Below are 56,700 nucleotides of genomic sequence, written 5' to 3' on the forward strand. Positions count from 1 at the left end.
CTCTGCTCGGTTCCTGGTGTGAGCGAAAGCGGCTATTTTGCTCAGGCAGTGGCCGCCCGGCCAGCCCTCGATAAACAGGGATATGATCTTATTGGCGCACATCCGCACACAGTTCACGACATCCAATGAAACTTATGGTTGCCCGCGCATGCATGTTGAACTCAATGAAGCCGGCCTTGATGTTGGCCGCCATCGTATTGCAAGATTGATGAGGGATAACGGACTGAAAGCATTGCAAAAACGGCGATATAAGAAAACCACAGATAGTAATCATGGTGGTCTGGTGGCTCCCAATCTACTTGATCAGGACTTTGCCTGTGACGGTCCAGATCAGAAATGGGGTGTTGATATCAGCTATATATGGACAGCGGAAGGCTGGCTCTATTTGGCAATCGTGCTGGACTTATTCTCCAGACGTATTGTTGGATGGGCGAGGAGTGACAGGCTCAAAAAAGATCTGGCGTTGACGGCTTTAAGCAGGGCAATTGCTCTTCGCAGACCACCTCCTGGCTTGATCCATCATTCGGATCGCGGCAGTCAATATTGCTCACATGACTATCAAACGTTATTGGGTAAGTACCACATCCTCATATCAATGAGCGGTAAAGGTAATTGTTATGACAATGCCATGGTGGAAAGCGTGTTTAAAACCATCAAATCAGAGATGGTATGGCGTACAGTCTTTCAAACACGCATCAGCGCTGAAAAAGAACTTGGCCGATACATCGATGGCTTTTATAATCCAATACGGCAGCACTCTTTATTGGGATATAAATCGCCAATAGGATTTGAAGCCATCACGGCCTGCACAGAGTGAAACTCTCTCAACTAATTCGGGCCAAGATCACTTTGTGAATACTGGCAATCTCTAATGTTAAATATCGACCATTCTTTACGTAAACAGGCTCGTCAAACAAACGATCGCTCACCTTAACCTCCTTTAAAAGAACGAAATATGTTGGAATGACGTGTTTGATTTAGTGCTGAAAAAACCCAATTCAAGGCAGTTTTTTTAAAAAGAAGGAACTTCTTACGGGTGCAGCGGTTCATCTTTGAGGAGGTGCCCTTATGAGCAGTTTTGAATTTGAATCCGTTTACAATGGTTCTGTCGTTCTAATCACAATTGGCGTTGTATTGATTGTATTTTTTGCATGGCAGTGGCGCCGCCGTTACCGGTCTCGAAAACAGCGGCCCAAATAGGTTCCTGACTTATCCCCGTCACGGTATGGCGTGGTAAAATCATAGAGTTGGAATCTCACTAAAAAATATGCCTCGCTTTAGCGGGGCTTTTTATTACCGAAAGGAAATGACATGACACGACGCATTAACGCGGCGGGGCTTTCGCACATCCAAAAATGGGAAGGTAAACGCCTGACAGCCTATCAGGATGTGGCTGGTATCTGGACGATTGGCTACGGCCACACATCTGCCGCCGGTGCACCCAAGGTGGTGGCAGGCATGAAGATCAATGATCAGGAAGCTGATCGTATTCTGCGTGCTGATCTGGCGAAGTTTGAAAAGCGTGTATCTGATCTGGTTAAAGTGCCGCTGAACGATAACCAATATGCTGCACTTGTTTCGTTCGACTTCAACACCGGTGCACTTCACAAATCCACATTGCTCAAAAAACTGAACACCGGTGATTACAGTGCTGTGCCAGCAGAACTGATGAAATGGGTCAATGCAGGTGGTAAACGGGTGCAGGGGCTGGTTAACCGTCGCGCAGCAGAGGCTGGGCTTTGGGTTAAGGGTGATTTCGTTTCCTCAAACTACGTTTCCCCTGAGCAGAAGAAAGACACTTTGCTTAAACCTGAATTGATTGCCTCAGCTGGTGGTTTGCTTTCAGGGCTTGGCGGTATGGCCGCAGGATCGTCACCAATTCAGTGGGCGCTGGCCATTATCATGGTTGGGGCTTTTGGTATCGGTGTTTATTTCCTGATTAAACGCATGCAGGAACAATCTGCATGAGGTTCACACTTCAACACATCACCGGCGCGATTATAGGAGGGGCAGTTTCAGGCCTCTTTTTTTATGCGCTTGGGGTTCATGACGGCAAACAGCAGGCAGTGCTTAAAGCTGCCGAGGCAATTAATCAGGCAATCCAGAATAGGGCAGGTATCAATGAAACAATCAACAATATGGATGCTGTGCGTCTCTGTGTTGAGCTTGGCGGGGTGCGCGACCAGTGCGAGCAATTGCGCGGGTTGGCAGAAGATCAGCCTTAAGCCTGAAACGGCTGTTTATGTAGCGCAGAATGATTCTCATGCTGGCAAATCAATTGCCGGTCACAATGCATATGGAAATAAAGCGGGATGTTGGTGATGGTGCCAAACGATAATGATTTCGATCTGCGTTCTCGTGTCGTCGGGAACGAGCATCAGATAACTGCCATGGCTTTACGCGTAACGTCTCTTGAGCAATGGCAGCGACAAGCTGAATTGGCAGATGCCCGTAAGGACGAGCAATGGAAGCGCATGGACAACCGGTTCAATGATTTGGAAAAGAAAATATCAGGGGTAAGTGAAACATTAGCAAAGGTTGTCTGGCTGATTATTAGTGCTTTAATTCTGGGTGTAATCAGTTTCATTATTAAAGGCGGATTTAACACGCTTTGATATAGTTTTTCTCAACACTTCGACAGGTTGTAGTGCAAGACGAGCTGCTTTGAGGCGGGCTGTTTTCGCGGCTCTCAATTTAAGCTCTTCATCAATTTCATTTTCGACACGAGTTTGAATTGGGTTATGTGATTGCGTTTTTTGAAATGCAATTTCTGCAGTTTCGCGAAGGGCGCTAAATGTATTTTTCATGAATTATCCATATGTAATTGGAAATAAAAAAGGCCAGACAATTTGTCTGACCTCAGTTGGTATTATTCTCTCATTAGTGCCAGTACATCCGTGGTCAAGAATGAGTAATACCGAATTATGCTGCTTGCAGATTGCAAGCTGACATTTTGCCTGACTTGTTGTCACGCTCTGTGTCGTATCCGATTTTCTGGCCTTCATTCAGTTGGGACATGTTCGCACGCTCAACTGCAGAAATATGTACAAACACATCATTGCCGCCATTATCAGGTTGAATGAAGCCGAAGCCTTTAATTGAATTAAACCATTTAACTGTGCCAGTGGTCATAATGAACCCTCTCTTAGCAATAAATAGGATGCTCCCAGCTCAATATGAACTGTGAGTGCGATAGCGATTTTTTGAAAGGGAAGGTTCGTTAAAGGCGCTAATGATGCGCAAGAAGCAAAGCTAAACAAGCAAATATCGATATCTATAATGTAGGCTCTATAATTATAAAGTCAACCCATGGTTTGGCTTTAAATAAAATCTCTACCCTTGCTTGTTATTGCTCTCTTTATCACCTTCATCTTTTTGCTCGTTGCAAAACCACTCAATTTAATGAGCCACGCCATTGCCATACGCATGTGCCCGTGGCATCCGCGCCCTTTGCATCGCGCGCGCTTTTCTATTTCATCCAAATAGAGTTGTCTTAATCTGCTTTTGCGCAGATCTGTTCGTGGGTGGTGTAGGTGAGGCGGTTGCGCTTGGCGCAAATTAGGCACTTCAGCTAAAGGCACATCTTCAGGCGGATGGTGATTATTATCGGAAATTATCATAAGCGACCCATTTCGCAGCATGTTTACGCGCTTCACAAGTGTGTGTCCGTTATAAACAACAATATAAATGGCGCTGTCATATACGCTCGTAATAGATGTATCCACCAACAAGACATCACCATCCCTGATCGTTGGCTCCATAGAGTCGCCTTTTGCGATGAGTACGCGAGCGTAGCGAGGATTTATATTTATGCCTCTAAGCCAACTCTCCTTAAAGGAAAGTAAATCAATAGTTTACTCAGAATATGGGAGCGAGCCGCTTCCAGCAGAAGCTTGAATGTCAAGCTGCGGAACAAGTGTAAATTGATCACTAATATTCGAATTGATGAGAACATCCGAAGCTCCTACTCCATCATATTTTTTGGGCCCTCAACCTGAAACTAGTCATTCAATACTGACTTGAGCGACATTTGCAATAATCAGTATTTTATCACCGCTAGGAATCTTGCCGTTGAAGTAACCGCGCATAGTCGCTTCCGGCATCTCGCATCTTTTTGCAAATGAGTTGACAGATTCGTCACCAACCGCCTCGCGCATTCTCGCTATAAAAGCCTTTGTATATTCAAAACAGATGAACGATCAGGTGACAACGATATCACATCGGAGAGGACAGGCATCTTTGCCGAGGCATTCGCTGAAATTCGACGCAGCGGTGAGAATGCCAGAGCAGAAGCAAAAGCGAACGCGCATCTTATTGCCGTAGCACCGGATCTGCTCGAAGCCGTCTACGCCGCCTTGCCATTCGTCGAGGATGCACTCAACTACACGGCATACAAAAAGGGGGCCGTCGCCAAACACCTCAAGCAAATGCGCGATGCTATATCGAAGGCGGAGGGCAGCCAATGAACGACCGGCAGCGCGTGAAAGCCAGCATTATAACGGCCCTCATTTATGGCATCACCAAGAACATGGGCCACTTCCAAGAAATCGATCAGGAAAAGGCCGATCACAATTTTATTGTGACGGCCAGCCGGTCGGCACTCTTAGAGCCGCAAGACGATCTCGACCCGAAGCGGGCCGCACAGATACGCCGCCGCCTTGATCGTCTTTACAAAAAACTGACGCCAGTTTTCGCAGACCAGCATAACGGCAAGTGCATGATGACCGTTTATTATTTGCTGGAAAACCTACTCGTCGAAGAACGCCTGTCGGTGAGTGCCGACACAACATTCGGGCAGTCGCTTGAAAAGTTCCTTGAACCGATCCAGCGCCTATTCAACATTCAAAAGCTAGATGCATCCGCCCAAAAGCAAGCCCGCCAGATCAGAGAGATGATGAGGCGTGAGGGATATTTCATTTGACCGGTGCAGTAGCGCCAAAGATAAAAATTATACGATAGGAATATGAACATGCTGGAAGTGTAAACAAAGTTATTTTGGTTGGTTATTTGGGCGCAGATCCTGAAATCCGCTGGTCAAACGGCGGCGATCCAATCGTCAATATGCGGATTGCCACATCGGAAAGCTGGCGTGACCGCCAGTCCGGTGAGCGACGCGAAAAGAGGGAATGGCACATAGTGGTGATCTTCAACGAGCATCTTGCCAAAGTTGCCGAGCAATACATCAAAAAAGGCACACAGGTCTATCTGGAAGGCGCGTTGCAAACTCGGAAGTGGAAAGACCGCGACGGCAACGACCAGTACTCAACCGAGATCGTTTTGCAGATGATCGGCGAACGCGGATCAAATGACGATGCAGAACGTGGGCGTGCGGAGCAACGAAGCAACCAGCAGTCCAGACAATCATATGGTGACCAATCTGGTGGCTCTAGCAGCCGCGATCTTGACGATGAAATCCCATTCTAGATGCGGAGGGCGAATAAGGTGGAAGTGAACAATAATGGAAAAAGGTTGCAGCACTTATTGACCTCGTCGGAGGCGGCAGAGTTTTTAAGAGTAAAACCAAACATCCTGGCTGAGTATCGGATGACTGGAGAAGGCCCGATTTACATTAAACAATCGGCAAGGCGAATTCTATATCGCCGCGATGATTTAGAAACGTGGCTGAATAAGCGTACATTTCAGTCAACAGCAGCCGCAACGGTGAGCGGTATTTAAGCTGAAAACCGAACTATAAAGCACAAAGCCCCCGCGTGATTATCGCTTCGGGGGCTTTTTATTTGGAAAAGTGATCGCAGCCTGTGGTTTAAAAGTGGCTTACTAGTGGCTTACTGATTTCAGAAGACCAAAAAATGGCGATAGTCTGCCATATTGTTTTTATTGCTTATGTATTTGATTTCTTTGGTGAAGTTTTGGTGGGTGCGACAGGGATCGAACCTGTGACCCGCTGATTAAGAGTCAGCTGCTCTACCAACTGAGCTACGCACCCACTCATGAGGCGATCACCTCAAGAAGTGATCGGTTCTATAAACAGATGTTTTAAGCCTGTCTACCCTATGTGTTTGTTTTTTTGATTTTTATGATCATTTTTTACGTTTTTACGCAATTTCCCTTTCCATAGGTTGTAAACAAGAGAAAACGGCATGGCATAGAGGTCGTGTTAATGTAATTTTGATAGGCTCGTAATGATTTTCAAAGCGGAATCAACGCGAATTGACCAGACTAAATTTAAACTTTTTAAAGTTTATTTTTTCAACTGGTTGTAAGGTTTTGTGCAGAGTGCCATATAAAACTGTCTGCTATTAATTTTAGACGTGATTTGCATATAAATTGCATAGGCTTTTAAATCCCAGTGCTTATATATAGCGAATAATGAACGATTCTCGGCCCGAACAACGGGTTGTTTTATGTGATTGTCAGGTGAACGTGATATTTGTCTGGTAATGCACTCAAAGCACCAGTTTGGGCTGTATGTATTGAGGGCTTAATGGAAAGCATTATTGGCGATCTGGGAAATTTTATCTCTGCGCACAAAGAATGGGCGGGGCCTATCGTCGGGATTATTGCATTTGGTGAATCGCTGGCCATTATTGGTATGTTTTTTCCCGCAACAGCAATCATGCTGTTGATTGGAGGTTTGATCGGCACCGGCGTAATTGATCCGATCCCTGTTATTATCGGTGCGATTATCGGCGCTGTTTTGGGCGATATAATTTCTTATTTTCTCGGCTGGTGGGTCGGGCGCAGCATTATCCATAAATGGCCGCTGAACAAACATCGAAGCGGTGTCGCGCGTGCGCGTTTGCTATTTCGCCGTTATGGTTTCTGGGCCGTATTCTTAGGTCGTTTTTTCGGCCCTGTGCGCTGTACTGTACCGTTGGTCGCAGGTATTATGTCGATGGATCAAAAACGCTTCCAGACGGCTAATATTCTGTCGGCCGTTGTCTGGGCGCCGGCGATGTTCTTGCCCGGTTGGCTTGCTGCACGCAGTGCAGGGATTTTGTCCCATATGAACGGTAATTCGATGGTCTTGATGACTGTAGTGATTACCGTTGTGACGACGGTATTTTCTATTTTTGCAGTGAAATATTTTAAAAATCAGCCACGACGTGTACGCAAACGCGGCATTCAAAAGACCATTTCTGAATAAGTTACAGGCTTTTTTTATCGTCGGGTCTTGATTGTAAAGGCTCCACTATACATAATATCAACTCCGGCAATCGTGCCGGAGCCCACGGGAAATACGGCAAAAGTGAACGGTTAAAAAAGTATGCGTTTGGTTTTTAACCAAAACACGTGTAAATATGCTGTTTTTCCTTCATTAGTAAGGTGTACTACGCTTTATGCCAGACGATAGTTCTGACGAATCTTTACCGCGAAGTAGGCAGGTTGCATTCGATGTTAACCTGCGCTCTTTTCTTTTAAAATTGAATTCCTATGGAAGCGGGCAGGCGTTTTTATGTTTGTTCAGGCTGTTGTATGCGTGGATTTTGCATCAACGGCAGATGAACCATGATCCGCATTTTTCAAGCAGGTTTTCTTGTCTGTCGGTTTATGCAAACCGGAGACATATTTTTCCTCGTAATCATTACGGCAGGATTTAACAGCCATGGAATGGATTGCAGACCCGAACGCATGGCTGGGTCTTATGACCCTCATTTTGCTCGAAATAGTACTTGGTATTGATAATCTGGTCTTTATTGCCATTTTGGCTGATAAATTGCCGCCGCATCAGCGCAATCGCGCCCGTTTGCTTGGCTTGTCGCTTGCATTATTGATGCGCCTTGTTTTGCTTGCTTCAATTTCCTGGATTGTGACGCTGAAACAGCCTTTGTTCAGCGCGCTTGGTTTTTCCTTCTCCGGTCGTGATTTGATTATGGCATTGGGTGGTGTCTTCTTGCTGGCCAAGGGCACGATGGAGCTGCATGAGCGCCTTGAGGGTGGGCACAAACAAGATGGCGGTCGAATAGGGCATGCGGTATTCTGGCAAGTGATTGCACAAATTGTCGTCCTTGATGCCGTTTTCTCGCTGGATAGTGTGATTACCGCCGTTGGTATGGTTGAGCATCTCTCGGTCATGATTATCGCTGTTATTATCGCGATGGGCGTGATGATGGTCGCATCTCGCTCTCTGATGGACTTTGTCAACCGTCATCCGACAGTGGTTATCCTCTGTCTCGGCTTCTTGCTGATGATTGGTTTCAGCTTGGTGATCGAAGGATTTGGTTATCATATTCCTAAAGGCTATCTCTATGCGGCGATCGGTTTCTCGGTTCTTATCGAGTCGGCTAACCAGATGGCGCGCCGCAACCGTGAGAAATTGGTGACCACCAATGATTTGCGCGAGCGCACAGCGGGTGCGGTATTGCGTTTGCTGGGTGGCGGGCGTGGCGGTGATGCCTTGTCGGAAACCGTCGATGTGATTGCCCATCATACGGCAAGCAGCGATGTGTTCCGTCCGGAAGAAAAAGAAATGATCCGTGGTGTGCTTGATCTTGGCGAGAGACCTGTGCGCTCGATCATGTCGCCGCGCAATGAAATTGAATGGCTTGATCTGGATCTGGATGAGACGAAAATTCACAGTATGATCAAAAAGCTCAATCACTCGCGTGTGATTATGGCACATGGCCAGATTGATGAATTCCAAGGGGTGGCCTTGGTAAAAGATTTGCTGATTGATTTAAGTGAAAACAACACAATCAATTGGGAAAAGCACATTAAGCAGCCACTGGTTGTACATGAAAACGCCAATGTTTTGCGGGTGATGGAACAGTTGCGAACATCACCGGTGCAGATGGCGTTGATCGTGGATGAGCATGGGTCATTTGAAGGTGTGGCAACACCTGCAGATATTCTGGAAGCCATCGCAGGTGAATTCCCCGATGAGGATGAAGTCAGTTCAATTGTGCGGCTTGAAGATAATAGTGGCTGGTTGGCTGATGGTTTTTGTGACATCCGCCGTTTGAGTGGTCTTGTCGGTCGTGATTTGGTGGATGAGGATGACCGCTACACCACTTTGGCAGGTTATCTCATCTGGCATCTGGGGCATTTGCCACAAGGTGGTGAAACGATAACCGCTGATGAATTGCAGTTTGAAATTGTCAGCATGGATGGCCGCCACGTCGGCAAGGTACGCATTACGCCGGTTGCGTCTGAATATGAATAATCGAAGAATTTAATTTTCGGATATTTAAAACCCCACTGATTTTAAGGCGACAAAATCAGTGGGGTTATTGACAAAAAACTTGAAAACCATGATGATTAATCAATTGTTAACCTGTGGTGATGAGCCGTTTAAGCTTTAATTTCCGCAAGTGAATTATGAAGCATCATGGATTTATGAGGGAGTTTCATGCGCTCTTTATCGGATTTTTTTCAAGAGGCTTTGGGTATAAAAGCATTGCAAAACAGTGCTGTGATGCATTTTTTTGTTAAAGTCAAAGCCAGTGCGGAAGAAATCGAACGCCGAAAACAGCGTCGCGAAAATCCGAGTGAAGAACATATGCTTTGGTGCTGGAAGCACCGCGGCATATGGTGAATTTTTAAATAATTGCTTCAAAAGTAACGCATGACGAGCCGTCTGTTGGCTCAACGCCATACTGATAATCGGCCGAGCGCTTGATTTGTTTGAAGCCTGCTTGTCTTAGCAAAAGCTCAAATTCGTAAACGCCCCACCAACGCAGACTGAAAAGTTCCAGCTCTGTTTTGACCAAGTCTCCTTTGTGCCAATGTTCATAGCGCAATTGTGAAACGGTTTTCTGAGCGAAATAATCAATCGCATAAGGCATTTCGGTCAGAACCAAAAGATCATCGCCGACCGGCCAATGGCGCACACGTGGTTTTTCTGCCTCATCAAGACGCGGATAAATATCGACAATCAGCTTGCCTCCCGGTTTGAGCGATGAGGCAAAATTTTGGACTGCACGTTCAATTTCTGCCGCATCTGTCATGAGCTGAAAAGAGCCGGCCGGAATGATGATTGCTGAATATGGGCGTTTTGCCTGATAGCTATCATAAGCAGCCTTGCTTAAATCCGATTTGAGATTGCGGGTTTTGAGTGCCTGCTCGCATAAATCAAGCATTTCTTGCGACAGGTCATAGCCATCTACCTCGATGCCGACTTCAAGAAGGGGAATGAGTATGCGGCCATTACCGGTTGCTGGTTCAAGCACAGGGCCATCAATATCTTTCAGACAATCACGATAAAATTCAACATCGCCGAATGATTTGCCGATTGGCTTGTCAATTTCATAAACCCATGAGGCCAAACGGCCATAAAGATTATTCATAATTTTTACTCAGACGTTTTATTTACCCACGATTGGCTCTGAATTTATCTTTGAGACGGTTAAGATCATCTAAACTCCAGTCTTGTAAATCCAGCACTTCACGCCATGCGTCAATATAATGCTCCCCAGCATAAACATGTCCATAACCCATAGGCGTTGTGGTTGCCATGGCTAAATCAAGTGCCAATTGCAAGAAGGTTACAACCGGATACCAACGGAATTCCGCGGATACATCGGGGCCACGAGGGTCGTCCATCCATGATGGTTTGCTATAAAGGGAAGAATATTCAAAAAAGACAATCGGATCACTGGCATATTGTAAATAGACCGTACGAATAGGCCCCCAAGGTGCAGATGCATTATTGAGGTTATCTTTTTGTGCAGTAAAGCGTACATAAGAACCATCACCAACCAACGGCAGCCATGATGGGCTGTCATGATTGCGTGCTTCGGTCATGGCGTGCCAAACGCTGCTCGGGAACGGTGGGCCGGCTAAAAGCGAACCTTGATAAGGGTCGCCAATAACTTCAAATAATTCAGCTGAACGCTCGGAGCTTAAGGCGCCAAGGCTCAAGCCATATAGATAAAGTTTCGGACGTTTATCTTTCGGCATTTTTGTCCAATGACGATAGACTTCACGAAACAGCGCACGAGCGGTTTTGCTGCCATAATCCGGCTCGAATAGCAGAGACAGCCAACTGGCAAGATAGGAATATTGTACCGCGACGCTGGCAACATCGCCTTCAAGCAGATATTCAGCCGGATTCATTGCTTCTGCGTCTACCCAACCGGTGCCGGTAGGGGTTACCACAACAAGGGATGAGCGTTCAAAACCACCAGCGCGGATAAGCTCTTTCAGCGCTAGTTTCGCACGCGCATCCACTGTATCAGCAGCATTCAAGCCGACATAAACCCGGATTGGTTCCATGGCAGGCTTATTGCGGAAGGCGCTGATGTCTTCTTGTGTCGGGGCATTGGCGATATATTCGCGTCCCTGACGGCCAAGATCGCGCCATGCAATGAGTGATGATTTACTGCCGGTTTTTAAGGGATCCAGTGGTTGTGCCGTATCTGGCTCCATCAACTCATCAAGTGCACGGAAAGAGGAATCAGCCATATGCAATGCACCGCGGAACAAAATACCTTCGCCGGCACTCCAGAAAATGGCGACCGCAATAATGCTGCCAAGCAGATAGGCCATTGGTTTGGGGGCAAAGCGCTGTGCATTGCGCGATGAAAAATGCATCACCCATTTGAACAGGCGTACAATGCCGATCAGAACTGTAAAAGTAATGGATGCAATCAGTGCGACATAAAAAGGATGTGCTGTTTCTACCGGCTCCAATTGCATCAATGCGCGGATGGAGTTTTGCCATTCAGCGGTGCGCCAAAGAAAGATGATCAATACAGGAATGCAGAAAGCACTCCCGGATATTTTAAGGAATCGCCGTATTTTCGGTTGAAAGCGCGGCAGTTCCAGTCGTTTCCAAAGAGCGGTAAAAAAGACACCAAGGCCATAGCCCGCGGCTAAAGTGACACCTGAAAGCAGACCTTGCATAAGGTAGGTTCTAGGGAGCAGGCTGGGGGTCAGCGATGCTGCAAAAAACAATGTGCCTATCAACAGGCCGATCGCGTTGAACGAGTTCCAAAGTCTTAAAAGCCCGTGGCGCATCGCATACCCCTTATAGCATTATGCAATTATAGTGTCACATACGACACTTGCGGCAATGCATAAAATAAAGAACAGGAGCAGCGATAATTATGGCCTTGACCTGCAGGCTACTCTTGTTTTGTCATTACACGGGTGAATTGACATGAAAAAGCAGTACTTGCAATGGTTAGCTTATCAAAGGGTTTGCTTTATGTGAGCGGATAAAGCGATTGTGTCCGGCTGATGATTTTATCAATCGGACACAGGTTTAGATTTATTCAGCCGACATTTAAATGGAGCTGTGCTTGCGGTGATTGCAAGCCGGCAGCCAAAATTGTACCTTCCGGCCAATGATTGAAACCACTGGCAGGATTGATGTGGCCGGAAAAACCCAGGTCAACAAAGCCGGCTCCCCAAACACGTGACAATGCTTTGGCTTTATTGAAGCTCATATATTCATCATTGCGACTGGCGACAACAATGGAGGGGAAGCTTAATTGCTCGCGCGGTAAGGGGGTGAAACTTGCAAAGCGGGAATCTTTTTTCGTCATCGTTTCGGCATCGGCAGGTGCGACCAGTAATGCACCGGCAACATGTGCGGCTGCCGGACGGCTGCTTAAATGGCTGACAAGGATGCAACCCAGACTATGAGCCACCAAAACCGCCCCCGGATTTTTAACCAGTTTGGCTTCCAGCTTGTATAACCATTCGGAAAGTACCGGGTAATGCCAATCATCTTGCTCGACAATTTGGGCATTGTCGTCATCTTCAAGCCATTGGCGTTGCCAGTGACCTGCTTCAGATCCCTTAAAACCGGGAATAAGTAAAGTAGCAGACATGTCATAACCCTTTGGATGAAAAATTAAAAAGCGGATAAAAAATCAGCGCTTTGAATTAAGTTTTCATTTTAAGGGGTGTTTATCGGCAAATTAAGAAATATTAATCTAATAATCAGGCTAAAGATTAAATTAAATTCTTTCTGGCGGAATTTTTTCTGGAAATGTTTATTCCGCCAGAATTGCTTGGACAAGAAGTGGGCTTGTCAATTTTCAGGTTCTTTGGGTTGATGTATTTTATAATAGCTTTTTGAAAACTGCGATTTTTCAAAGACCAGTACCACGATCAGCGACAGGCCGAACGGGATCAGCAAATAGAGCAAACGGAACACAATCAAAGCGGCCAAAACATCGGCAGGATCCATATCCGGTAAGCCGGTCATGAAGACGAGTTCCAGCACACCCAAGCCACCCGGTGCGTGGGAAATAAGGGCTGCCGAGAAAGATACCAGAAAAATACCGAGTATAATCAGAAACCCCGGATTGCCGGCTTCTGGCAGGGCAAAATAAATAATGCCGGCCGCGCCGATCAGCTCGACCGGTGCCACAATCAATTGCTGTACGACAATGCTCAATCGGGGATATTCAAGGCGGAATTTGCCTATTTGTAGCGGACGTAATTGCAACCAGCTGCCGAAAATATAAAGCAGCACAAATGCTAACATTACAATTGCAATGCCGATGGCCAGATGTGGTGGCAGATCTTCGCTAAAGCGTTGCAGAATATGCGGCTCCAACAGCAAAACAATGCTGGATGTCATGATGACACCGAGAATGAATGTGAAAGAGCAAAACGCAATCAGCACCGCGATTTCGCTGCCCGGCAGGCCTTGTGAGGAATAAGCCCGATAGCGCACGACAGCGCCGGAAATTACCGATGCGCCAATATTATGGGAGAGGGCATAAGTGGTAAAGGAGCAAAGGGCAATGAAGATCCACGAAATTTTGCGATGCAGATGCAAAAGCGCGATACGATCATAACCGGCCAGCGAACTATAAGCAACAAGCGCTGAAAGAGCCGCTAAAACCCAATGATGGAAACGAATTGCATAAAGACTGTCGATGACGTCATCCAAAGAAATACTGCGTAATTCTTTATAGAGCAACCATGCAGACACAGCGACAGCAATGAGACCGATAACCGGCCAGATATAATCTTTTAATTTCATGCTCTGCTCGCCAATTTCATAACAACCATATATGTCCCCTCCGCGAATTCATTATTGGACGGGACGGGAAATGCCGGAGCACGTCCCGTCCTGTCATGGATCAGGATGCGATTGCAGCCTGATCTTGTTCGTGCTTTTTCTGGCGCTTGATCGACCAGTCTCCAAGGAACAGCAGAATTGGCGCTGCAATGAAGATGGAGGAGCTGGTTGCGATAAAGATACCAAACAGCATCGGCAGGGCGAAATTATGAACGGCACTGCCGCCCCAGATCGCCATTGGCGCCATTGCGAGGAAAGTGGTCATTGAGGTGTAAACACAACGAACAAGTACCTGATTGATACTCATATCGATGATTTCACGCAGTGGTTTGGATTTGTAGAGGCGCATATTTTCACGCATACGGTCATAGACCACCACTTTATCGTTTACCGAATAACCGATGGAGGTGAGAAGTGCTGCAATGGCTGTGAGGTTGAAATCAAGCTGCATCAGCGCAAAGAAGCCCACCAGCTTGGTGGTATCCAACACCAGAGTGGCAATTGCACCCACGGCAAAATACCATTCGAAACGCCACCAGATATAGAAGAGCATCGCGATTGCTGCCAGAACCACCGCAATCACACCCGAGCGTGCCAATTCGCCGGAAACCTTAGGTCCGACAACTTCGGTGCGTTCGATTTTCACATCCGGATAAAGCGTCTGGACGGCTTCACGCATTTTGGAAACAGCAACGGATTGTGCCTCTTCGCCGCCATCCTGACGCTGCATGCGGATCAACACATTGTTCGGGCTGCCTGCTGTTTGCAGGGCAACTTCACCCAGCTTCAAGTCAGTGAGTGTTGAACGAAGCTGGCCTAAATCGGCTGGCTGTGAAGTGACGATTTCAGCCTGAATACCGCCCTTGAAGTCGATACCGTAATTCAAGCCAGGTGCGATAAAGAGACCGATGGAAGCAAGTGACAAGACAATGGAAACGCCAATGCCGAAGAAACGCGCCTTCATGAACTTATAATTGGTGTTTTCAGGCACCAATGAAATAATCGGCTCGATATGCAGCACTTTGATTTTGCGGCGGCGGACAACCCATTCCATGATGACGCGAACGATTGTAATCGCGGTAAACATGGAAATGGCAATACCAAGCATCATGGTAACGGCAAAACCACGCACCGGACCCGTACCGAAGAGGAAGAGTAGTACGGTTGCAATCAGAGTGGTGACGTTTGCATCCACAATGGTGGAATAGGCAATCTTGAACCCTTTATCGAGAGCGGCCATTGCCCCCATGCCTTTACGGGTTTCTTCACGAATACGTTCGTTAATGAGAATATTGGCGTCAACGGCGATACCAATACCCAAAATAATACCGGCAATACCCGGTAAGGTGAGTGTTGCCCCAAGAAGGCTTAGAGCTGACAAAGTTAAAATTGTATGCAGAAGCAATGCGACATTGGCGATGAAACCCCAGATGCCGTAAAGCACTACAATCATCACCGCGACAAGCAAGAAGCCTGCAATACCGGTGTAAAGACCCATTTTGATGGCATCGCCACCCAGATCAGGGCCAACGGTACGTTCTTCAATCACAGTCAATGGTGCAGGCAATGCACCGGCACGCAGAAGGGCGGACAGAACCACGGATTCTTCAACTGAGAAGTTACCGCTGATCTGACCCGACCCACCGGTGATCGGCTCACGGATAACAGGCGCACTCAAGACTTTACCGTCAAGCACGATGGCAAATGGCCGGTTAACGTTTTTGGTGGTGATTTCGGCAAACTGACGGGCACCGAGTGAATCAAAACGGAATGAAACAATTGGTTCATTGGTGCGCTGGTCAAAACCGGCGCGTGCATCAGTCAGGCGTTCGCCGCTCAACGCAACCTGATCTTCAATTGGATATTGCATGCCGTCTTTAGCATCCGGCAGGATAGAAACACCCGGAGGTGGGGTGTCATTGACCGGAACATCGGCGACCATATGGAAGGTCATTTTAGCGGTGGAGCCGAGAAGCTGGCGCAAATGTGCCGGATCCTGAAGGCCTGGTAGCTGAACCACAATACGGTCGGAGCCGACGCGCTGGATGGAAGGTTCGGCAACACCGACCTGATCCACACGCTGACGGATGATCTCAAGGCTCTGTTGCAGTGCTGCATCAAGACGATACTGGAAACCTGCTTCGGTCAGATTAAGACGGATCTGATTGTCTGTCTGGGTAACGTCGATGTCGTTGATAGCCGCACCAAAGCTGTTGGAATTAACCTGAGTGATCAGCGTGCGCAGGGCTGTGTCAGCTTTTTTACGCGCATCTGCATCAGGAATGACAACAACAACGGCATCACCGGCAATACGGATCGACTGTGGCTGGATGCGTTCTGAACGCAGTTTCGAACGTGCATCATCAAGCAGGGAACGCAGACGATCTTTTTTCAAGCCTGCTGCGTCGACTTCCAATACGAGATAGGAACCGCCGCGCAGGTCGAGACCGAGAGTGACTTGTTTTTTAGGGAACCAGCTTGGCATAGCTTCGAGCTGTTGCTGGGTAAAGAAATTGGGCAATGCAATGATAAGCCCGACCAAAACGATCAGGCTATAAAAAGCAATGGCCCATTTGGATGTGCGCATAGTTTTTTATCCGGAAATGACAGCTCTTCTGAAATATTCAGAAAAACCGCTAATGGGTATTTGCAAGTTAAGTTTAATGACAATTAACTTGCCCGAAAAAAGGAAAGCAGAAAGAATTATCGCGTCGAAAAAGGTGGCGCCCGCGCGCCGGTAGAGGCAACGGGCAGGGCGATTAAGTTTTCCGCAAAATAAATGACTTGCAGGCCGGTGTAATATTCGGCAGCAAAATCAAGAAGAACAGCACCAAGAAAAGGATCAGCATTGTCAAAGCGCTGTGGTTTGAATTTATGCTGATAAAGTTCGGCAACAGAAGTGCGGGAAGGGAGATTTGCCGGTGTTGTTTGGTGCCGTCCGCTTGGAGTTATCCGCAAATCAGTCTGGCTGATGGCATCCATCTGAATGATTTGATAGGTTTTATCATCATTCGCGGTGGTGAAACTGCCGATCAGAAACAACGACATCAAAGCAACCAGAATCGAAGAAAGCACCATGAAATCATGTGCTTGCAGCTTCAATCTATGTTTCACATGCTTTGCCAAAAGATGGGGCCTGTGCCGTTGGTGTTGTCATTTGCAGAGTTCTTGTCTGCTGTTAAACTAGCATATAGAAATCTGATTGAGAATCTTCATTAACCAACTGTATCGCTAGCCACAAGGAAAATGCGAATATTATCTTAACCTGATTAGAAAATTCGCCTATGTTGATTAGGCTTACTGATGAAAGCACGCTTTGTTTTTCGTTTGTCACGACAGTTATTTACGAATTGAAAAACATTTTTTTGGATATAGCATTCGATGATAAAAAGGTTTGGGCGGTGAAAGAGTTGAACCGGTTTTTGGGACGCAGGCTTATCGCTTTTCTTTTTATTTGGCTGATTGCAGGGTTTACGTTTGTTGCCCATGCGGAAACGGTGGTTGAAGAAAAACGACCTATTATCAATGAACTGAAGCAGTCTGTCAGTCAGCTCGAAACCCGGCTGGAGCAAAACCTCACCAATGATGAGGAACTGGCCAACATTAAATTGAAGTTGGATGATGCATCAAGAAAGCTTCTTGATATTGGGGTGTCTTACCGGCCAAGGCTTAGCGAAATTAATGCGCGTCTGGAGCAACTTGGCAGTGCGCCGGCCGATTCTGCAAGTGAAGCTGAAGAAGTAACAGAAGAACGCGTTCGTCTCACCAACGAAAAAGCGCAGATCAATGTAGCGCTGGGGGAGACAGAAGATGTCTCCATGCAGGTTCATAAATTAAGCAACAAAGTGGTGACGATAAGGCGCGATCTTTTCACCGGCACGTTGTCACAACGGGTACATATTGATTATTCATTAGGGACTAAGATGACAACCGCTGCCAGCGATCAACTCACGGCGCTGGGCAAAATTGTCCGTTCCTGGTGGCGTTTTGTCGTCTCTTTTAAACTTAACTCGTTTCTGGCGGCCACATTCTTTGCGCTTATGGCCGCGGTACTTCTGGAGCTTGGAGCGCGTTATTTTTTAGGCAGCATCTATCAGCGTGATCCTACTGTTGAAAATCCGACTTATTTGAGTCGCCTGTCCGTTGCTTTCTGGTCAACGTTGATACCATCGGCAGCGGTTGGGGTGTTCTTCGCTACAACATACTTTTTACTTGATTATTTCAATGTTTTACGCAGTGATATTGCGCTGATTTTGCGCTCGATATTCAGCTCAGCCGGACTGGTTTATTTCATTTACAGGATGTCGAAAGCGTTAATCAGCCCCGATATGCCGGTATGGCGGCTGATACCGGTTGCCGCGCGTCCGGGACAGGTCATGCTTGTTCTGGCCTCGACGGCTGCGCTGGTCAACGGGCTTGATTATGTATTTAGTACCGTCAACCAAGTGCTGTCATCGCCTTTGTCGCTGACGATGGCAAAAAGTCTGGTTTCGTCATTGGTTATTGGCGCGCTGATTATTTGGATCGCACTGCTGAAACCTATTCAGGACGACGAAGACGGAGAAATTCGCAGTTGGCCGAAACCGGCTAAAGTTTTGCTGATTTTGTTGGGCTTAGTGCCTGTCATCAGCGCTCTGGCCGGTTATATCGGCTTTGCGCGTTTCGCCTCACAGCAGATTATGGTCAGCGGCGCTTTCTTGATTATGATGTATCTGGGATTTTTGACAGCCCGTGCCATCATTGAAGAAGGTGCGTTCAAGTCAACTAAAATTGGTCAGGGCTTGCAAAACAAGTTCAACCTGGATGACAGTTCGATGGATCAGGCCGGGTTGATCGTTGGTATCATGATCAATTTGCTGGTTCTGCTCATTGGCTTGCCGTTAATTCTGATGCAGCTTGGCTTCCAGTGGAATGAGCTGAAAAATACCTTCTTCCGGCTGATGACCGGTTTCAGCATTGGTGATTTTTCAATTTCATTGACTGGAATATTAACCGGCATTCTTTTGTTTTTTGTGGTCTATTTCTTCACCCGCTGGTTTCAGAAATGGCTTGATACAACAGTGATGGTGCGCGGACGTGTGGATGTAGGTGTGCGTAATTCCATCCGCACCGTAGTCGGCTATATAGGTTTGTGTCTGGCTGCACTGGTTGGAATTTCTGCCGCTGGCTTCAATCTTTCTAATTTGGCACTGATTGCCGGTGGTCTGTCACTGGGTATCGGTTTCGGTTTGCAAAATATCGTGCAAAATTTTGTCTCCGGTTTGATCTTGCTGGCTGAGCGTCCTTTTAAAGTGGGGGACTGGGTTGAAGCCGGTACAGTGAGCGGTACCGTTAAAAAAATCAGTGTGCGTGCAACGGAAGTTGAAACCTTTCAGCGCCAATCGATTATTGTGCCGAACTCGACCTTGATCAACGGTAATGTCGGCAACTGGACACATCATAATAAGCTTGGGCGTATTGAGGTCAATTTTCAGATCCCGATGGTAGATGAACCGCGTCGTATCCATGCGGCATTACTGGAAGTGGTTCGCTCCAATCCGTCTGTTTTGAAAAATCCGGCACCATATGTGGCGCTTAACAATGTCTCTTATACGCTGCTGACTTTTGATATTTATGCTTATTTGGCTGATATCACGAATTCAACCGATGTTAAGAATGAACTGCGTTTCAGCGCTATTGAGCGATTGAAACAATTAGACAAAGAGATTGAAGCAGAAAAAGCCGCCGCTCTTGCAAAAGCCGAAGCTGATATAGAAGCCGAAAAAGATAGCGAGGTGTAATCATAGACTGGGGAACAAAACTTGTTCAGCCAATATTCAGCTTGAGTGTATTATAAATTTAGCATTACTAAGACAGACAGGATGGAGCAAAGGCTTCATCCGATCCAAAAAGGGACGATGGCAACATCGAAGCAAAATGATCAAATTCGGTAAAGTCATGGTCATGACAGTTGTTATTTCTGGAGCTATGAATGCTCTTGCAATGGCCGCGACCGTTACCAACGGCGATTCAACTGCCCAGACCATTGTTGTCACCGAAGGTGCATCCAAGCACGAATTGGTGATTGCGCCGGGTGAAACTGTGAATTTTTGCCCTTCGGGTTGTTTTGTCACCATGCCGGGCGGTGATCGTGAAGCCTTGAACGGAAGTGAAGCCGTAACGATCAGCGGTGGTCAGGCAAAGATTAAATAATCTTTCTTTATCCAGATTTCATATTCTCGCATGATATTAGAAGAAAAGCCCATAATCTGGTGATTGCGGGCTTTCTATTATTATAGTTGTAAAATATTTTTAGCCATGAGCAACCACTTCTCATCTTCAGCGTTATGATAGTATTGCATGTAAAGTTTAAAATGCATCATAAGGAGACAGAAGCTGATGAAACTTTCTCGCATTGCACCCATCGCAATTATTCTTTGCGCTTTTACACTTGTTTCTTGTGCCAACACTGTGCGCGGTGTCGGTCGTGATGTGAAAGGGACAGCTCAAGCGGTTGAAGATACCGTTAAAAACTAATACTTTTATTTTTATTTGATCAACATATGAAAATGGCAAAAACCGCGCTATCCGGAGATGCACGGTCTTGCCAACAAACGCATGGCTCTCACCGAACAATACACTGGTGAGACATACTATAGGCTCCGGTACGCAATACCTTATCCGGAGCATCGAGGCGGTTTGTTGCCGTCTCGATGATCTTTTTAACAGGACATTCTTACCGGATGGTTATCAGAAGCTTAAGTAAGTCTAAAGATTGCACTTTTTTGATCGTTAATTCAGGTTATTTTCGGCTGTTTATTAAAGACTGGTAAAAATTATCCTGCGCATTTGTTTAAAGATATCGGATACGAATTTGTTTTGAACGAGGCTCGTTTTTATCATCGTGAATTCTCGTCATTGGCCTCTATGCATATGTTGCTGATTGCGATAGGTCAGGATTATGACACGTGCAATTATGTTTCAGGGTACTGGGTCTGATGTGGGCAAGACGGTTCTTGTGGCCGGTCTTTGTCGTGTGATGCGCAATCGCGGTTTTAAAGTGCGCCCGTTCAAACCACAAAATATGTCGAATAATGCTGCCGTGACCGATGATGGCGGCGAGATTGGCCGTGGACAATGGTTGCAGGCATTGGCCTGCGGTATGCCGACAAGCGTGCATATGAACCCTGTTTTATTAAAGCCGCAATCCGAAACAGGTAGTCAGATTATCGTGCAAGGCAAAGTCCGTGGGCAAGCAAAGGGGCGCGATTATCAGCGCTTGAAGCCGCAATTTATGGATGCGGTAATGCAGTCATGGCTGCACATTTGCGATGGTGCTGATATTGTCTTGGTTGAAGGTGCAGGTTCTCCGGCTGAAATTAATTTACGTCAAAATGATATTGCCAATATGGGCTTTGCCACCAAGGCCGGTGTGCCGGTGGTGTTGGTCGGTGATATCGATCGTGGCGGGGTGATTGCCTCGCTCGTGGGCACTCATACGATTTTACCCGAACAAGACCGCGCCATGATTGTCGGTTTTTTGATTAACAAATTTCGCGGTGATGTGTCGCTTTTTGATGATGGCTTGTGTTCGGTTACCGAATTTACCGGCTGGCCGTCCTTGGGCGTAGTGCCTTGGCTCAAAGCTGTTGGCCGTTTGCCTGCCGAAGATTCGGTGGTGCTGGAGAAGATGGTTGAACCCCAAGGAAAAGCTCTCAAAATTGCCGTGCCGATGTTGGATCGAATCGCCAATTTTGATGATCTTGATCCTTTGAAAGCCGAACCGGATGTGGAACTGGTGATGGTGCGGGCAGGCGACCCCATACCCTTAGATGCCGGATTGATCATTTTGCCTGGGACAAAATCGACGATTGGCGATCTGAAACGCTTGCGTGAAAATGGTTGGGACGTTCAAATTCATGACCATGTCAAACGTGGTGGTTATGTGATCGGCATTTGCGGTGGTTATCAGATGCTGGGGCAAAAAATCAGTGATCCGGAGCAGATTGATGGTGATATTGCAGAAGCTGAAGGATTAGGCCTTTTGCAGATGGAAACCGTTATGAAAGCCGAGAAGATACTCGGTCAAGTACGGGGTAAGGCGCTTGCCTATGACGCAGCTGTCGACGGTTATGAAATTCATTGCGGTGTCAGTAGTGGTGCAGATTGCGTGCGCCCTTTTGCGCTTGTCGACGGTCGTGCTGACGGTGCCGTTTCTGCCGACGGGCGCATTTTCGGCACATATTTACATGGTCTTTTTGCATCCGACAGTTTCAGGGCAAAATTGCTGGAAAAGCTTGGTGTGCGTGATGCAGGTTTAAATTACCGTGCCAGTGTTGATGATGCATTGAATGAGCTTGCTGATAATTTGGAGCAGTATCTGGATATTGAGGTTTTGTTACAATTAAGTTTGCCTGTGAAAATTTAAACATTGATCCACAGTTCAGACTGTCTCAAGTTGATTGACGATCATTGGTACACAGCATAATGTCAGGCCATTGCATCAGGTTTTCATCATCTTATTTGATGAACGAAGAGGGAATGCGAGAAATGCTTGATATCAAGCATTTTGATAGCAGCCGACCCCGCGACTGTAGAGCGGTGAGGGATGTTGCCATGTGGGTTGTTAATACCCGCAGCCACTGGGAAACCGGGAAGGCGGCTTCATCTTAATGACCCGCGAGCCAGGAGACCTGCCTGTTGTAAAAGGCATATTGCCTGCACCTTAGGGGAGGTTTCCTCGCTGCCTGCACGGAGGTTGTCATGGCTGCACACGCTAACAATAGCGCATCGAATGCGCTTTTTTCACTGATTAGTGTGTATAATTTAAGTGCTGCCCCCCCCTTTCAGGAGGTTTCCTTCTTAAGCAGATCATTATTTGCCTTAAAGGTGAAAAGCTACGCATCAGTAGAAGTCGGGGTTTGAATTAAAATGCCCTCGGCTAAAATTACGCTTGTTCTCGGCGGTGCTCGCTCGGGGAAATCAAAATACGCTGAAAACTGCGCTGAGAACTCTGGTCTTCAGCCTTTTTATATTGCGACAGGGCGCGCTTATGATGATGAAATGCGTTCGCGCATCAATCTTCATCAAGACAGGCGCGGCCTGAATTGGACAACCGTTGAAGAGCCGCTTGATCTGGCGGATGCTTTGCTTAAAACAGCCGCACCAAATCATTTTGTACTGGTTGATTGTCTGACGCTTTGGGTCACCAATCTGATGATGGCGGAGCGCGATATTGAAGCCGAAACAGCGCGGCTTTTAGAGACTTTTCCGAAAACTTCCGGCGAGATATTTTTTGTCTCCAATGAGGTGGGATTGGGTATTGTGCCTGACAACCGGATGGCGCGGGAATTTAGGGATTATGCGGGCTTTTTACATCAGCGTGTCGCAGAAAAAGCTCACGAAGTTTACTTTATGGCGGCAGGTTTGTCGTTGAAAATGAAGGGATAGAATATGCAGGGCCAAAAAATGGGTCAAAAGATTCCGGCTACCGTCATTACCGGCTTTTTAGGATCGGGCAAAACCACGATGATCCGTAATTTGCTGGAAAATGCCAATGGCAAGCGCATTGCACTGATCATTAATGAGTTTGGCGATCTGGGCGTTGATGGCGGCATTTTAAAAGGTTGCGGTATTGAAAGCTGCACCGAAGAAGATGTGATTGAGCTGAATAATGGCTGCATTTGCTGCACCGTTGCCGATGATTTCATCCCGACCATGACCAAATTGTTGGAACGCGCAGATCGCCCTGATCATATTGTGATTGAAACATCCGGTTTGGCACTGCCGCAGCCGCTGGTGGCTGCATTCAATTGGCCGGAAATTAAAACGCAAGTGACTGTTGATGGCGTTGTAACCGTAATTGACGCGGCAGCTGTTGCCGAAGGCCGCTTTGCGGATGACCACGATAAGATTGATGAGCAACGTCAGGCTGATGAATCCCTTGACCATGAAAGCCCACTGGAGGAACTTTTTGAAGATCAGATCCATGCGGCTGATCTGATCGTGCTGAATAAAGCTGATTTGCTTGATGAAGCAGCGCTTGTAGCTGTGCGCAAAGATGTGTCGGAACGTTCATCCCGCCAGACCAATATGGTGTCTGCAAGTTTTGGCAAGATCGGTGCAGATATTCTGCTTGGCCTTGGTGTTGGTTCGGAAGATGATATTGCCAATCGCAAATCACATCATGAAATGCACCATGAAAACGATGATGATCACACCCATAGCCATGACGAGTTTGAAAGTTTTGTGGTTGAAGCCGGTGATGTGAATGATCCGAAAGCATTTGCCGAAAACCTGAAAAAGATCATTGGCAAGCATGATATCCTGCGACTGAAAGGCTTTGCCAATGTGCCGGGCAAACCGATGCGTTTGGTCGTGCAGGCTGTGGGTTCACGCATCGAGCATTATTTTGATCGTCCTTGGGCTGATGGTGAAGCCCGCTCCACCAAGCTGGTGGTGATCGGCGTACATGATATTGATGAAGCAGCAATTGCCAAGTCCGTTCAGGAAGCAGCGTAATCCATGCATCTTTTACTTGCCCAGAAAGGGACAATCGCCGACGGCAGCGAAGCCATCGATTTAGGCCAAAGCCCCGCCGATATTTTGTTTCTTTCTGCGGCTGATACAGAGCTTGCAAGTCTGGCTGCGGCGCATCATTCATTAAGTGATGCGCCGACGCTTCGGCTTGTGAATATGATGTCGCTTTCGCATCCGATGTCGGTAGACACTTATGTGGAGCGCACGGCGCGTTTTGCAAAGCTGATTGTCGTGCGGGTGATTGGTGGTGAAAGCTACTGGCCATATGGCTTGGAAGCGCTGCATGCTTGCGCCGTTAATCACGGCGTTATGCTCGCAGTTTTGCCGGGTGACGATAAGCCTGATGCAAGCCTCAAGCGCTATTCAACTGTCGCCCCGCATGATCTGGATAGTCTGTGGCATTATCTGATCGAAGGTGGCGCACAGAATGCGCGTGGTTTTTTGGAATGTTGTGCTTCATTGATTGATGGGCGCGAGCGTCCGGTGGAAGCCGCACCATTATTGAAGGCCGGTCTTTGGTGGTCGGAAGGTGGGGTTAGATCGGTTGCAGAATTGCGCGAGGTGCGAGCCAACAAATATGCACCGGTGGTGGCGATTTGTTTTTATCGCGCACTGGTGCAAAGCGGCCAGACCAAGCCGATTGAAGCGCTGATCGAAGCGTTAGAGGCGCGTGATCTCAACGTGCTGCCGATCTATATCAGCAGTTTGAAAGACGCGGTTTCAGTGGCCGTTGTTGAGCGCATCTTTGAAGAAGATAAACCGTCGCTTGTTTTAAATGCGACCGGTTTTGCGGTTTCGGTACCGGGCGTCGAGCGCCAACCAACAGTGCTGGAAGCAAGTGGCGCGATGGTGCTGCAAGTGATTTTATCCGGTTCCAGTCTGGAGATGTGGCAGGGTTCGCCGCAGGGGCTTTCCTCGCGCGATCTGGCGATGAATGTCGCTTTGCCGGAAGTGGACGGGCGGGTGTTGACCCGCGCGATTTCGTTCAAGTCAGCGAAGAATTATGATGCCTCGGTGGAAGCCAATATTGTGACCCATGAGCCGGAACAAAGCCGCGTTAACTTCGTGGCGGATTTGGCCAAAGCATGGGTAGGCTTAAGAGAAAAAAATCCGTCGGAGCGGCGAGTTGCGCTGGTCCTTGCCAATTACCCGAACAGGGACGGGCGGCTTGGCAATGGTGTTGGTTTGGACACACCAGCCGGTACTGTAGAAGTGCTGCGCGCGATGCAGGCGCAAAATTATCCGCTGGTTGATTTGCCCGTTGATGGCGAACAGTTGATTGGTGATTTGATGGCAGGCCCCACCAATGCAGCGCTTGACGGGCGCGTGGTGCGCAATACGCTTTCTTTGAATCAATACAATGCTTTCTTTGCTAAACTTCCCAATCAGATTCAGGAAGAGGTGCTCGCTCGTTGGGGCGAGCCGCAAGCTGATCCGTTTTTTATGAACAAGCCTCAAAGCTTTGCTTTGTCGCTGATGCAATATGGCGAAACGCTGGTGGGAATACAGCCTGCACGCGGCTATACTATCGACCCGAAAGAAAGCTATCATTCGCCGGATTTGGTGCCGCCGCATGGCTATCTGGCGTTTTATGCTTATCTGCGTGACGTGGCTAAAGTGGATGCTATCGCCCATATGGGCAAGCACGGCAATATGGAATGGTTACCCGGAAAGGCGCTGGCTTTATCGGAAAATTGTTATCCGGAAGCTGTCTTTGGTGCGACACCGCATATCTATCCTTTTATCGTCAATGATCCGGGTGAAGGCACGCAAGCCAAAAGACGCAGCAGTGCTGTTATTATCGACCATTTGACCCCACCTTTAACGCGCGCTGAAAGCTATGGCCCACTAAAAGATCTGGAAGCTTTGGTTGATGAATATTACGAAGCGTCGGGACTTGATCCGCGCCGTCTTATCCGTCTCAAAGGTCAGATTTTGGATTTAGTGCGTGATATTGGCTTGGATCAGGATGCCGGTATTCATGCCCATGATGATGAAGATTTGGCGCTGCAAAAGCTTGATGCCTATTTGTGCGATCTGAAGGAAATGCAAATCCGTGATGGTTTGCATATTTTTGGTCTGGCACCGGAAGGTCGCTTACTTACCGATTTGCTTGTTGCGCTTGCCCGTGTGCCGCGCGGGATGGCTGTGTCGCTTGGTGGTGCCAAGAGTGATCAAAGCTTACAGCGTGCCATTGCCAAAGATGCACAATTGCTGGACGGTTTCGACCCGCTTGACTGTGCTATGGCTGAGGTGTGGACTGGGGCAAAGCCTGATATCTTGCAAGCGGTGAGCGATGATCTGTGGCGCAATTGCGGAGATACGGTTGAACGCATTGAACTGCTCGCTATAAAACTGGTGAGCGGAGAGATTGAATGTCCGGCTGATTGGGTTGAAACCCAAGCGGTCATGATCAGTATCAATGATGATTTGCGCGCACGGGTGCAATCTTGTGGTGCTGCTGAAATCAACGGTTTTATGGCCGCGCTCAACGGGCGTTTTGTCAATCCGGGCGCGTCCGGTGCGCCAACGCGTGGCCGCCCCGATGTGTTGCCAACGGGGCGCAATTTCTTTTCCGTGGATAGCCGTGCCGTGCCAACGCCAGCTGCTTGGGAATTGGGTAAAAAATCGGCCGAGTTGCTGATCACACGCTATACACAAGATAATGGCGATTGGCCGCGTTCCTTTGGTCTGACTGCTTGGGGTACCTCCAATATGCGCACCGGTGGTGATGATATTGCGCAAGCCCTAGCCTTGATCGGAGTAAAGCCAGTATGGGATATGGCCTCGCGGCGTGTAACGGGATATGAAATCATCCCGATTGCCAAACTTGGCCGTCCGCGTGTGGATGTGACTTTGCGCATTTCCGGCTTCTTCCGTGATGCTTTTCCTGAACAGATTGTACTTTTTGATAAGGCTATCCGCGCTGTCGGTAAGCTGGAAGAAAGCGAAGGCGATAATCCTGTTGCCGCTCGTATGGGTGAAGAAGCGAAAGCGCTGATTGCCAATGGTGCAAGTGAAGCTGAAGCAGACAAACAAGCCGGCTATCGCATTTTTGGCTCAAAACCGGGGGCTTATGGCGCGGGTCTGCAAGCCTTGATGGATGAAAACGGCTGGGAAGCGCGTGGTGATCTGGCGGAAGCTTGGCTTGTCTGGGGCGGTTATGCTTATGGTGCAGGTGAAGAGGGTGACGCGCAACGCGGGTTGTTGGAAACACGTCTCAAAGCAATCGATGCTGTGGTGCAAAATCAGGATAACCGCGAACATGACCTGCTCGATTCTGATGATTATTATCAATTTGAAGGCGGCATGGCGGCAACGGTCGAGCATTTGAGCGGCAAGGCACCTGATGTCTATCATAATGATCATTCGCGGCCTGAACGCCCTGTCATCCGTACTTTGCAGGAAGAGCTTTCACGCGTGGTGCGCGGGCGCGCGGTCAATCCGAAATGGATCGCTGGCGTGATGCGTCACGGCTATAAAGGGGCTGTCGAAATTGCGGCAACGGTGGATTATTTATTCGCCTTTGCTGCCACAACGGGGGCTGTCTCTAACCATCATTTTGAGGCAGTCTATCAAGCCTATATTGTTGATCCTAAAGTGCGGGCTTTCATTGCGGACAGAAATCCGGCAGCATTGCGTGAAATTGCACAGAAACTTGAAGAGGCCATTAAACGGCAGTTCTGGACGCCGCGCTCGAATTCAGCTCGGTTTGAACTGGAAATGATGGCTCATAATTTGATTCCGGAAGGGCAGGCAAATGACTGAAAAAACAGATAAAATACTGGGGATGAGTGAAGAAGAGCTCAATGCGCGTCATGCCGAGAAGATGAAGAAAATCAAAGCGGCGCGTGACAAGATGCAAGCCACCAAAACCGATGAAAAAGGCTTGGTGATTGTCAATACCGGTAAAGGTAAAGGTAAATCCACCGCTGGTTTTGGTATGGTTTTCCGCGCGCTCGGTCATGGTATGAAAATCGGCGTGGTGCAGTTTGTCAAAGGTTCTTGGGATACCGGCGAGCGCTGGGTTTTAGAAAAATTTCCTGACCAAGTAACAATCTCGGCATTGGGCGAAGGTTTTACATGGGAAACGCAGGATCGCGCCCGTGATATCCAGATGGCGCGTGATGCATGGGAGCAGGCGAAAGCCATGATCCTTGATGACAGTTATGACATGGTGCTTTGTGACGAACTGAACATTGTGCTGCGCTATGACTATCTGCCAGTAAGCGAAGTGATCGAAGTGTTGAAAGCCAAGGCACCGATGAAACATGTGATTATCACTGGTCGCAACGCCAAGGATGAGCTGATTGAAGTGGCTGATCTGGTCACCGAAATGGAAATGATCAAACATCCGTTCCGCTCTGGTGTGAAAGCACAAAAAGGCATTGAATTTTAAAATTGAATGCGCTCAAGCTTTATGAAGTTTGAGCGCATGCCATGATGGATAATATGATGGTTGATAGCTGGCAATTTTGGGCGCTTTTATCGGCAGTTTTTGCAGCTCTCACAGCGATTTTTGCAAAAGTGGGTATTCAGGGCGTCAATTCTGATTTCGCTACACTGATCCGCACTTTTGTAATCATTGGTGCATTGAGTGTGTTTTTAAGTGTATCGGGGCAATGGCAATCGCCATCTGAAATTTCGGCCAAGTCTTGGGTATTTTTGGTACTGTCCGGTTTGGCAACAGGCGCTTCATGGCTCGCTTATTTTCGCGCATTGCAAGTCGGTGACGCGGCACGGGTTGCACCGGTTGATAAATTGTCGGTAGTATTGGTTGCCATTTTTGCCGCCGTTTTTCTTGGCGAGCGGATGTCGATGATTAATTGGTTCGGCATTGTATTGATTGGCTGCGGCGTGGTGCTGGTAGCTTTGCGGGTTTAGAAACCCAACCAAAGCCGGATTGGATTATCTGCTTCCATCATGAGGCGGATAGCTAAGCCCAGGCTCACAATAATCAGCAATGGTTTAATGATTTTGGCACCCACCCGCATGGCAAGTGATGCACCGAGCTGCGCACCTGCAAATTGTGCAATTCCCATTAGTAAACCATATTTCCAATTGATCATGACAACCAGCGAGAAGGCAACAAAACTGCCTAAATTGGAGGCGCAATTGAGCAATTTTGTGTGGGCTGTTGCTTTTAAAATGCCGTATCCGGCGATGGAGACAAAAGCCAGCATGAAGAGAGAACCGGTGCCGGGGCCAAAGAGACCATCGTAAAAACCAATCAGTGGCACGATGGTGAGGCCGAACAGAAAAGGTTTCATCCGGCTGGTGCGGTCAATATCACTGATATTGGGCTTCAGCATAAAATAAAGTGCGATCAAAATCAGCAAAATCGGCAAGGCACCGCGAATAATGCTGATCGGTAAAATGGTTGCCAATAAGGCACCGAATATCGAACCTATGAGCGACATTAATGCCGCTGGCCACAGTTCTGATAAATTAATATGCCCTTTGCGGGTGAAGGCGATGGTAGCAGATGTGGAGCCGAAAAGCCCTTGCAGTTTGTTGGTGCCCAGTGCTTCCACCGGTGGCATGCCTGCCAGCAGAAGTGCCGGAATGGTAATCATGCCCCCGCCACCTGCAATAGAATCTATAATACCTGCAACAAATGCAGCGGCGATGAGAAGCAGGGTCAGCTGGTCGAAAAATTCAAACATGATGCAAGCCGGAGAGAGAATGAAGTGGCAAGGCGGTGTTTAGTCCTTCGAAGTCTTAATGGTTTAGCACCAATTAAAAAAGAGCTTGTTTTATGGAAAAAGGCTTGCCAACACTAAACAGGCATTAGCTCAATCAAAACATGCGAAGACTTCAAGAGGGATTATGACAATGGCTGAAAGCTTATTTGACCGGATTTATGCATTTCTGTCACAGAAAAGTGCCGTGCAACGGGTGGCGGAAGATCCGGCAATGGCGGCAGAGCTGTTGTTGCTGATGCATGTGGTGTTTGCCGATGGCGATCAACATCCGGCAGAAATTGCGTCTTTTAAAGAGATCGCTTTTGCCAATTTTGGTATTTCGGCTGAAGAACTGCCGGAAGTTACCGAATATCTTAAAGATTATGCCTATGAGACCAATACGCGTCAGGCGGCGGCGATGCTTGCAGAAATGGCACCGGAGCGCCGCGTGACATTGCTGCGTGATCTGATGACTGTTGCTTGCTCGGATAATGATTTTGACGTGGCAGAGGCAGCGCTCATTAATCGTGTGGCTCAAGTGTTGAATGTCAGTCCGCAGGAATTGCAGGAAGCAAGTACCGCCTCCAAATGCGACCGTTGTTAATGGCGGTTTTAGGCATCGGCTTCAGCAGTGCGGCAACGCCTGCTGAAGTGGCTGAGTTGGCGCGTCATGTGACAGCAGGGTATCAGATTGATGGCATTGCCACCCTTGCATCAAAACAGGGGAGTAATGTGATTGCAGCATTGGAAAAGCTTTTTGATGTGCCGGTTTTCTTTTATGAAGCAAGTGAACTTGAAACGGTAACTGCGCGGCTTAAAAATCCGTCGGATCAGTTGTTTAAGCGAATTGGCTGTCATGGTGTGGCCGAGGCTGCGGCGCTGCTGGCCGCTGGGCAAAAATCAATGTTGATCGTTGAGAAGGTAAGTTTTGCCAATACGACATTTGCAGTAGCGCAATAGCTAATGCGATTATCGCATTAATATATTTGGATGAGTTGGAATTATGGTTGTTCATTTTATCGGTGCAGGGCCGGGTGCTGCGGATTTAATTACGGTGCGCGGCCAGCGATTGATTGAGCAATGTCCGGTCTGCATTTATGCGGGTTCTTTGGTGCCAAAGGAACTGGTTGCTAGTGCGCCGCAAGATGCGCTGTTGATTGATAGTTCCTCGCTTAACTTGGATGAGATCATTAAAGCGATGCGTGATGCGCATGAAAAAGGCTTGAATGTGGCGCGTGTCCATTCCGGTGATCCGTCGATTTATGGTGCAATGGCTGAACAAATGCGCAGGCTTGATGCGCTTGGAATTGATTATGATGTAACGCCGGGTGTGCCGGCTTTTGCCGCCGCCGCCGCCGCCCTGAAACAAGAACTGACCATTCCAGGTGTGAACCAGTCAATCATCTTGACGCGCACTTCGATGAAGTCTTCCGCCATGCCGGACGGTGAGACGCTCAGTAATCTTGGCCGATCTGGTGCGACATTGGTTATTCATTTGTCGATCCGCAATCTGGCAAAAATTGAAGATGAATTATTGCCGCTTTATGGTGCGGATTGTCCGGTGATTGTAGCTTATCGGGTTGGCTGGCCGGATGAAGAATTTATCAAAGGCACATTGGCTGATATTCGCACCAAGATAGAAGAACATGGTGTTAAACGCACCGCGATGATTTTTATCGGCCGTGCTTTGGACGCAAAGAATTTTCGTGATTCAGCCCTTTATCATGAGAGCCATCAGCATGCACTGCGTGGAGGCGAACCGAAAAGCTGATAGACAAAGCTCAGCACCGCCTCGGCATCTTCGACAATGTGGCGCGCAACAGGTGTGGGGCGCTCAATCATCAAAACATTGATTGCCAGCTCGCGTGCTGCACGGATTTTTTGATAAGATGCTGTGCCACCCGAATTGCGGCAGACAAGATGGGTGATTTTGTGCTGACGTAACAAGTCACACTCATCTTCAAAACCCATTGGCTTTGCCAGAATAATTTGATGGTTCAGCGGCAATGCCACTTCAGCCGGATCAATCATCCGCATGATAAAATGCACATCATCACGGCTTTGAAACGGCGCAATATGCTGACGGCCAAGCGCTAAAAATGCGCGTGCGCCACTGGGCAACAAGCGTGCGGCCTCTTCTTCTTTATGGATTAACTGCCAGAGGTCTTGTGGTCGTTGCTGCCATGCGGGGCGTTCAAGCCGGATAAGGGGGCAACGGGTTCTGTCGGCTGCTTGCCGCGCATTAGCAGAAATTTGCTTGGCAAAAGGATGTGTCGCATCAATGATGAGATTGATGCTTTCTGCAAGAATATAGGTGCTCAAACCATCTGCGCCACCATAACCGCCACTGCGTACCATGCCTTCAACAGGCGATGGGGTGGCGGTTCTGCCAGCCAGTGAAGTGATGGTGTGAAAACCCTGCGCATTTAACACCTGCGCCAGCTTAGCCGCTTCCGTGGTGCCGCCAAGCAACAGGATTTTACAATCAAAGGCGGGCAAGGATGGTGCCTTTACGGTCTGTGACAATAATCTCGACCTCAACTGCTGCGCCACGCAATGTGTTGAGTGCTGTTTCTTGTGCTTTTTGTGCAATGGCTTGCGGCAGGGCGAGATCAATCTTTTGAGTCATTTCAAGTACTTCAAGCGCAGTGTTCGCAGATAGAATCATCTCGCGCATATCATCAGGTGCACCAAGTGTTTTTGCCGTTTCCCACAAGAAGCCCATATCGACTTGACTGCGGGCAGAATGCAGATCAAGCGCGCCTTGAGCAAGCTTGGTAAGTTTCGCAAAACCACCGGCAAGCGTTAATTTATCAATCGGATGGTTACGCAGATATTTTAAAACGCCACCGGCAAAATCACCCATATCCAAAATGGCGAAATCAGGCAGGTTATAAATATCTTGCGCTGCTGTTTCTGACGTGGAGCCGGTCGCGGCAAGAACATGTTTTTGCCCTTCAGCGCGTGCCACATCAATGCCGCGATGGATGGAATGGATCCATGCCGAACAGGAAAACGGATTGACCACACCGGTGGTGCCTAAAATTGAAATGCCGCCGACAATACCAAGACGCGGATTCCATGTTTGTTTGGCAATTTCTTCGCCATCCGGCACAGAAATCATAATCACCAAATCAGCGGGCAAGCCGTATTGAGCGCAGATTTCTTCGCAAATTTCGGTCATCATTTTACGCGGCACCGGATTGATCGCCGCTTCACCGGGCGGAATCGGTAGTCCAGGACGGGTAACTGTACCGACACCATCGCCGGCCTGAAAAATAATACCTGTGCCGGGAGGAGCCGGAAAAACCGTGGAGATGATTGTCGCACCATGGGTGACGTCAGGATCGTCACCTGCATCTTTGACAATACCTGCCATGGCATAGCCCTCACCCAAGCTTTCCAACACAAGCGGAAAGAAAGGCACTTCACCTTTGGGCAAAATTATACCGACAGGATCAATGAACTCGCCGGTAATCAATGCAGTCAGAGCTGATTTGGTTGCAGCTGTAGCGCAGGCACCCGTTGTCCAGCCTTTGCGCAGCGCTGGTGCATCGGTTTGCACTTCATGTTCATTGTCTGGTTCTGTCATCTCACTCATAGAGGTCTTATAGTCGATTATGCGGCCGGACACAGAGAAAATTTATGCAAATAAGAGCAATTCACTATTCAATTCCGCTCAATATCCGATAACAGTGATATCAATGAAATTTTATGATGCATGAAGAAGACCGCATGAACAAGCAAGCAAAACAGGATCTGCTGCCCGAACTGGAACAGGGGCAAGTATGGCTGGTCGGTGCCGGTCCCGGTGATCCTGGCCTTTTGACACTGCATGCCGTACGCGGGCTTGAGCAGGCGGATGTGATTGTCTACGATGCTTTGGTGGATGAAACCTGTCTGCAATTTGCCAATGAAAATGCTGTGTTGGAATATGCTGGAAAACGCGGTGGCAAACCATCGGCCAAACAGCGTGATATTTCTTTGCGGTTGGTGGAACTGGCACGTCAGAACAAGCGTGTTTTGCGTCTCAAAGGCGGTGATCCTTTTGTGTTTGGCCGTGGTGCCGAAGAAGCGCTGACATTGGTTGAGCACGGTATTAAGTTTCGCGTTGTTCCGGGTGTGACCGCCGGTATCGGCGGATTGGCTTATGCAGGTATTCCGACAACGCACCGGACGATCAATCAAAGTGTAACATTTTTAACCGGACATGATGCCAATGGTGTGATGCCGGATAAGATGGATTGGCACAGTATTGCGCGCGCTTCACCAGTGATCGTCATGTATATGGCGATGAAGCATATTGGCGAAATTACACGCCGCCTGATTGAAGCAGGGCGCGCACCTGATGAGGCTATTGCATTTGTGTGCAATGCGTCGCTTAAAAATCAACATGTCTTGGAAACCACCTTGGAAAAGGCGGAAAAACATGTGCGTGAAGCAGGATTAGAGCCGCCAGCCATTGTGGTGGTGGGCGAGGTGGTTAAACTGCGTGAAAGCCTTGATTGGTTGGGCGCGCAAAGTGGTCGCCTTTTAAACAATGATGAACTGATACGGAAAAATGAACAGGGAGAAGTTGCATGAAGGGCTTTGTGATAGCCGCACCATGTTCGGGTTCCGGTAAGACAACAGTAACGCTCGGGCTGTTGCGTGTATTGAAAGATCGCGGCCTGCCGCTGGCACCGGCCAAAATCGGCCCTGATTATATTGATCCGGCTTTTCATGCCGCTGCCAGTGGTGCCAGATGTTTTAATCTCGACCCGTGGGGTATGCGCAGTGAACTGATCAGTGCTTTAGCAGGCCGTATGACCGAAGGCGGTAAATTGCTGATCGCTGAAGGCATGATGGGGCTTTATGACGGTGCGATTGACGGTACCGGCTCTGCGGCTGACTTAGCAGAATTACTAGGCTTGCCCGTCATTCTCGTTGTTGATTGCGCTCGCCAATCGCATTCAGTAGCCGCACTGGTGCAAGGTTTTGCCAATTTCCGTCCCGACATCATGGTAGGCGGTGTGATTTTAAACCGTGTCGGTACGCCGCGACATGAAAAAATGCTGCGCGAAGCGTTGAGCCCCTTGGGCATTCCGGTTGTCGGCGCCATTCCGCGCATTGATAGCCTGACCTTGCCGGAGCGTCATCTGGGACTCGTACAGGCCAATGAACATGGCGATCTCGACGCTTTTATTGATAATGCTGCATCGGTCATGCGTGATCGGTTGGATTTCGTGCAGTTGGAGCGCATTTGGAAAAGTGTGCGTCTGCATGGCACAATGGCCAATGTCACCCGTCTGCCGCCATTAGGCCAGCGTATTGCTGTGGCGCGTGATGATGCTTTTGCTTTTGCCTATACCCACTTGATTGATGGCTGGGTACGTCGCGGGGCTGAGGTTTCGTTTTTCTCGCCGTTGAAAGATGAAGCGCCAATGGCTGGATGTGACGCGGTTTATTTGCCGGGTGGCTATCCGGAATTATTTGCGGAATATTTGAGCAATGCATCGCATTTCAGACAGGAAATGCAGCGCTTGGCTGCTGAAAATGTGCCGATTTATGGCGAGTGCGGCGGCTATATGATGCTGGGCGAAACTCTGGAAGATGCGGCTGGAAAAAAGCATAAAATGCTTGGCCTTTTGCCGCTTGAAACCAGCTTTGCCCAACGTCGTTTGAATTTGGGCTATCGCAAACTCAAACCATTGGCCGGTGCGCCTTGGCAGATGGAATTGCGTGGCCATCAGTTCCATTATGCCTCTATTGTGCGTGAAGGGACTGCGGAGCCGCTTTATCAAGTTCGTGATGCGATTGATGAAGATCTGGGCGTGGCAGGTTTACGGCTTGGCTCAGTTTCGGGGTCTTTCATGCATGTGATTGATATGGTCGGAGACGATCAGTGACCACATTGGTGAGCAATCGCGCGCCGGAAAAAGTGTTTCATGGCGGCGGTATTGATGCAGCAATCGCTCATTTTGGCGGCGAATTTTCCGGTTGGCTTGATCTGTCAACAGGCATCAATCCGGAAAGCTTTGCGCTGCCGGACTTACCTTTGAACCTGTGGCATCGTTTGCCCGATGAGAGCGTGCTGCAATGGGCTTTATCTGCGGCACGCGGATTTTATGGGGCTGAACCGCAAGCACCGCTTGCGACAGCGCCGGGCACCCAAGCGCTTATTCAAATCATGCCGCTCTTGGCTGACGCGGGCGACATGGCGATTTTAACGCCGACCTATCAAGAATATGCTGCCAGCTTTCAACGTTCCGGTTGGAATGTGCATTCTTGTGCCGCACTTGAGGATATTCCGGAGCATGTCTCGGTTGTCGTGGTGGTCAATCCGAATAATCCGGATGGCCGTTATATTTCGGCGAAACAATTGTTGAACCTAGCGCGTGAGCTTGGCCGTCAAGGCGGCTTTTTGATCGTTGATGAAGCGTTTGCCGATGTACATGAAGGCGCTTCTTTAGTGTCTTATGCCAAAGATGAGCCGCTGATTGTGCTAAAATCTTTTGGCAAGTTCTTCGGCCTTGCCGGTGTGCGTTTGGGCTTTGCCTTTTCCAATCTTGAGCTTATCGAAAAGATTGCAGCGCGCTTGGGGCCATGGGCTGTATCTGGCCCTGCTTTGGCCATTGCACAGGCTGCTTTCACCAGTGAAGATTTGGATAGTTTCCGTCGCCGGATTGAAGAGCGGCGCGAGGGATTGTCGGCGGTATTTGCCCGTTGCAATTTAGAGGAAATTGGCGGAACCAATTTGTTCTCGCTGGTGCAATGTGAGGAAGCCCACGCACTATGGCAGCATTTGGCAGAGCAGTATATTTGGGTGCGCAAATTTGATTATGCGCCCAATTGGTTGCGGGTGGGGCTTGCGAAAGAGCCAGCCGATTTAAAACGTCTGGAAGACGCGCTCTTGACATTTAAAGCTTGATGATTTGATTCAAGGTTCTCGGCTAAGATCATGGAAATAAAGCTGATTATATTGTTTTTGGCGATTTTGTTGGATCGCATAATTGGTGATCCGGCATGGATGTGGGCGCGGATCCCGCACCCGGTTATGATCTTTGGTAAGCTGATTAGCTTCTTTGAAAAGCGTTTAAACCATAAAGATCGGATGCCGCAAAATCTGCGACTGCGCGGCACATTGGCAATGCTATTTTCGATATTGTTGGTTGGCGGATTGACCTTTGGTTTGCAATTGCTTTTGCGCCAACTAAACCTTGCTGGCGCTATCATTGAAACCTTGATTGTGATGGTTTTTCTGGCGCAAAAAAGTCTGGCAGACCATGTGCAGGCAGTGGCGATAGGCTTGCGTGAGGGAGGCTTGGTAAAAGGGCGCGATAAGGTTTCAATGATTGTCGGGCGTGACCCGCAAGACTTGGATGAGGGCGGTGTCTCGCGTGCAGCCATTGAAAGTCTGGCGGAAAATGCTTCCGATGGGGTGGTTGCTCCGGTCTTTTGGTATCTGCTTCTGGGCTTGCCGGGATTGCTCACCTACAAGCTTATCAATACGGCTGATTCCATGATTGGTCATAAGAATGAACGTTATCTCTATTATGGTTGGTTCGCGGCCAGATTTGATGATCTGGTCAATCTCATTCCGGCCAGATTGACGGGGCTGTTAATAGTCTTGGCTGTGCTGGTGACCCGTGGTTTGACGTCTGCACGAAATTGCTTTCAGGTTATGTGGCATGATGCGGGTTCGCACCGCTCGCCCAATGCCGGTTGGCCGGAAAGCGCATATGCTGCCGCCCTTGGGCTCGCATTGGCAGGGCCACGCCATTATTATGGTCAGCTTGTTGCCAGTCCGACTTTAAATGAAGGCGGACGAAGGGATGCAAAAGCGGATGACATTGATGCAGCGGTCAGGCTTTTCTGGCAAACGATGAGTGTGATGGCTGTTATGGTTGGCATTACAGCATTTGTTGTTTGGCTGGCCTAATTTTCGACCGGTGCAAAATCTTTGCCATTGAATCGATGCAGTCGATTGGGATTGTCGCTGCGCATACCGTTTTGATTAAAGCGAATAGTGCCGAGGATAGTCTCAAAAGCGGTAGAAGATAAAATCTCGGCAATGGGCAGGTGTTTTTCTTGCGACAGCTTTTGTGCCTGATCAGCTATCTGCATTGTGGCAAAACCGGCTGTCAGATAAGTGTCGACAATTTCGCCGCGATCTTGCATTTCTTGTCTGAAGTTCTGTGCTGATTTTAATGATGCTGGGGCAAGGGGTGCCACCATAAAAGTGTCGGTTGAAAGCGGTAGGCCGTTCGGGATTGCGTTCAATAAAGCACCGCCGGCAATAATCAACGGATAATTCAAGCCCTTAGCACTTTGTGCAATTGCGGCTGCATCATCGGCTTGTCCGCCGATAAAGACATGGCTGGCACCGGCACGACGCAACCGCGAGACAAGCGCATTTTGATTGGTAAGGCCGGGGCGGTAAGTATCGGTAAAAACCGGTGCGAGTTGCTGCTCTTTGAGTGCATTCAATACGCCAGCCGCCAGTTCACGCCCTTCAATCGTACCGTCATCGATAATCGCAAAAGGCTCTTGTTTCCAGAGGCTGCCAAGAACAGAACCGGTGGCAGCAACCTCTTTTTCCATGCCGGTTGCCAAACGATATACCGGTGGAGAGAAAGGTTTTCTTTTTTCAAGCAGTGTTCGTTCCTGCACACCGCTGCTGAGCACGGGAATATTATTCTGCTGTAAAAGTGGTAACGCAGCTTCAAGCGCTTCACTGCATATAAAACCAGTGGCAAGGGTAATTTTTTGCTCAACAAAGCGCTCTGCCACTTGTTTTCCACCTTCCGAAGAGCAAGAATCATCTGCAATAATAAGGGTGGCAGCATTGTTATGGGCTTGTTTAGCGCCCTTAACCAATTGTTCGCCAAGCATTGCAAAGGAGCCGGAAAGTGGTGCTGCAAAGCCAATTTTGGTTTCATCAGCCCGCGCGACACCAGCCGCATTAAAAGTTACGGTCAGAAAACTCACTATCATCAGGGCTTTTGCAGAGCCGGACATCATGGCAGAACGATCTTGTTTAAAGCGATGGAAAGCGAAAATAACATAAATGTGGGTAGCGGTTTAAGCTTCATCGTGCAATGCCTCAAATAAAATAACAAGAAACATCTTGCTCAATTGGTATGGATTGCCGTATTGAGCGGTGTAAATTTGATCGCATTTGGGTATATTCAGGGTGACAGTGTGCAAAGCGTGAAGGTAACAGGTCCGGAAATGACGGCAGTCGAGCCGCAGACATATCGCAATGCGATGAGCCATTTTGCCGGTGCGGTGCAATTGGTAACCACAGATGGTAAGTCGGGCAGACGCGGGCTTACCCTAACTGCTTGCTGTTCGGTTTCGGATAATCCGGCGACAGTTTTAGTTTGCTTGCAGAAAGTGCATGAATATAACAAGCTGTTCATTGAGAATGGTGTATTTGCCATTAATACTTTATCGTCAGCGCATCAAAAACTGTCGGATGCTTTTTCCGGCCGGTTTCAGATGACACAAGACGAGCGTTTCGCTTTGGCGCAATGGCAGACATTAACAACAGGCGCGCCGGTTTTGGCCGATGCACTGGCATCGTTTGACTGTATCGTTACCAGTGTGCAGGAACATTCTACCCATTACGTGGTGTTTGGCGAAGTGGTTGGCGTTTCGCAAAAAACGGATGAGGAAGCGCTGATTTATCTCAATCGCCGCTATCATACATTGCCGCTTTGAATATAAGGGTAAATCCTTACCGGAGGTTTGTCATTTGCTGAAGCTTGTAAAATCGATCACATATCTGAGCGCATTAATTGCGACAGGTGTTGTGAATACGGCTTCAGCCGGGGTGTTGCCTGCCTATAAAAATGAATATTTTGCTTATCCGGCGGTTATATCGTCCAAAGATAATGGTGCTTATCAGATCATTGATTACAATGAGATGCGCGATATCAACGGGCGTGATGCCATTCCGGAAAAGCGCGTGAAAGATAATTATATCAGTTTGCGCGCACGTGCTAATCAGCAGGATCTGGTGTTTAAAACCGAAGCCGGCAACGTTAAGGCAATGGCTGCCGGTAAACTCAAGAATGCTTCCTTTATTGTCATTTATCTGCATGGCCGGGGCGGTAACCGCCATCAGGGCATGAATGATTTTACTTTTGGTGGTAATTTTAATCGTGTCAAATATCTGACAAGCCAGAATGGCGGCCTTTATGTTACGCCGGAATTTAAAGACTTTGCCGATCAGGGCGAGGCGCAAATTGCCGCTTTGATAAGCACTTTAAAATCACAATCGCCTAGGGCACAATTGGTTTTATCCTGCGGGTCAGCAGGCGGTGCTCTATGCTGGCGTATCGCTGCCAATGAGCAGGCAGCTTCGCATTTGAACGGACTGGTGTTGCTTGGTTCATTATGGGACGATGGATATTTAAAGACTGCCAGTTTTAAGCGCCGTTTACCGGTCTTTCTGGCGCATGGCAGCCGTGATCCGGTTTTTGCTGTTTCTGATATGGAGGCTTTTTATCAAAAGCTGAAAAAGTCTGCATCCAACTATCCGGCGCAGTTTCGTCGCTTTGAAAGTGGCAATCACGGAACACCGATCCGGATGGCGGATTGGTATGAAATTTTGAACTGGATTTTGAAATAAAGGTGCAATCAGCTGTGCAGTTTTGCATTAAATATTGCGTTGTGACCTTCCTGCCACTCGACAATTTCGCAAAAGCGAATAGTTATTTCAGTTAATATTTGCCCCCATTCAGTCTATGTGAGGAATGCTATGCTTGGTCGTGCCCGCACCGGAACCCGTTTTATGTTACTGGCGATGATTGCCCCTTTAATGGCTGCTTGTACAACGACACCCACACCTTCAGGCGGCACACAGACCAAAGCGCAGATGCCGATTTCGGGATCGGGCACATCCTCAGGTTTTTTTGCACCTGTGACCAAATATGTTGATCCGGCATTGGCTGATGCTTGCATCACCGCTGCTGCCAATAAATATTTCCTGCCTGAAAAAGTGATTTCAGCGGTTGATACGCGTCCGGGCTCTGCCGGTGGCACCGATGTCATCATGAAGGTCGATTTGCGCAGTGCTGTCTGCTCGGTCAATGCCAAGGGCGGCGTGCGCTCGGTTGTCGATACGACCCCGATGAGTGCAGATCAGGCGGCCGCGAATGCTGCTGCCGCTGCGGCTTCTGCCAATAAGGCACCGGCTAAGAAAGCAGAAGTTGTGAAGGCCTCTGCCAAAGGCAAGGCAAAATAAGACTGATTGATAAAATGAAAAAGGCAGGGAATTCCCTGCCTTTTTTGTATTTGTGATTTACCTGAAACCTTCGGGACGATGCGCGCCGCCATACCAGCGTGGTGTATAGGTCCATTTTTGCCCCATGCTGGTGCCAAATGTCCGTGTCAGGCTGGAGCCGACAAGTACAACCGTGCGCATATCCACCATATCGGAATGCAGTTCACCAAGGGTAATATGGCGTAAGCCTTCAGCTGGACGACCTATATCGCGTGCCAGTATCACTGGTGTTGAAGGCGCACGTAGCTCGCGCAATTTCTCAATGGCTTGGCCTAACTGATGCGGACGCGCTTTGGAAACCGGATTGTAAAACGCGATTACCATATCAGCTAAAGCTGCATGATGGATGCGGTTTTCAATCACGCTCCACGGCTTTAAATTGTCTGACAGCGAAATGATGCAGAAATCATGCCCCAATGGCGCACCGGCTTTAGCGGCTGCCGACATCGCGGCAGAAATGCCGGGCTGAATGACCAGCTCAACCGCGTGCCAGCTTGGATTATCACTTTGGTCAAGGGCTTCCATCACCGCGGTCGCCATGGCAAAGACACCCGGATCACCCGATGAAACCATCACTACCGAGCGGCCAGAGGCTGCCAGTTCAAAGGCGTGGCGGGCGCGCTGCATTTCTTCACGATTGTCAGTTGCATAAATGCGCTGATCTTCACGCAAGGTTCCGGCCATTTTAATGTAGGTTTCATAGCCGAGCAGGTCTTGCGCTTGGTCAAGTTCCGCCAGCACGGCAGGCGTGGTGAATTGCTTGTCGCCGGGGCCCAGACCAATAACGCTCAAACGTCCACGCGGGCGACCACATAAGACGATGTCTTCTGGTGTATTGGCAATCGCGAGTGTGACGTGACTGTCTTCAATCAGCTTGACCGGTTCATCGACGCTGTGCGGGGCGAGAGCTCCATCTGACACGATAAAACGCAATGGCAAACCGGATTGCGCCGCGAAATGACGGATATCGTCATTGTTGCAATCACGCTCATGGGCAAGGATCAATGCCAGCGAGGCAGGTGCCAATCCTGCATTTGTCAAAATTTTTACCACGTGATCGTGTAAATCGGCACAAGGTTTTTCAATGCCGATGACAATGGTGCGCGGATAATAGACCAGCTCATTATCGTTGGGTGTCGTTAATTCCGGCGTGATGCGGATTGTTAAAGTGCCGTCATCTTTGAGCGGTAATTTGGAACGTCTGATCCATTGCGACTGGCCGATGAGGCGCAAATTTTCACCTGCCAGCAAATCGGAGGTGAATTTTTTGGCCGTTTCAGGATTGGCCAAGCTTATATCGCTTGGTGGATGCAACAGATTGATGCCAAAGCGCAATTCACCGCTGGTGGTGATGGCGGGTTTGACATCAAAGGCTTTGGCAATGCTCTTTGCCATTTCATTAACGCCAGTCAGACCACCAAGTAGCGGCACGACGGCGCTCCCATCTTCGGCAATACTCAATACCGGCGGCTCTGCCTGTTTGTTGCTGAGCAGGGGGGCGAGCGCGCGAATGATAATACCGCTGGCGCATAAAGCGATCAGTGGACGGCCTTCCTGATAAAGCGCGCGTAATGTGTCGCCAAAATGCGGATAGGTCTTGTCGGCACCTTGAACGCGCGTTTCAAGCCCGAAAATTTCAGCCCCTTGATAAAGGCTGGCAATGGTTTTGGCCGCCTCTAAGCTGGCTTGACCTAGAATCAAAATGGCAGGCGCAAGTTTCATAGTCCGTTCCATTTTTCACCCGGTACGAGGATCAGCGAGAAATACGGACATTGATCGGCATTGACTTCATCAAGAGGGATAATGCGTTGATTTTGCATCGTGGCGCGTTCCACATAAAGTGCGCGTTCAAGCAAGCCTTCTGCGCGCAAAACATCACGCACTTTGGCAAGGTTCTTACCCAGTTTCATGATGGCGCAAGCATCCGTATTGCGGATTTTTTCGCGCAATTCATCATAGCTCATGACGCCGGAAAGAATGCTCAACACCTGATTGCGATAGCAAAGCGGTGCACCCAGCACGGCAGAGGCACCAAGTACCGAGCACACACCGGGCACGACATGGGTTTCAAAGCGATGCGCCAGACGGTCGTGAATATACATGAATGAGCCGAAGAAAAACGGGTCGCCCTCGGCAATCACCGCTACATCCTGACCTGCATCAAGATATTCTGCCAGTTGATCGGTGATTTCGGTATAAAAATCACTGACGATCTGCTCGTAATTCATATGTTGCGGCAGCTTTTCGGTTGTTACCGGGTAGATCAGCGGCATACGTGTTTGGTCGGGTGACAAAAATTCTTCGACGATGGTCAGCGCATTACCTTTTTTGCCTTTGGCAGCGTGGTAGGCAACAACCGGCGAGGCTTTGAGCAGGCGCAGGGCTTTGAGGGTGATGAGCTCCGGATCACCGGGCCCAACACCAAGACCATATAATTTACCCTTTGGCGTTGCGCTCATCATTCCTTCTCCGAAGCCAGCGCATTGATGGCGGCTGCGGCCATGGCGCTGCCGCCACGGCGACCACGCACAATCACGAAAGGAACGCCACGGCTGTTGGCCGCCAGTTCATCTTTCGATTCAACGGCACCTACAAAACCAACCGGCATACCGATGATGAGCGCAGGCTTTGGTGCGCCTTGGTCGATCATTTCAAGCAGGCGGAAAAGGGCGGTGGGCGCATTGCCGATAGAAACGACACTGCCTTCCAGATGCGGCAACCATAATTCAAGGGCGGCGGCAGAACGGGTATTGCCAAGTTTTTTGGCCAGTTCCGGCACAGACGGATCGTTTAATGTGCAAATGACCTGATTATCGGCTGGCAATCTTGCGCGGGTCACACCTTCAGCAACCATGCGGGCATCACAAATAATTGGCGCACCACCCAGCAATGCATCGCGGCCGGACTTACCCGCACCGCTTGAAAATACCAGATCATCAATGATATCAACCATGCCGGAAGCGTGCGCCACGCGTACGGCCAGTTTTTCCATGTTTGCAGGAATGTTTGCCAGATTGGCTTCAGAACGAATGATGGCGAAAGAGCGATCGTAAATCGCCTGTCCGTCACGAATATAATCAGACATTACCGGTTCCTGTAGGTTTGGATATTTGGTGTTGTTGCAGCAATTTGGCTGCATCCTGAATTGTTATATTGCTGGCCAATAGCCTTCCAAAACGCGATCGTCCAGTTTTGTCTTGCAAAAAGAGGTCATAATGTTGTGGTTTGGTGGCTAAAAGCGTGACCGGCAAGGCACTTAAAGATGCACAAGACTTGGCACAGCCGGTCAGATGAATAAACGGCATTGTTTGTTGTCCGAGCAGCTGTGCCAATTGTTTGGCATCGCTTTGCGTGTCTGCTAAAGCGGAAGCGCATCCCTTTGAACCGGAACAGGCACGGATATTGGCGGCAATATCGTGGCTTTTGGTGGCAAAGCCTGCCTCATGTAATGCTCGTAAAATGGCTGGCGCTTTTTCCGCATCAATATTGGGGATCAGAAAACTTTGCCAAGGGGTGAGGCAGAAATAATCAGCACCGGCAGACAGAGCGATGATGCCAAGTTTTTGCAGGTCTTGTGGTGAAAGCCGTCCTAAAAACGGCATCGCACTGACATAGTATTTCGTTTCATCACGATGTTTGTGTTGGCCGAGTTGGGTAAAAGCTTTTGCCTCTTGGCGCTGCCAGTGGCTTGATGCAATAATTCCGCTAAATTGTTTTTTTATTTCAGCGATCAATTCTTCATGGCTGATATAGGCAAATAATTGCTTCATCCGGCTGATGTTGAATTGTTCAGCCAGCGCCAAGAATTTGTCCAGACAGGCGCAGACAAAAGCAAGAGCATCAGTTTGCCTGATTATATAATCAGACTGAAGCGGCACACAGCCAAAGCCGAATGCAAAATGTTCGCCGTCCTCACAAGCACTGAGCCAAATATCATTTGGATGGGTAGTGATAGCGCAAGCCTCGCCGCCATCAACTAGCAGTGAAAATTTAGGCGACAATGCGTGATAGCGCGGCGTTAATTGCAAAATCCGCAACAGTTCATTGGCGAGATCGGTGGTGTCGGTCAATTGGCTGGCATCCATGCCAATGGTCGGATTGACCATGACAGTGCGCACATCATCGCCCTCAGGTCGTAATGGGCCTAATCCGCATGCAATTAAAGCTGCAATCAAAGCTTCACGGTTTTCAGGCTTTACGCCGCGCAATTGTAAATTGGAGCGAATCGTCAGCTCAATAATACCATTGCCGTAAGTCTGGCTGAGCCGTGCGATTTCGTCTGCTTGCTGGCATGTGATCCGACCAAGTGGCAGCTTGATGCGGCAGATAAACCCATCCAATGCGCGGGTCATGCGGAATAATCCGGGACAGGCGCTGCGACGGTCAGTAGAAGGAGCAATGTTAAGCAGGTTTGCGGGCATTTTTTTCTTATACGCCTTGATCTTTAATCATGCCACAGTCAAACCAGTCTTGAGAGTAAAAGGAGCAAAAAAGATGGCACGCTGGCTGACAGTGATCGGGATTGGCGAGGACGGTTTTTCTGGTCTTGGACAGCAAGCACGAAATGCCATTGCTTCGGCAGTGTTTATTTTTGGGGGCGAACGTCATCTGGCTTTGGTGGCAGGCCATCATCAGGCAGAAGTAAACGCGTGGCCGATACCGTTTTCAAAATCCTATCAGATGATTGAGGCAATGCGCAGCAAGCCGGTTGTAGTGCTTGCCAGCGGCGACCCGATGTTTTTCGGCATGGGTGCCAGCCTGATGCGTCATTTCACTCTTGATGAAGTGGAAATAATTCCTTTCCCGTCTTCTTATTCATTGGCCGCAGCGCGGATGGGCTGGGCATTGCAGGATGTGGAATGTTTAAGCGTACATGGTCGGCCACTGGCGATTTTGCAAAAACATATTCATGCCGGAAACAAGCTTTTGGTGCTGAGCGATAGCGGCAAAACACCCTTGGCGGCGGCAAAATTATTGCACGCGCGCGGATTCGGGAGTAGTCAGGTCAACGTATTGGAGCATTTGGGCGGCGAAAAAGAGCACATTATTCGTGGGCAAGCAGCGTCATGGCAGGCGCAAGATTGTGCTGATTTGAATATCTTGGCGATTGAATGTATCGCAGATGAACATTCTGTCGTCTTTCCGCTTGGCGCTGGTCTAAGCGATGAGCATTTTATCAATGACGGTCAATTGACCAAGCAGGATATTCGCGCCGTCACGCTTGCACGTTTGATGCCGCAGCCGCATCAATTATTGTGGGATGTGGGTGCGGGCTGCGGCTCAATCAGTATTGAATGGATGCTGATGCACCCGACTTGCCGTGCTATCGCCCTTGAAGCCAATGCACAAAGACAAGAATTTATCTTAAAAAATGCTGAAAATTTAGGTGTTCCGGCATTGCAATTGGTGCGTGGTAAAGCGCCGGAAGCACTCACTGGTCTTGAAGCGCCGGATGCAATTTTCATTGGTGGCGGTGTGACGGGCAGGGATGTTTTGCAAAGCTGTTGGGGTGCGCTGAAGCCTGGAGGGCGCTTGGTGGCCAATGCGGTGACCTTACAAAGCGAGATGGCTTTGCATCAATGGCGTGCACAATATGGGGGCGAGTTGGTGCGTATTTCGATGGCGCAAGCAGCAGAGCTTGGTTCTTTTGATGTCTGGCGGCAGGCTTTGCCGGTCACAATTTTGTGTTCGCAAAAACCGAAATGATTTAAATATGACTTGAATTATCATGTTTAAATAGGTAGGTCATGGATGATGCAGTCAATCTGCAGTTGAAACTGGCGGAAGGGGAAAATCCATGACCATTTTGCAAGCTAATCTTGAAACTGCGGTTCAGGATCCTTCCGTACTCATCGATAAAATTACCAAAATTTTTGAAGAACATGCGCAGATCACTATAGATAGTGCGGTTACAAAAATTACGCTGCCTTATGGTTCGGCGGATTTGTCGGCTGAGCCTGAAAAATTTTGCGTCAGTGTAACATCTGAAGATGATGCAGGATTGGCTTATATGAAATATGCCATTGCCTATCAGTTGACCGAGACATTGAAAGCGGAAAAATCGGGCGCCAAAATTGTCTGGAGCGGTGATGGTGGTGCGGGAACTGTATTGGCATTTTTACGTGAAATGCAGGTGGTTTCAAATACTGAAGTAACCCCTTTGATGCGTCGTGTGCGTTTGCGAGGTGAAAACCTTGAGCGCTTTACCCGCGATGGTTTGCATGTGCGTCTTCTTTTCCCCAAGCATCAAAATGTGAAACCTGAATGGCCGGTGATGGGGGAAAATGGCATTCCGGTCTGGCCTGAAGGCGAAAAGGAATTGGTCGGACGTGCCTATACTATCCGTCATATTGATGCGGATGCCGGTATTGTCGATATTGATCTCGTTTTGCATGAATGTGACGAAGATGGCGATCAGGATGGTGGTTATGGAGCGCGCTGGGCTGTCGAGGCAAAACCGGGTGATATTGTCGGCATGACAGGGCCAGGTGGCGGCAGTGCGCTTTTGACGGCTGATTGGTATTTGTTGGCCGGTGATGAAACGGCGCTTCCCGCTATTGCGCGCATTTTGGAAAGTCTGCCTGCTGGCAGTAAAGCCACAGTGCGGATAGAAATTGCTGATAAAGCGGAAGAACAACTCTTAAAAACAAAAGCAGAGCTTGATCTTCGCTGGCTTCATCGTAATGCTACCAAAGGTGACAATAAAGAACTACTTTATGATGCTGTGAAAGCCGTTGATTATCCGGATCATGAAGAGAATATTTTTGTCTGGGTGGGCTGCGAATTTAGTGCTTTTCGTTCAATCAGAGGCTTTATTCGCAAGGAGAAGAAAATTCCCCACGAGAAACATCTGGTTGTTGCTTATTGGCGCAAAGGCGCCAGTGGAGATGCCGCAAGACGGGAATAATGCAGGCGCCTGAAATATCGGCAGTCTGCCAGTAATTTGGAATGAAGATGCTTCGTCGGTTTATGGACTATTACAAGCCCTATAAGGGGTTGTTCTTTTTGGATTTCGGCTGCGCGATTTTGGCAGGCCTTCTGGAGCTTGGCTTCCCGATGGCCGTCAAACTATTCGTTGATGATTTGCTGCCGAGCCAACACTGGGGGCTGATTTTAGTCGCGTCGGCCGCTCTATTAGGGATTTATCTGGTCAATACCGGTTTGATGGCGATTGTGAACTATTGGGGCCATATGCTTGGTATCAATATTGAAACAGAAATGCGTCGCAAGCTGTTTGACCATATGCAGAAATTATCATTCAGCTTTTATGATAATAATAAAACCGGCCATCTGATTGCACGGGTAACCAAAGATTTGGAAGAAGTGGGCGAGGTTGCCCATCATGGTCCTGAAGATCTCTTCATTGCCATTATGACATTTATCGGCGCTTTCATTTTGATGTTCTATGTCAATCCGCAACTGGCGCTGATTACGGCAGCGGTTGTGCCTTTTGTCGTTTGGGTATCAGGCCGTTACGGCAGCCGCATGACGCAGAACTTCCGTGCTCTTTACCGCCGCGTTGGTGATTTTAACGTACGTGTGGAAGAAAATGTCGGCGGCATGCGTGTGGTGCAGGCTTTTGCCAATGAAGACCATGAACGTGAACTTTTTGCCCGTGACAACCAGAATTACCGTCAGACCAAGCTGAATGCTTATAAGATCATGGCAGCTTCGACATCGCTGACTTATTTGTCGATGCGTTTGACGCAATTGATTGTGATGCTGGCCGGCACTTATTTCGTGCTGCAGGATCAGCTGAGTGCAGGTGGTTTTGTTTCCTTCCTGCTTTTGGTAACAGTATTTATCCGTCCGGTTGAGAAAATCAGCTCGGTGATTGAATCTTATCCGAAGGGTATTGCAGGCTTCAAACGCTACCTTGAGCTGCTGGAAACCGAGCCGGATATTGTCGATGCACCTGATGCCGTGGCTGTTGCCGATCTTAAAGGGGATATCAGCTTTGAAAATGTCAGTTTTGGTTATTCACCGGAGAAGCTGGTTCTCAACAATATCAGTCTGGACATCAAGGCCGGTGAAACCATAGCTTTTGTCGGCCCTTCGGGTGCCGGTAAGACGACGCTTTGTTCGCTCTTACCGCGCTTTTATGAAGTGAATGCCGGTGCCATTAAAATTGATGGTATCGATATCCGCAAAATGACATTGGCATCGCTGCGTAGCCAGATCGGTATTGTGCAGCAAGATGTCTTTCTCTTTGGTGGTACCATTCGTGAAAACATTGCTTATGGCCGTCTGGATGCCACTTTGGAAGATATTCGTGAAGCAGCGCGACGTGCACGCCTTGATACGATGATTGAATCCATGCCTGATGGTTATGAAACAATGATCGGGGAGCGTGGCGTTAAATTGTCGGGCGGACAAAAACAACGTCTGGCTATTGCACGTATGTTCTTGAAAAACCCGCCAATCCTGATTTTGGATGAAGCGACTTCGGCACTTGATACCGAAACGGAACGCGCCATTCAACGCTCATTGGCAGAACTTTCCGATGGACGTACCTCTCTGGTGATTGCGCACCGTCTGGCAACAATCCGTAATGCTGATCGTATTGTGGTGGTCAATGAACATGGCATCGCCGAGCAGGGCACCCACAATGATCTGCTCAAAGTAGGCGGTATTTATAAGCGCTTGCATGACGTGCAGTTCGAGCAAGTCGCAGCAGAATAAAGACAAACAAAACGCCGGATTTTTGAAGTCCGGCGTTTTGTTATGGATTGTGCTAATTTGATTAGAAGCTGTAGTTTAAGCCAGCTTTGAGCATGTGGTTATGCAGTTTGTTGGACTGTTTCACGCCGTTCACTTCCGACTTTACATTGCTGATGCGCATATAGTCATATTCAGCTTTGACGGAAAGCGGGCCAGAGAGCTTCTGCTCAACGCCTGCACCCACCAGAACGCCACCTTCCCAGCCCGGACCCTTAGTGGTTGCTTCCTGTTTTTTAAACTTGGTGGTGCCATAACCCAGTGTGCCATAGATAAGAGTGCTATCCATTGCATAACCGGCTTTGGCTTTGGCTGCGGCATTCCAGGATTGCTGCAAACGACCGCCATTACCGATATTATGTTCAGCTTCAGCAAAGTTCAGCTCAACTTCACCACCGAAGACGAAATTACCGCTCTGGATGTTTTTACCGGCAACAACACCTGTCAAAATGCCGGAGCGGCTTGAGAACGGGCTTGGCACTTTGGAAGAAGATGCACCGATCTGTGCACCAACATAGTTGTTGTTCCAGTCCGAGCCGGAGGAAACAGGTGTGTCGTAAGAATAATCGTTGTTGTTGAGGTAATCAGCAGCATGACCGGCAGCAGGTGCCGCTACAATTGCTACGCTGAGGCTCATCATCAAAATATGCATTTTACTCATCGGGGACTCCATCGCCACCAAACTCAACGCCGTGGCTTTAATACACTTCGCGCCATCCGATTCTGTGATCTTCCGGTGCTGTTGCAGTGAATTTCTCCGATAATTATGACTAAATTGCTGAAGAGGTGCCTCAAACAGGCAGCAGAACCGCTTAAATTTACCAGCATGATTAATGAATGGTAACTGTCGCTAAAGCTGTAAATCAGATCAGTTTCAATCCGCGCATACTGATGTGGCCATTTTTGCCAACGATAATATGATCATGGATCGTGATACCTAAAGGTTTGCCTGCTTCGATCAAAAGCTTGGTCATTTGTATGTCTGCACTTGATGGGGTCGGGTCGCCTGAGGGATGGTTGTGCACGACAATTATCGCGGTGGATGAAAGCTCCAATGCGCGCCGGATTACCTCGCGCGGATAGACAGGCGTGTGATCAACGGTGCCTGTTTGTTGAACTTCATCCGAAATGAGTTGGTTTTTTTTATCCAGAAACAAAATGCGGAATTGTTCACGCTCTTCATAGGCCATGGCTGTCATGCAATATTGCACGACTTTGCTCCATGCATCGAGTGCTACGCGGCCGATGATCTCATTACGGTTTTGGCGTTTGCCGACAGCAGCCACAAGTTTCAAATCAAAGGCCACGGATTTACCGCAGCCGCGCACTTCGCAAAGCAGATGTTCCGGTGCGCCTAAAACCTCACCGAGCGAACCGAAGCGCGCAAGCAGCGCTTTTGCAATGGGTTTTGTATCTGCTCGCGGAATGGAGCGGAACAACAGCAATTCCAGTAGTTCATAATCGGCCATGCTTTCATCGCCGTTTTTTCTAAACTTTTCCCGCACACGATCCCGATGCCCGAAGTAATGGGGAACTTCGGGTTTGACACCTAATGCTGCAAACTTCGCTGTTTTCTCGGAAAAACCGGGTAATTCATCATTTTCAAGTGTTTTCTTAGTCATACTGCTATGGCTCACCCCCTTGCGCGTAGACAGACAGACTTAAACTGACGTATTATTCAATGTAATTAGAACACAATAAATATAAAAATGAAGTCTCAATGAATAAAAACGCCGACCAATCATTATATTGGGCGGCGTTTTATATAAATTATATAGCTCAAAGTGCTTTAGCGCATGGATGCCGGGCCAAAGATATTTTTCGGCGACAACGTAAAGATCTCACAGCCATCTTTAGTTACGCCGACAGTGTGTTCATATTGCGCAGTTAGAGAGCGGTCACGTGTAACTGCTGTCCAGCCATCTTTGAGCACTTTAACATCCGGTTTGCCCAAATTGATCATTGGCTCAATGGTAAAAATCATGCCTTCACGCATTTCAACACCGTCATTGAGTGTGCCATAATGCAGGATATTGGGCGCATCATGAAAAATCTGGCCAACGCCATGGCCGCAGAAATCACGCACCACCGAGCAGCGCTCGCTTTCGGCATAGGTTTGAATGGCGGCACCAATAGCGCCGGTTTTCGCACCCGGTTTGACGGCAGTAATGCCGCGCAGCAGGCTTTCATAGGTTACTTCCATCAAACGCTCTGCCGCGCGTTTAATTTGGCCAACGGCATACATGCGGCTTGAATCGCCATGCCAGTTATCTTTCAAATAAGTGACATCAATATTGACGATATCACCCTCGCGCAGTGGTTTGTCATCGGGAATACCGTGGCAAACGACATGATTGATTGAGGTGCAAACTGATTTGGTGTAGCCGCGATAGTTAAGTGTTGCCGGTATCGCGCCATGATCGGCACCGAATTCAAAAACGAATTTATCGATCTGATTGGTGGTAACACCCGGTTTGACAATGTCATTCAATTCATCAAGGCAGCGCGCAGTCAGATTACAAATCTGGCGCATCGATTCAAAGGCTTCAGGGCCGTAAAGTTTAATCTGTCCGGTCTGTTTGAGGGGTGCTTGAGTTGCATCAATATAAGTAACCATTATAAATCCGTTCAGACTGTTTCATCAATCGTGACCATTTCGGTCGCAGTTATTTCTTGTGGTGATATGTGGCATCGAAGTGCGTAAGCCTCAACCCCGTTTTTACGGGCAAATTGAAATGCCTGCGCATAAGCAGGATCTAAATCGCCGCTAATGCGGAAGATATCGCAATCTTCACGCTGGATAACAAACAGCATCGCAGCGCGGTGACCTGCTTTGGCCATGTCGACAAGTTCAAACAAATGTTTGGCGCCACGCGCTGTCACTGTATCGGGAAACTCGGCCAAGCGAGGAGTTCTGGTAAAGTGGACATTTTTTACTTCAACATAAATATCCGGCTGGTTTTCTTTGTGCAGCAGCAGATCAATACGTGAATTTTTGCCGTATTTTTGTTCGCGCTTTAAACTGTCAAAGCCCGCAAGTTCAGGAATGAGCCCTTTGAAAATGGCTTCTTCAGCAATTTTATTCGGCAGTGCTGTATTGACGCCAACGAGTGTGTTGTCGGCTTCGATAATTTGTAGGGCATGCGGGTATTTACGCTTCGGATCATCTGAAACACTCATCCAGATGCGTGATCCAGGTGTTGTCAGGCCGAGCATCGAGCCGGTATTGCCAACCGATCCGGTAATAAATGTGCCATCATCAAGCGTGGCATCAACCAGAAAACGCTTATAACGACGCTCAAGACGTCCGGTAACAAGGGGGAGAGTGAACTGCATGGGAATTAGCTTTACGCCAAACCACTTGCGCATTGCAAGCCTGTGGTTTGGCGATGCTTCAAGGTATGGAAAAAGCGGTTTAAGCCTGACGTTTCCAGTCGAAAGTCAATTCTTCACGAAATGCAAACTGAATAATATGTTTGGCCACAACATCTTCCAACTGTGCCTGTGTTTCAGCAGGGGCTTCAGCGGTAATGTCGAGTGCGTCGTCGGTGGCATTGAGAGTTACAATGCGGCCGTCGGTAAAAACAATGCGGCCTGTTTGCGGGGTAAATTCAACTTCGAACTTATGCGACCAATGTTTGCACAATTGTTGCAGGTAGCGGCTGGCGCTTTTGGTCGCAACTGTAACAGTAGAAATAACCATCTTTGATTCCTCATGATTGTAGATCATAAGTTGAATCTATTAGACAGGTTTTAAATAAGCTACTATTTTGTTGGAAATTAAAAAGAAAAAAACACCAGTGAATGGTACGCCCAAGGGGAATCGAACCCCTGTTTCCGCCGTGAAAGGGCGGCGTCCTAACCGCTAGACGATGGGCGCCCGCTGGTGTGGGTGCCTTATAGGTGGGAAATTTCTTCCGCGCAAGCCATTAAATTCATTTTTTTTAAAAAAAGCGAAAATAATTTACATTGTGGATAAGTGGCTGATTTAACGGGATGAAATCAGCTTTTGCCGCGGCACTTCCAGTTCCAGTCACGCTCAGACCCGATATCGATATGAACAGATTTGGTGTGGCAGTAGGTGCCGACACCGCCACGTGATGGCATGGCACGTGCAACACGGGCAATTTCCCATTTGGAAACGCCTTCGATCTGAACATCAGCAGCAGCACAGGTCATATGCAATGATTTGCGCGCACCTTTGACCTTCATATTATAAGAGGGGCTTCGATAACCCGAAGTTACAATGACCGGTTTTCTGAAATGGCTTTCCAGTTTACGCAAAGTCTTGACCAATTCAGGCTTGAGACAGGCGACATCAACGGATTCGCGCTGTACTTTCAAGCCATTCGGGGCAAGGCGTGCAAGACCGGGGGCTGATACGCGCAATAAATGCGGTGCATCATCCTCCTCATCGGCATCAATGTCACTGTCATCATAGACTGCATTGCGATGTTTAATTTCTAATCCGCCATAAGCGCGTACGCCAGGTAATGAATAATTATAACTTTGTGCCGATGGCTGCTTTTTCAACTCCAGTGATGGCTTGCTCAGAGTTGAGGCAAGTACAACAGGCTTTTCTGCCTTATCCGGCAGGGCAGGTGCCGTGATTTGTGAGGCTTGTGGTTTTGGGGTTTCTGCCGGTTTGGTCGTTTCTGCGTTCGCATTCAACGCAGGTTTGACTGCCTTAAAAGCATCGCTGGTTTTAGGTGTCGCAAAGAGAGCTGCAACAAGTGTTGATTTTTGTACCGGTTTTTCCGCCACTGTTTCCGCGGCAGGCTCCAAAGCAGCAAGTGCTACCGTTTCCGCTTTCGCGTCAGGCTTTGCATCTGCCAGATCAGTTTTGTCGGCTTCAACCGCTTGCGTTGCCGGTTTGGCTGCATTTTCTTCAGCTATTTTTTCGTCGGCTGCCGTTTGCAAGGCTTCTGCCACCAGCGAATTGTCGTCTGTCGAAGAAAGCTGCATGGCAGGCGAGCCGGAACTAGTCGCGGTGCAGGCGCTTAAAACAAAAGCTGCGAGCAGGCTGATGCAGGTTGATGAATACAGAAAAAACTTTTGCGTCTGTTTCTGATTTGCAATCAAGGCAAGGCTCCAGATGATCACCGGAGCACAATGCAGACGCAACCGGTTTATTTGGAAAACGGTTTGTGCGTTTTCCGGTATTTCTGTTTAAACACAAAAATATCAGCCGAAAAATCAGGCGCTTGAGCCTGAGGATTATGAGCTGATTGGTGTTTATGCTTAACAAAGTTTTAAAGTTAAATAGTAACGAATGCAATCTTTTGGCAGTAACAGCCTGTAAAAGCGATGTTACAATGCGTGATATTTTTTAATTTTTATTGCGTTTTATTCAAATAATTCAGGCTTCTGTTTGATGATACAAAAGAAGCGATTTTTTAAATTGGATCATTGAAATTGAGCCGATTTTGAACGATCCGGCTGATTTGATCGCCGCTCACGAATTAATATTATCAAGAAGAAGTAAAACATCGCCGAAAAGCACAACTCTGATATTGACAAAAACGGGCATACTAACCAGACATAGCAATGCTGTTTGTTGTGGCTGGCTACAGTCAACAGCTCCGCTTTGCGCCATGGTGTGCAAACGGGTTCATAAAAAATTTGGATCAGGCGAATATGATTGTGCACTTCCGGCAACCCTCCCGTTTCACCCTTAGCCTTGTGGCAGTGGCGATGATTGCCGCGCTTGGCGGTTGCGCGGGCGGAGCGGAATTTCAGGGAACGCCGCAGGAGGGGGCACGTCGAACCGGAACCTATCCAAATTTCGGGCGCATGCCTCAGGCGGCAACCAGCCAGATCACCGCGCAGGAAAAGGACGCTGCTACCATCGCACTGGATGCGGAGCGCAAACGTCTGAAATCTGTGAAAGGTGAAACACCTATGTCTGCAGCCCAATTGGCCGCGCTTCGCAAGCAAACTCAGGCGGAGACAAAGGCCACACTTCAGGCGATTGAAAACAGCAATTGATCAACGCCTTTCATGAATGACTGCTGCTATTATTATATTGCTGATGGCGCGTGATAGCTAAAGTCCCATATCAACCCTTTTCGGAACAGGATCATGTCGGAAGAATTTCATAAAGTCCGTCGTTTGCCGCCTTACGTCTTTGAACAAGTTAATCGTCTCAAGGCGGCGGCGCGAGCGGGCGGCGCCGACATTGTCGATTTGGGGATGGGTAATCCTGATCTGCCGACCCCGCAAAATATCGTGGACAAGCTTTGTGAGGCGGTTCAAGACCCGCGCGCGCATCGGTATTCTTCGTCGAAGGGTATTCCTGGTTTGCGCAAAGCGCAGGCCAGTTATTATGAGCGCCGTTTTGGTGTGAAGCTCAATCCGGACAGCCAAGTTATTGCGACACTGGGCTCCAAGGAAGGCTTTGCCAATATGGCGCAGGCCATTACTGCACCAGGTGATGTGGTTTTGTGTCCGGATCCAACCTATCCGATTCATTCTTTCGGCTTTATCATGTCCGGCGGTGTGATCCGCTCGGTACAGGCGAAACCGGATGATAATTTCATTCCGTCGCTGGAGCGCGGTATCAAACA

At 48.5% G+C, this 56,700-nt stretch carries 58 protein-coding genes, 2 tRNA genes, 2 pseudogenes and 1 riboswitch (1 of these 63 only partly in view); of the genes and pseudogenes, 35 read left to right on the forward strand and 27 right to left on the reverse strand.

The features are described from left to right. The 4 genes and pseudogenes from JNC77_RS06140 to JNC77_RS06155 form a co-directional block, all read left to right on the forward strand. A pseudogene (locus JNC77_RS06140) lies at nt 1-817 on the forward strand (IS3 family transposase); the annotation flags it as partial. A gap of 494 nt (nt 818-1,311) precedes the next feature. Beyond that, a complete protein-coding gene (locus JNC77_RS06145; RefSeq protein ID WP_374830570.1) occupies nt 1,312-1,968 on the forward strand; it encodes a lysozyme in 657 nt (218 codons plus the stop codon). Further along, the gene (locus tag JNC77_RS06150) at nt 1,965-2,225 is read left to right on the forward strand and encodes a hypothetical protein (protein WP_374830572.1); all 261 of its coding nucleotides are present in this window, start codon (nt 1,965-1,967) and stop codon (nt 2,223-2,225) included. The genes JNC77_RS06145 and JNC77_RS06150 overlap by 4 nt, the downstream gene beginning before the upstream one ends. An 87-nt stretch (nt 2,226-2,312) precedes the next feature. After that, complete coding sequence (locus JNC77_RS06155) at nt 2,313-2,615, forward strand: hypothetical protein (RefSeq protein WP_374830574.1); 303 nt, start codon at nt 2,313-2,315, stop codon at nt 2,613-2,615. Here the strand turns inward: JNC77_RS06155 and JNC77_RS06160 are convergent. The 4 genes from JNC77_RS06160 to JNC77_RS06175 form a co-directional block, all read right to left on the reverse strand. Next, nucleotides 2,562-2,807, reverse strand: a complete 246-nt coding sequence (locus JNC77_RS06160) for a hypothetical protein (protein WP_374830576.1) — start codon at nt 2,805-2,807, stop codon at nt 2,562-2,564. The two genes, JNC77_RS06155 and JNC77_RS06160, sit on opposite strands and share 54 nt — an antisense overlap. Nucleotides 2,808-2,922: 115 nt before the next feature. Continuing rightward, complete coding sequence (locus JNC77_RS06165; RefSeq protein WP_374830578.1) at nt 2,923-3,132, reverse strand: cold-shock protein; 210 nt, start codon at nt 3,130-3,132, stop codon at nt 2,923-2,925. Nucleotides 3,133-3,320: 188 nt separating this feature from the next. Continuing rightward, nucleotides 3,321-3,851 (reverse strand): S24 family peptidase, encoded by a 531-nt coding sequence (locus tag JNC77_RS06170; RefSeq protein ID WP_374831111.1) that lies wholly within the window; start codon nt 3,849-3,851, stop codon nt 3,321-3,323. Nucleotides 3,852-4,004: 153 nt separating this feature from the next. Beyond that, nucleotides 4,005-4,157, reverse strand: coding sequence for a helix-turn-helix domain-containing protein (locus JNC77_RS06175; RefSeq protein ID WP_374830580.1), 153 nt, complete (start codon nt 4,155-4,157; stop codon nt 4,005-4,007). 102 nt (nt 4,158-4,259) lie between these two features. Here JNC77_RS06175 and JNC77_RS17650 point away from each other — a divergent pair, with 102 nt between their 5' ends. The 4 genes from JNC77_RS17650 to JNC77_RS06190 all read left to right on the forward strand — a co-directional run bounded on the left by JNC77_RS17650 (nt 4,260) and on the right by JNC77_RS06190 (nt 5,676). Beyond that, nucleotides 4,260-4,466, forward strand: coding sequence for an XkdD/Y8K6 family phage-associated protein (locus tag JNC77_RS17650; RefSeq protein WP_510186615.1), 207 nt, complete (start codon nt 4,260-4,262; stop codon nt 4,464-4,466). Beyond that, a complete protein-coding gene (locus JNC77_RS06180) occupies nt 4,463-4,921 on the forward strand; it encodes a hypothetical protein (RefSeq protein ID WP_374830582.1) in 459 nt (152 codons plus the stop codon). The genes JNC77_RS17650 and JNC77_RS06180 overlap by 4 nt, the downstream gene beginning before the upstream one ends. Nucleotides 4,922-5,007: 86 nt before the next feature. Then, nucleotides 5,008-5,424, forward strand: a complete 417-nt coding sequence (gene ssb, locus JNC77_RS06185) for a single-stranded DNA-binding protein (RefSeq protein ID WP_374830584.1) — start codon at nt 5,008-5,010, stop codon at nt 5,422-5,424. 18 nt (nt 5,425-5,442) lie between these two features. Next, nucleotides 5,443-5,676 carry a helix-turn-helix domain-containing protein gene (locus tag JNC77_RS06190; RefSeq protein ID WP_374830586.1) on the forward strand — a complete coding sequence of 78 codons (234 nt, stop codon included), beginning with the start codon at nt 5,443-5,445 and terminating at the stop codon, nt 5,674-5,676. Nucleotides 5,677-5,871: 195 nt separating this feature from the next. Here JNC77_RS06190 and JNC77_RS06195 read toward each other — a convergent pair. After that, nucleotides 5,872-5,947 (reverse strand) — tRNA-Lys (locus JNC77_RS06195). A 498-nt stretch (nt 5,948-6,445) separates the two neighbouring features. Here JNC77_RS06195 and JNC77_RS06200 point away from each other — a divergent pair. Beyond that, nucleotides 6,446-7,108, forward strand: a complete 663-nt coding sequence (locus JNC77_RS06200) for a DedA family protein (protein ID WP_374830588.1) — start codon at nt 6,446-6,448, stop codon at nt 7,106-7,108. 317 nt (nt 7,109-7,425) lie between these two features. On the opposite strand, the gene JNC77_RS06205 is transcribed toward JNC77_RS06200, so the two are convergent. Next, nucleotides 7,426-7,569, reverse strand: coding sequence for a hypothetical protein (locus JNC77_RS06205; RefSeq protein ID WP_374830590.1), 144 nt, complete (start codon nt 7,567-7,569; stop codon nt 7,426-7,428). Here JNC77_RS06205 and JNC77_RS06210 point away from each other — a divergent pair. Together JNC77_RS06210 and JNC77_RS06215 are read left to right on the forward strand one after the other, a co-directional pair. Beyond that, nucleotides 7,568-9,124 carry a TerC family protein gene (locus JNC77_RS06210; protein WP_374830592.1) on the forward strand — a complete coding sequence of 519 codons (1,557 nt, stop codon included), beginning with the start codon at nt 7,568-7,570 and terminating at the stop codon, nt 9,122-9,124. The genes JNC77_RS06205 and JNC77_RS06210 overlap by 2 nt on opposite strands. A 186-nt stretch (nt 9,125-9,310) precedes the next feature. Next, nucleotides 9,311-9,496 carry a hypothetical protein gene (locus JNC77_RS06215; protein WP_374830594.1) on the forward strand — a complete coding sequence of 62 codons (186 nt, stop codon included), beginning with the start codon at nt 9,311-9,313 and terminating at the stop codon, nt 9,494-9,496. Nucleotides 9,497-9,500: 4 nt separating this feature from the next. Here JNC77_RS06215 and JNC77_RS06220 read toward each other — a convergent pair whose 3' ends face one another. From JNC77_RS06220 to JNC77_RS06245, 6 genes are all read right to left on the reverse strand, one after another. Next, the gene (locus tag JNC77_RS06220) at nt 9,501-10,247 is read right to left on the reverse strand and encodes a class I SAM-dependent methyltransferase (protein ID WP_374830596.1); all 747 of its coding nucleotides are present in this window, start codon (nt 10,245-10,247) and stop codon (nt 9,501-9,503) included. A 22-nt stretch (nt 10,248-10,269) separates the two neighbouring features. After that, on the reverse strand, nt 10,270-11,919 hold the full coding sequence (locus JNC77_RS06225; protein ID WP_374830598.1) for an alpha/beta hydrolase: 1,650 nt from the start codon (nt 11,917-11,919) through the stop codon (nt 10,270-10,272). A gap of 257 nt (nt 11,920-12,176) precedes the next feature. Beyond that, entirely contained in the window at nt 12,177-12,737 is a 561-nt protein-coding gene (locus JNC77_RS06230; RefSeq protein ID WP_374830600.1) for an alpha/beta hydrolase, read from the reverse strand. A gap of 203 nt (nt 12,738-12,940) precedes the next feature. Continuing rightward, nucleotides 12,941-13,903 (reverse strand): lysylphosphatidylglycerol synthase domain-containing protein, encoded by a 963-nt coding sequence (locus tag JNC77_RS06235; protein WP_374830602.1) that lies wholly within the window; start codon nt 13,901-13,903, stop codon nt 12,941-12,943. A 100-nt stretch (nt 13,904-14,003) separates the two neighbouring features. Beyond that, a complete protein-coding gene (gene secD, locus JNC77_RS06240; protein WP_374830604.1) occupies nt 14,004-16,529 on the reverse strand; it encodes a protein translocase subunit SecD in 2,526 nt (841 codons plus the stop codon). 116 nt (nt 16,530-16,645) lie between these two features. Continuing rightward, on the reverse strand, nt 16,646-17,056 hold the full coding sequence (locus JNC77_RS06245) for a hypothetical protein (RefSeq protein ID WP_374830606.1): 411 nt from the start codon (nt 17,054-17,056) through the stop codon (nt 16,646-16,648). A 323-nt stretch (nt 17,057-17,379) separates the two neighbouring features. Between JNC77_RS06245 and JNC77_RS06250 the strand changes: the two are divergent. The 9 genes and pseudogenes from JNC77_RS06250 to JNC77_RS06290 all read left to right on the forward strand — a co-directional run. Beyond that, nucleotides 17,380-19,719: pseudogene (locus tag JNC77_RS06250) on the forward strand (mechanosensitive ion channel family protein); the annotation flags it as partial. A 160-nt stretch (nt 19,720-19,879) separates the two neighbouring features. Then, nucleotides 19,880-20,134 carry a hypothetical protein gene (locus JNC77_RS06255; RefSeq protein ID WP_374831113.1) on the forward strand — a complete coding sequence of 85 codons (255 nt, stop codon included), beginning with the start codon at nt 19,880-19,882 and terminating at the stop codon, nt 20,132-20,134. A 186-nt stretch (nt 20,135-20,320) separates the two neighbouring features. Continuing rightward, entirely contained in the window at nt 20,321-20,458 is a 138-nt protein-coding gene (locus tag JNC77_RS06260) for an entericidin EcnAB (protein ID WP_374830608.1), read from the forward strand. A gap of 424 nt (nt 20,459-20,882) precedes the next feature. Next, the gene (locus JNC77_RS06265) at nt 20,883-22,349 is read left to right on the forward strand and encodes a cobyric acid synthase (protein ID WP_374830610.1); all 1,467 of its coding nucleotides are present in this window, start codon (nt 20,883-20,885) and stop codon (nt 22,347-22,349) included. Between the two features lie 60 nt (nt 22,350-22,409). Then, nucleotides 22,410-22,636, forward strand: a riboswitch (cobalamin riboswitch). A 216-nt stretch (nt 22,637-22,852) separates the two neighbouring features. Further along, the gene (gene cobU / locus JNC77_RS06270) at nt 22,853-23,371 is read left to right on the forward strand and encodes a bifunctional adenosylcobinamide kinase/adenosylcobinamide-phosphate guanylyltransferase (RefSeq protein ID WP_374830612.1); all 519 of its coding nucleotides are present in this window, start codon (nt 22,853-22,855) and stop codon (nt 23,369-23,371) included. Nucleotides 23,372-23,389: 18 nt separating this feature from the next. Then, nucleotides 23,390-24,442 carry a cobalamin biosynthesis protein CobW gene (gene cobW / locus JNC77_RS06275; RefSeq protein WP_374831115.1) on the forward strand — a complete coding sequence of 351 codons (1,053 nt, stop codon included), beginning with the start codon at nt 23,390-23,392 and terminating at the stop codon, nt 24,440-24,442. Between the two features lie 3 nt (nt 24,443-24,445). After that, a complete protein-coding gene (gene cobN, locus JNC77_RS06280) occupies nt 24,446-28,228 on the forward strand; it encodes a cobaltochelatase subunit CobN (RefSeq protein WP_374830614.1) in 3,783 nt (1,260 codons plus the stop codon). Next, nucleotides 28,221-28,859, forward strand: a complete 639-nt coding sequence (cobO, locus tag JNC77_RS06285) for a cob(I)yrinic acid a,c-diamide adenosyltransferase (protein ID WP_374830616.1) — start codon at nt 28,221-28,223, stop codon at nt 28,857-28,859. Before cobN ends, cobO begins: the two co-directional genes overlap by 8 nt. A 56-nt stretch (nt 28,860-28,915) precedes the next feature. Next, nucleotides 28,916-29,344 carry an EamA family transporter gene (locus JNC77_RS06290; RefSeq protein ID WP_374830618.1) on the forward strand — a complete coding sequence of 143 codons (429 nt, stop codon included), beginning with the start codon at nt 28,916-28,918 and terminating at the stop codon, nt 29,342-29,344. On the opposite strand, the gene JNC77_RS06295 is transcribed toward JNC77_RS06290, so the two are convergent. After that, complete coding sequence (locus JNC77_RS06295) at nt 29,341-30,126, reverse strand: TSUP family transporter (protein WP_374830620.1); 786 nt, start codon at nt 30,124-30,126, stop codon at nt 29,341-29,343. The two genes, JNC77_RS06290 and JNC77_RS06295, sit on opposite strands and share 4 nt — an antisense overlap. 169 nt (nt 30,127-30,295) lie before the next feature. Between JNC77_RS06295 and JNC77_RS06300 the strand changes: the two genes are divergently transcribed. Genes JNC77_RS06300 through cobM form a run of 3 tightly spaced genes read left to right on the forward strand, consistent with a single transcriptional unit; the run spans nt 30,296 to nt 31,915 of the window. Continuing rightward, nucleotides 30,296-30,748 carry a tellurite resistance TerB family protein gene (locus JNC77_RS06300; RefSeq protein WP_374830622.1) on the forward strand — a complete coding sequence of 151 codons (453 nt, stop codon included), beginning with the start codon at nt 30,296-30,298 and terminating at the stop codon, nt 30,746-30,748. Then, on the forward strand, nt 30,733-31,104 hold the full coding sequence (locus JNC77_RS06305; RefSeq protein WP_374830624.1) for a cobalamin biosynthesis protein: 372 nt from the start codon (nt 30,733-30,735) through the stop codon (nt 31,102-31,104). The genes JNC77_RS06300 and JNC77_RS06305 overlap by 16 nt, the downstream gene beginning before the upstream one ends. Before the next feature lie 43 nt (nt 31,105-31,147). Continuing rightward, nucleotides 31,148-31,915: a precorrin-4 C(11)-methyltransferase gene (gene cobM, locus JNC77_RS06310; RefSeq protein WP_374830626.1), complete on the forward strand. Its 768-nt coding sequence runs from the start codon at nt 31,148-31,150 to the stop codon at nt 31,913-31,915. On the opposite strand, the gene JNC77_RS06315 is transcribed toward cobM, so the two are convergent. Together JNC77_RS06315 and JNC77_RS06320 are read right to left on the reverse strand one after the other, a co-directional pair. Continuing rightward, nucleotides 31,879-32,643, reverse strand: a complete 765-nt coding sequence (locus tag JNC77_RS06315; protein ID WP_374831117.1) for a cobalt-precorrin-6A reductase — start codon at nt 32,641-32,643, stop codon at nt 31,879-31,881. The genes cobM and JNC77_RS06315 overlap by 37 nt on opposite strands. Next, nucleotides 32,630-33,736, reverse strand: a complete 1,107-nt coding sequence (locus tag JNC77_RS06320) for a cobalt-precorrin-5B (C(1))-methyltransferase (protein WP_374831119.1) — start codon at nt 33,734-33,736, stop codon at nt 32,630-32,632. Before JNC77_RS06320 ends, JNC77_RS06315 begins: the two co-directional genes overlap by 14 nt. 143 nt (nt 33,737-33,879) lie before the next feature. Here JNC77_RS06320 and cobA point away from each other — a divergent pair, with 143 nt between their 5' ends. The 4 genes from cobA to cbiB are packed head-to-tail and all read left to right on the forward strand — an operon-like array spanning nt 33,880 to nt 38,065. Next, nucleotides 33,880-34,728 (forward strand): uroporphyrinogen-III C-methyltransferase, encoded by an 849-nt coding sequence (gene cobA, locus JNC77_RS06325; protein WP_374830628.1) that lies wholly within the window; start codon nt 33,880-33,882, stop codon nt 34,726-34,728. After that, nucleotides 34,725-36,032: a cobyrinic acid a,c-diamide synthase CobB gene (locus JNC77_RS06330; protein WP_374830630.1), complete on the forward strand. Its 1,308-nt coding sequence runs from the start codon at nt 34,725-34,727 to the stop codon at nt 36,030-36,032. Before cobA ends, JNC77_RS06330 begins: the two co-directional genes overlap by 4 nt. A 5-nt stretch (nt 36,033-36,037) precedes the next feature. Next, nucleotides 36,038-37,054 (forward strand): threonine-phosphate decarboxylase CobD, encoded by a 1,017-nt coding sequence (gene cobD / locus JNC77_RS06335; protein ID WP_374831121.1) that lies wholly within the window; start codon nt 36,038-36,040, stop codon nt 37,052-37,054. Between the two features lie 30 nt (nt 37,055-37,084). Further along, nucleotides 37,085-38,065, forward strand: coding sequence for an adenosylcobinamide-phosphate synthase CbiB (gene cbiB / locus JNC77_RS06340; protein ID WP_374830632.1), 981 nt, complete (start codon nt 37,085-37,087; stop codon nt 38,063-38,065). Here the strand turns inward: cbiB and JNC77_RS06345 are convergent. Then, nucleotides 38,062-39,147 carry an ABC transporter substrate-binding protein gene (locus JNC77_RS06345; protein WP_374830634.1) on the reverse strand — a complete coding sequence of 362 codons (1,086 nt, stop codon included), beginning with the start codon at nt 39,145-39,147 and terminating at the stop codon, nt 38,062-38,064. The genes cbiB and JNC77_RS06345 overlap by 4 nt on opposite strands. A gap of 210 nt (nt 39,148-39,357) precedes the next feature. Between JNC77_RS06345 and JNC77_RS06350 the strand changes: the two genes are divergently transcribed. The 3 genes from JNC77_RS06350 to JNC77_RS06360 all read left to right on the forward strand — a co-directional run bounded on the left by JNC77_RS06350 (nt 39,358) and on the right by JNC77_RS06360 (nt 41,377). Next, nucleotides 39,358-39,849, forward strand: coding sequence for a flavin reductase family protein (locus JNC77_RS06350; RefSeq protein ID WP_374831123.1), 492 nt, complete (start codon nt 39,358-39,360; stop codon nt 39,847-39,849). Between the two features lie 34 nt (nt 39,850-39,883). Continuing rightward, a complete protein-coding gene (locus JNC77_RS06355; RefSeq protein WP_374830636.1) occupies nt 39,884-40,762 on the forward strand; it encodes an alpha/beta hydrolase in 879 nt (292 codons plus the stop codon). Between the two features lie 246 nt (nt 40,763-41,008). Beyond that, a complete protein-coding gene (locus JNC77_RS06360; protein ID WP_374831125.1) occupies nt 41,009-41,377 on the forward strand; it encodes a hypothetical protein in 369 nt (122 codons plus the stop codon). Nucleotides 41,378-41,434: 57 nt separating this feature from the next. Here JNC77_RS06360 and cobJ read toward each other — a convergent pair whose 3' ends face one another. The 4 genes from cobJ to cobG are packed head-to-tail and all read right to left on the reverse strand — an operon-like array spanning nt 41,435 to nt 45,837. Further along, nucleotides 41,435-43,150: a precorrin-3B C(17)-methyltransferase gene (gene cobJ / locus JNC77_RS06365; RefSeq protein WP_374830638.1), complete on the reverse strand. Its 1,716-nt coding sequence runs from the start codon at nt 43,148-43,150 to the stop codon at nt 41,435-41,437. Beyond that, entirely contained in the window at nt 43,135-43,878 is a 744-nt protein-coding gene (locus tag JNC77_RS06370; protein ID WP_374830640.1) for a precorrin-2 C(20)-methyltransferase, read from the reverse strand. The genes cobJ and JNC77_RS06370 overlap by 16 nt, the downstream gene beginning before the upstream one ends. Then, complete coding sequence (locus JNC77_RS06375) at nt 43,875-44,501, reverse strand: precorrin-8X methylmutase (RefSeq protein WP_374830642.1); 627 nt, start codon at nt 44,499-44,501, stop codon at nt 43,875-43,877. Before JNC77_RS06375 ends, JNC77_RS06370 begins: the two co-directional genes overlap by 4 nt. Continuing rightward, a complete protein-coding gene (gene cobG, locus JNC77_RS06380; RefSeq protein ID WP_374830644.1) occupies nt 44,494-45,837 on the reverse strand; it encodes a precorrin-3B synthase in 1,344 nt (447 codons plus the stop codon). Before cobG ends, JNC77_RS06375 begins: the two co-directional genes overlap by 8 nt. A 73-nt stretch (nt 45,838-45,910) precedes the next feature. Between cobG and cbiE the strand changes: the two genes are divergently transcribed. The 3 genes from cbiE to JNC77_RS06395 all read left to right on the forward strand — a co-directional run bounded on the left by cbiE (nt 45,911) and on the right by JNC77_RS06395 (nt 50,098). After that, nucleotides 45,911-47,122, forward strand: coding sequence for a precorrin-6y C5,15-methyltransferase (decarboxylating) subunit CbiE (cbiE, locus tag JNC77_RS06385; protein WP_374830646.1), 1,212 nt, complete (start codon nt 45,911-45,913; stop codon nt 47,120-47,122). Nucleotides 47,123-47,213: 91 nt separating this feature from the next. Then, a complete protein-coding gene (locus tag JNC77_RS06390) occupies nt 47,214-48,323 on the forward strand; it encodes a DUF2218 domain-containing protein (protein WP_374830648.1) in 1,110 nt (369 codons plus the stop codon). A gap of 47 nt (nt 48,324-48,370) precedes the next feature. After that, on the forward strand, nt 48,371-50,098 hold the full coding sequence (locus JNC77_RS06395; RefSeq protein ID WP_374830650.1) for an ABC transporter ATP-binding protein: 1,728 nt from the start codon (nt 48,371-48,373) through the stop codon (nt 50,096-50,098). Between the two features lie 61 nt (nt 50,099-50,159). Here JNC77_RS06395 and JNC77_RS06400 read toward each other — a convergent pair whose 3' ends face one another. From JNC77_RS06400 to JNC77_RS06430, 7 genes are all read right to left on the reverse strand, one after another. Beyond that, nucleotides 50,160-50,795 carry an outer membrane protein gene (locus tag JNC77_RS06400; protein WP_374830652.1) on the reverse strand — a complete coding sequence of 212 codons (636 nt, stop codon included), beginning with the start codon at nt 50,793-50,795 and terminating at the stop codon, nt 50,160-50,162. 202 nt (nt 50,796-50,997) lie between these two features. Beyond that, nucleotides 50,998-51,756, reverse strand: coding sequence for a RadC family protein (radC, locus tag JNC77_RS06405; protein ID WP_374830654.1), 759 nt, complete (start codon nt 51,754-51,756; stop codon nt 50,998-51,000). 167 nt (nt 51,757-51,923) lie between these two features. Beyond that, nucleotides 51,924-52,751 (reverse strand): type I methionyl aminopeptidase, encoded by an 828-nt coding sequence (map, locus tag JNC77_RS06410; protein ID WP_374830656.1) that lies wholly within the window; start codon nt 52,749-52,751, stop codon nt 51,924-51,926. An 11-nt stretch (nt 52,752-52,762) separates the two neighbouring features. Further along, a complete protein-coding gene (sfsA, locus tag JNC77_RS06415; protein ID WP_374830658.1) occupies nt 52,763-53,470 on the reverse strand; it encodes a DNA/RNA nuclease SfsA in 708 nt (235 codons plus the stop codon). A 79-nt stretch (nt 53,471-53,549) separates the two neighbouring features. Continuing rightward, a complete protein-coding gene (locus tag JNC77_RS06420) occupies nt 53,550-53,837 on the reverse strand; it encodes a DUF2218 domain-containing protein (protein ID WP_374830660.1) in 288 nt (95 codons plus the stop codon). A 102-nt stretch (nt 53,838-53,939) separates the two neighbouring features. Then, a tRNA-Glu gene (locus tag JNC77_RS06425) sits at nt 53,940-54,014 on the reverse strand. 122 nt (nt 54,015-54,136) lie between these two features. Then, nucleotides 54,137-55,216, reverse strand: coding sequence for a YcbK family protein (locus JNC77_RS06430; protein ID WP_374830662.1), 1,080 nt, complete (start codon nt 55,214-55,216; stop codon nt 54,137-54,139). 555 nt (nt 55,217-55,771) lie between these two features. Here JNC77_RS06430 and JNC77_RS06435 point away from each other — a divergent pair. After that, nucleotides 55,772-56,122 carry a hypothetical protein gene (locus JNC77_RS06435; RefSeq protein ID WP_374830664.1) on the forward strand — a complete coding sequence of 117 codons (351 nt, stop codon included), beginning with the start codon at nt 55,772-55,774 and terminating at the stop codon, nt 56,120-56,122. A 93-nt stretch (nt 56,123-56,215) separates the two neighbouring features. Then, on the forward strand, nt 56,216-56,700 hold the start of the coding sequence (locus JNC77_RS06440; RefSeq protein ID WP_374830666.1) for an LL-diaminopimelate aminotransferase. It continues 709 nt past the right edge of the window; the window shows 485 of its 1,194 coding nt (coding positions 1-485); the start codon lies at nt 56,216-56,218; its stop codon lies off the right edge, out of view.

Origin of the sequence: Paenochrobactrum pullorum (genome assembly GCF_041929845.1) — a bacterium.
GTDB classification, from domain to species: domain Bacteria; phylum Pseudomonadota; class Alphaproteobacteria; order Rhizobiales; family Rhizobiaceae; genus Paenochrobactrum; species Paenochrobactrum pullorum.

Bases quoted from the DNA above. Each gene is read 5' to 3' on its own strand.
- JNC77_RS06145 (WP_374830570.1), top strand. From the start codon at position 1,312: ATGACACGACGCATTAACGCGGCGGGGCTTTCGCACATCCAAAAATGG.
- JNC77_RS06150 (WP_374830572.1), top strand. From the start codon at position 1,965: ATGAGGTTCACACTTCAACACATCACCGGCGCGATTATAGGAGGGGCA.
- JNC77_RS06155 (WP_374830574.1), top strand. From the start codon at position 2,313: ATGTTGGTGATGGTGCCAAACGATAATGATTTCGATCTGCGTTCTCGT.
- JNC77_RS06160 (WP_374830576.1), bottom strand. From the start codon at position 2,807: ATGAAAAATACATTTAGCGCCCTTCGCGAAACTGCAGAAATTGCATTT.
- JNC77_RS06165 (WP_374830578.1), bottom strand. From the start codon at position 3,132: ATGACCACTGGCACAGTTAAATGGTTTAATTCAATTAAAGGCTTCGGC.
- JNC77_RS06175 (WP_374830580.1), bottom strand. From the start codon at position 4,157: ATGCGCGAGGCGGTTGGTGACGAATCTGTCAACTCATTTGCAAAAAGA.
- JNC77_RS06180 (WP_374830582.1), top strand. From the start codon at position 4,463: ATGAACGACCGGCAGCGCGTGAAAGCCAGCATTATAACGGCCCTCATT.
- JNC77_RS06200 (WP_374830588.1), top strand. From the start codon at position 6,446: ATGGAAAGCATTATTGGCGATCTGGGAAATTTTATCTCTGCGCACAAA.
- JNC77_RS06210 (WP_374830592.1), top strand. From the start codon at position 7,568: ATGGAATGGATTGCAGACCCGAACGCATGGCTGGGTCTTATGACCCTC.
- JNC77_RS06205 (WP_374830590.1), bottom strand. From the start codon at position 7,569: ATGGCTGTTAAATCCTGCCGTAATGATTACGAGGAAAAATATGTCTCC.
- JNC77_RS06215 (WP_374830594.1), top strand. From the start codon at position 9,311: ATGCGCTCTTTATCGGATTTTTTTCAAGAGGCTTTGGGTATAAAAGCA.
- JNC77_RS06220 (WP_374830596.1), bottom strand. From the start codon at position 10,247: ATGAATAATCTTTATGGCCGTTTGGCCTCATGGGTTTATGAAATTGAC.
- JNC77_RS06225 (WP_374830598.1), bottom strand. From the start codon at position 11,919: ATGCGCCACGGGCTTTTAAGACTTTGGAACTCGTTCAACGCGATCGGC.
- JNC77_RS06230 (WP_374830600.1), bottom strand. From the start codon at position 12,737: ATGTCTGCTACTTTACTTATTCCCGGTTTTAAGGGATCTGAAGCAGGT.
- JNC77_RS06235 (WP_374830602.1), bottom strand. From the start codon at position 13,903: ATGAAATTAAAAGATTATATCTGGCCGGTTATCGGTCTCATTGCTGTC.
- secD (WP_374830604.1), bottom strand. From the start codon at position 16,529: ATGCGCACATCCAAATGGGCCATTGCTTTTTATAGCCTGATCGTTTTG.
- JNC77_RS06255 (WP_374831113.1), top strand. From the start codon at position 19,880: ATGGTCATGACAGTTGTTATTTCTGGAGCTATGAATGCTCTTGCAATG.
- JNC77_RS06260 (WP_374830608.1), top strand. From the start codon at position 20,321: ATGAAACTTTCTCGCATTGCACCCATCGCAATTATTCTTTGCGCTTTT.
- JNC77_RS06265 (WP_374830610.1), top strand. From the start codon at position 20,883: ATGACACGTGCAATTATGTTTCAGGGTACTGGGTCTGATGTGGGCAAG.
- cobU (WP_374830612.1), top strand. From the start codon at position 22,853: ATGCCCTCGGCTAAAATTACGCTTGTTCTCGGCGGTGCTCGCTCGGGG.
- cobW (WP_374831115.1), top strand. From the start codon at position 23,390: ATGGGTCAAAAGATTCCGGCTACCGTCATTACCGGCTTTTTAGGATCG.
- cobN (WP_374830614.1), top strand. From the start codon at position 24,446: ATGCATCTTTTACTTGCCCAGAAAGGGACAATCGCCGACGGCAGCGAA.
- cobO (WP_374830616.1), top strand. From the start codon at position 28,221: ATGACTGAAAAAACAGATAAAATACTGGGGATGAGTGAAGAAGAGCTC.
- JNC77_RS06290 (WP_374830618.1), top strand. From the start codon at position 28,916: ATGGTTGATAGCTGGCAATTTTGGGCGCTTTTATCGGCAGTTTTTGCA.
- JNC77_RS06295 (WP_374830620.1), bottom strand. From the start codon at position 30,126: ATGTTTGAATTTTTCGACCAGCTGACCCTGCTTCTCATCGCCGCTGCA.
- JNC77_RS06300 (WP_374830622.1), top strand. From the start codon at position 30,296: ATGGCTGAAAGCTTATTTGACCGGATTTATGCATTTCTGTCACAGAAA.
- JNC77_RS06305 (WP_374830624.1), top strand. From the start codon at position 30,733: ATGCGACCGTTGTTAATGGCGGTTTTAGGCATCGGCTTCAGCAGTGCG.
- cobM (WP_374830626.1), top strand. From the start codon at position 31,148: ATGGTTGTTCATTTTATCGGTGCAGGGCCGGGTGCTGCGGATTTAATT.
- JNC77_RS06320 (WP_374831119.1), bottom strand. From the start codon at position 33,736: ATGACAGAACCAGACAATGAACATGAAGTGCAAACCGATGCACCAGCG.
- cobA (WP_374830628.1), top strand. From the start codon at position 33,880: ATGAACAAGCAAGCAAAACAGGATCTGCTGCCCGAACTGGAACAGGGG.
- JNC77_RS06330 (WP_374830630.1), top strand. From the start codon at position 34,725: ATGAAGGGCTTTGTGATAGCCGCACCATGTTCGGGTTCCGGTAAGACA.
- cbiB (WP_374830632.1), top strand. From the start codon at position 37,085: ATGGAAATAAAGCTGATTATATTGTTTTTGGCGATTTTGTTGGATCGC.
- JNC77_RS06345 (WP_374830634.1), bottom strand. From the start codon at position 39,147: ATGATGTCCGGCTCTGCAAAAGCCCTGATGATAGTGAGTTTTCTGACC.
- JNC77_RS06350 (WP_374831123.1), top strand. From the start codon at position 39,358: ATGACGGCAGTCGAGCCGCAGACATATCGCAATGCGATGAGCCATTTT.
- JNC77_RS06360 (WP_374831125.1), top strand. From the start codon at position 41,009: ATGCCGATTTCGGGATCGGGCACATCCTCAGGTTTTTTTGCACCTGTG.
- cobJ (WP_374830638.1), bottom strand. From the start codon at position 43,150: ATGGAACGGACTATGAAACTTGCGCCTGCCATTTTGATTCTAGGTCAA.
- JNC77_RS06370 (WP_374830640.1), bottom strand. From the start codon at position 43,878: ATGATGAGCGCAACGCCAAAGGGTAAATTATATGGTCTTGGTGTTGGG.
- JNC77_RS06375 (WP_374830642.1), bottom strand. From the start codon at position 44,501: ATGTCTGATTATATTCGTGACGGACAGGCGATTTACGATCGCTCTTTC.
- cobG (WP_374830644.1), bottom strand. From the start codon at position 45,837: ATGCCCGCAAACCTGCTTAACATTGCTCCTTCTACTGACCGTCGCAGC.
- cbiE (WP_374830646.1), top strand. From the start codon at position 45,911: ATGGCACGCTGGCTGACAGTGATCGGGATTGGCGAGGACGGTTTTTCT.
- JNC77_RS06390 (WP_374830648.1), top strand. From the start codon at position 47,214: ATGACCATTTTGCAAGCTAATCTTGAAACTGCGGTTCAGGATCCTTCC.
- JNC77_RS06395 (WP_374830650.1), top strand. From the start codon at position 48,371: ATGCTTCGTCGGTTTATGGACTATTACAAGCCCTATAAGGGGTTGTTC.
- JNC77_RS06400 (WP_374830652.1), bottom strand. From the start codon at position 50,795: ATGAGTAAAATGCATATTTTGATGATGAGCCTCAGCGTAGCAATTGTA.
- radC (WP_374830654.1), bottom strand. From the start codon at position 51,756: ATGACTAAGAAAACACTTGAAAATGATGAATTACCCGGTTTTTCCGAG.
- map (WP_374830656.1), bottom strand. From the start codon at position 52,751: ATGGTTACTTATATTGATGCAACTCAAGCACCCCTCAAACAGACCGGA.
- sfsA (WP_374830658.1), bottom strand. From the start codon at position 53,470: ATGCAGTTCACTCTCCCCCTTGTTACCGGACGTCTTGAGCGTCGTTAT.
- JNC77_RS06420 (WP_374830660.1), bottom strand. From the start codon at position 53,837: ATGGTTATTTCTACTGTTACAGTTGCGACCAAAAGCGCCAGCCGCTAC.
- JNC77_RS06435 (WP_374830664.1), top strand. From the start codon at position 55,772: ATGATTGTGCACTTCCGGCAACCCTCCCGTTTCACCCTTAGCCTTGTG.